The 55,713-nt window shown below is 71.1% G+C and carries 60 protein-coding genes, 1 tRNA gene and 1 pseudogene (2 of these 62 cut by a window edge); 49 read left to right on the forward strand and 13 right to left on the reverse strand.

The features are described 5' to 3' along the window. The 21 genes from ET989_RS09240 to ET989_RS09340 all read left to right on the forward strand — a co-directional run. Positions 1-205 carry the final stretch of an RsmD family RNA methyltransferase gene (locus ET989_RS09240; protein WP_131168250.1) on the forward strand. 380 nt of this gene lie to the left of the window's left edge, so only the last 205 of its 585 coding nucleotides appear in the window; its start codon lies off the left edge, out of view; the stop codon is at positions 203-205. Then, entirely contained in the window at positions 202-696 is a 495-nt protein-coding gene (gene coaD, locus ET989_RS09245; protein WP_131168251.1) for a pantetheine-phosphate adenylyltransferase, read from the forward strand. The genes ET989_RS09240 and coaD overlap by 4 nt, the downstream gene beginning before the upstream one ends. After that, on the forward strand, positions 693-1,121 hold the full coding sequence (locus tag ET989_RS09250) for a hypothetical protein (protein ID WP_131168252.1): 429 nt from the start codon (positions 693-695) through the stop codon (positions 1,119-1,121). The genes coaD and ET989_RS09250 overlap by 4 nt, the downstream gene beginning before the upstream one ends. Before the next feature lie 121 nt (positions 1,122-1,242). Next, positions 1,243-1,788, forward strand: a complete 546-nt coding sequence (locus ET989_RS09255) for a YceD family protein (protein ID WP_131168253.1) — start codon at positions 1,243-1,245, stop codon at positions 1,786-1,788. 35 nt (positions 1,789-1,823) lie between these two features. Next, positions 1,824-2,015 carry a 50S ribosomal protein L32 gene (gene rpmF / locus ET989_RS09260; protein WP_131168254.1) on the forward strand — a complete coding sequence of 64 codons (192 nt, stop codon included), beginning with the start codon at positions 1,824-1,826 and terminating at the stop codon, positions 2,013-2,015. Beyond that, complete coding sequence (gene rnc, locus ET989_RS09265) at positions 2,012-2,734, forward strand: ribonuclease III (protein WP_241656290.1); 723 nt, start codon at positions 2,012-2,014, stop codon at positions 2,732-2,734. Before rpmF ends, rnc begins: the two co-directional genes overlap by 4 nt. Beyond that, complete coding sequence (gene mutM / locus ET989_RS09270) at positions 2,734-3,570, forward strand: bifunctional DNA-formamidopyrimidine glycosylase/DNA-(apurinic or apyrimidinic site) lyase (protein ID WP_131168255.1); 837 nt, start codon at positions 2,734-2,736, stop codon at positions 3,568-3,570. The genes rnc and mutM overlap by 1 nt, the downstream gene beginning before the upstream one ends. Continuing rightward, complete coding sequence (locus ET989_RS15975; protein ID WP_131168256.1) at positions 3,571-3,894, forward strand: helix-turn-helix domain-containing protein; 324 nt, start codon at positions 3,571-3,573, stop codon at positions 3,892-3,894. It abuts the gene before it with no gap. A 21-nt stretch (positions 3,895-3,915) separates the two neighbouring features. Continuing rightward, positions 3,916-4,503 (forward strand): GtrA family protein, encoded by a 588-nt coding sequence (locus ET989_RS09280; RefSeq protein ID WP_131168257.1) that lies wholly within the window; start codon positions 3,916-3,918, stop codon positions 4,501-4,503. A gap of 9 nt (positions 4,504-4,512) precedes the next feature. Further along, positions 4,513-8,076: a chromosome segregation protein SMC gene (smc, locus tag ET989_RS09285; protein ID WP_131168258.1), complete on the forward strand. Its 3,564-nt coding sequence runs from the start codon at positions 4,513-4,515 to the stop codon at positions 8,074-8,076. Positions 8,077-8,118: 42 nt separating this feature from the next. Then, positions 8,119-8,682, forward strand: a complete 564-nt coding sequence (locus tag ET989_RS09290; RefSeq protein WP_131168259.1) for a hypothetical protein — start codon at positions 8,119-8,121, stop codon at positions 8,680-8,682. 22 nt (positions 8,683-8,704) lie between these two features. Further along, positions 8,705-9,859, forward strand: coding sequence for a signal recognition particle-docking protein FtsY (ftsY, locus tag ET989_RS09295; protein ID WP_421958219.1), 1,155 nt, complete (start codon positions 8,705-8,707; stop codon positions 9,857-9,859). A gap of 240 nt (positions 9,860-10,099) precedes the next feature. Next, positions 10,100-11,677, forward strand: a complete 1,578-nt coding sequence (ffh, locus tag ET989_RS09300) for a signal recognition particle protein (protein ID WP_131168260.1) — start codon at positions 10,100-10,102, stop codon at positions 11,675-11,677. 33 nt (positions 11,678-11,710) lie between these two features. Beyond that, a complete protein-coding gene (locus tag ET989_RS09305; RefSeq protein WP_131168261.1) occupies positions 11,711-12,925 on the forward strand; it encodes an amidohydrolase family protein in 1,215 nt (404 codons plus the stop codon). A gap of 223 nt (positions 12,926-13,148) precedes the next feature. Continuing rightward, complete coding sequence (gene rpsP, locus ET989_RS09310; RefSeq protein ID WP_131168262.1) at positions 13,149-13,601, forward strand: 30S ribosomal protein S16; 453 nt, start codon at positions 13,149-13,151, stop codon at positions 13,599-13,601. A 2-nt stretch (positions 13,602-13,603) separates the two neighbouring features. After that, positions 13,604-13,855, forward strand: coding sequence for an RNA-binding protein (locus tag ET989_RS09315; protein WP_131168328.1), 252 nt, complete (start codon positions 13,604-13,606; stop codon positions 13,853-13,855). Between the two features lie 74 nt (positions 13,856-13,929). Continuing rightward, a complete protein-coding gene (rimM, locus tag ET989_RS09320) occupies positions 13,930-14,451 on the forward strand; it encodes a ribosome maturation factor RimM (RefSeq protein WP_131168263.1) in 522 nt (173 codons plus the stop codon). Beyond that, complete coding sequence (gene trmD / locus ET989_RS09325; RefSeq protein ID WP_131168264.1) at positions 14,451-15,185, forward strand: tRNA (guanosine(37)-N1)-methyltransferase TrmD; 735 nt, start codon at positions 14,451-14,453, stop codon at positions 15,183-15,185. Before rimM ends, trmD begins: the two co-directional genes overlap by 1 nt. Before the next feature lie 153 nt (positions 15,186-15,338). Then, the gene (locus tag ET989_RS09330) at positions 15,339-15,986 is read left to right on the forward strand and encodes a succinate dehydrogenase cytochrome b subunit (RefSeq protein WP_131168265.1); all 648 of its coding nucleotides are present in this window, start codon (positions 15,339-15,341) and stop codon (positions 15,984-15,986) included. After that, entirely contained in the window at positions 15,974-17,977 is a 2,004-nt protein-coding gene (locus ET989_RS09335) for a fumarate reductase/succinate dehydrogenase flavoprotein subunit (RefSeq protein WP_131168266.1), read from the forward strand. The genes ET989_RS09330 and ET989_RS09335 overlap by 13 nt, the downstream gene beginning before the upstream one ends. Continuing rightward, complete coding sequence (locus ET989_RS09340; RefSeq protein ID WP_131168267.1) at positions 17,974-18,735, forward strand: succinate dehydrogenase/fumarate reductase iron-sulfur subunit; 762 nt, start codon at positions 17,974-17,976, stop codon at positions 18,733-18,735. The genes ET989_RS09335 and ET989_RS09340 overlap by 4 nt, the downstream gene beginning before the upstream one ends. Positions 18,736-18,816: 81 nt before the next feature. Here the strand turns inward: ET989_RS09340 and ET989_RS09345 are convergent, their stop codons facing one another. After that, a complete protein-coding gene (locus tag ET989_RS09345; protein WP_131168268.1) occupies positions 18,817-19,515 on the reverse strand; it encodes a DUF6498-containing protein in 699 nt (232 codons plus the stop codon). A gap of 297 nt (positions 19,516-19,812) precedes the next feature. Between ET989_RS09345 and rplS the strand changes: the two genes are divergently transcribed. The 9 genes and pseudogenes from rplS (at position 19,813) to dprA (ending at position 25,633) form a co-directional block, all read left to right on the forward strand. Then, a complete protein-coding gene (gene rplS, locus ET989_RS09350; protein WP_131168269.1) occupies positions 19,813-20,163 on the forward strand; it encodes a 50S ribosomal protein L19 in 351 nt (116 codons plus the stop codon). Positions 20,164-20,177: 14 nt separating this feature from the next. Beyond that, a complete protein-coding gene (lepB, locus tag ET989_RS09355) occupies positions 20,178-20,930 on the forward strand; it encodes a signal peptidase I (RefSeq protein ID WP_131168270.1) in 753 nt (250 codons plus the stop codon). Between the two features lie 2 nt (positions 20,931-20,932). Then, on the forward strand, positions 20,933-21,571 hold the full coding sequence (locus ET989_RS09360) for a ribonuclease HII (RefSeq protein ID WP_131168271.1): 639 nt from the start codon (positions 20,933-20,935) through the stop codon (positions 21,569-21,571). Next, positions 21,568-21,879 (forward strand): DUF2469 domain-containing protein, encoded by a 312-nt coding sequence (locus tag ET989_RS09365; protein ID WP_131168272.1) that lies wholly within the window; start codon positions 21,568-21,570, stop codon positions 21,877-21,879. The genes ET989_RS09360 and ET989_RS09365 overlap by 4 nt, the downstream gene beginning before the upstream one ends. Before the next feature lie 135 nt (positions 21,880-22,014). Beyond that, positions 22,015-22,131: pseudogene (locus ET989_RS15980) on the forward strand (D-arabinono-1,4-lactone oxidase); the annotation flags it as partial. Positions 22,132-22,169: 38 nt separating this feature from the next. Then, complete coding sequence (locus tag ET989_RS09375) at positions 22,170-22,403, forward strand: D-arabinono-1,4-lactone oxidase (RefSeq protein ID WP_206662290.1); 234 nt, start codon at positions 22,170-22,172, stop codon at positions 22,401-22,403. Between the two features lie 173 nt (positions 22,404-22,576). Beyond that, positions 22,577-22,939, forward strand: a complete 363-nt coding sequence (locus ET989_RS09380; RefSeq protein WP_131168274.1) for a YraN family protein — start codon at positions 22,577-22,579, stop codon at positions 22,937-22,939. After that, complete coding sequence (locus ET989_RS09385; RefSeq protein WP_131168275.1) at positions 22,936-24,474, forward strand: YifB family Mg chelatase-like AAA ATPase; 1,539 nt, start codon at positions 22,936-22,938, stop codon at positions 24,472-24,474. The genes ET989_RS09380 and ET989_RS09385 overlap by 4 nt, the downstream gene beginning before the upstream one ends. A 13-nt stretch (positions 24,475-24,487) precedes the next feature. Then, complete coding sequence (dprA, locus tag ET989_RS09390) at positions 24,488-25,633, forward strand: DNA-processing protein DprA (protein WP_131168276.1); 1,146 nt, start codon at positions 24,488-24,490, stop codon at positions 25,631-25,633. On the opposite strand, the gene ET989_RS09395 is transcribed toward dprA, so the two are convergent. Further along, entirely contained in the window at positions 25,598-26,359 is a 762-nt protein-coding gene (locus tag ET989_RS09395; protein ID WP_206662291.1) for a sulfite exporter TauE/SafE family protein, read from the reverse strand. The genes dprA and ET989_RS09395 overlap by 36 nt on opposite strands. Before the next feature lie 217 nt (positions 26,360-26,576). On the opposite strand from ET989_RS09395, the gene ET989_RS09400 reads away from it, so the two are divergent. Continuing rightward, the gene (locus tag ET989_RS09400; protein WP_131168277.1) at positions 26,577-27,044 is read left to right on the forward strand and encodes a pyridoxamine 5'-phosphate oxidase family protein; all 468 of its coding nucleotides are present in this window, start codon (positions 26,577-26,579) and stop codon (positions 27,042-27,044) included. A gap of 142 nt (positions 27,045-27,186) precedes the next feature. Beyond that, on the forward strand, positions 27,187-28,371 hold the full coding sequence (locus ET989_RS09405; protein ID WP_131168278.1) for a zinc-dependent alcohol dehydrogenase: 1,185 nt from the start codon (positions 27,187-27,189) through the stop codon (positions 28,369-28,371). A gap of 111 nt (positions 28,372-28,482) precedes the next feature. On the opposite strand, the gene ET989_RS09410 is transcribed toward ET989_RS09405, so the two are convergent. The 4 genes from ET989_RS09410 to ET989_RS09425 all read right to left on the reverse strand — a co-directional run bounded on the left by ET989_RS09410 (position 28,483) and on the right by ET989_RS09425 (position 31,727). Next, the gene (locus ET989_RS09410; protein ID WP_165490103.1) at positions 28,483-28,938 is read right to left on the reverse strand and encodes a GNAT family N-acetyltransferase; all 456 of its coding nucleotides are present in this window, start codon (positions 28,936-28,938) and stop codon (positions 28,483-28,485) included. A gap of 1 nt (position 28,939) precedes the next feature. Beyond that, a complete protein-coding gene (locus ET989_RS09415; protein WP_131168280.1) occupies positions 28,940-30,658 on the reverse strand; it encodes a thiamine pyrophosphate-binding protein in 1,719 nt (572 codons plus the stop codon). Between the two features lie 29 nt (positions 30,659-30,687). Continuing rightward, a complete protein-coding gene (locus ET989_RS09420; RefSeq protein WP_131168281.1) occupies positions 30,688-31,344 on the reverse strand; it encodes a response regulator transcription factor in 657 nt (218 codons plus the stop codon). Positions 31,345-31,448: 104 nt separating this feature from the next. Further along, complete coding sequence (locus tag ET989_RS09425; protein ID WP_131168282.1) at positions 31,449-31,727, reverse strand: hypothetical protein; 279 nt, start codon at positions 31,725-31,727, stop codon at positions 31,449-31,451. 149 nt (positions 31,728-31,876) lie between these two features. Here ET989_RS09425 and ET989_RS09430 point away from each other — a divergent pair, with 149 nt between their 5' ends. After that, positions 31,877-33,250 carry an NAD(P)/FAD-dependent oxidoreductase gene (locus ET989_RS09430; protein ID WP_131168283.1) on the forward strand — a complete coding sequence of 458 codons (1,374 nt, stop codon included), beginning with the start codon at positions 31,877-31,879 and terminating at the stop codon, positions 33,248-33,250. A 61-nt stretch (positions 33,251-33,311) separates the two neighbouring features. Here the strand turns inward: ET989_RS09430 and ET989_RS09435 are convergent. The 3 genes from ET989_RS09435 to ET989_RS09445 form a co-directional block, all read right to left on the reverse strand. After that, positions 33,312-33,397 (reverse strand) — tRNA-Leu (locus ET989_RS09435). Between the two features lie 215 nt (positions 33,398-33,612). Next, positions 33,613-34,578 (reverse strand): aldo/keto reductase, encoded by a 966-nt coding sequence (locus tag ET989_RS09440; RefSeq protein ID WP_131168284.1) that lies wholly within the window; start codon positions 34,576-34,578, stop codon positions 33,613-33,615. A gap of 21 nt (positions 34,579-34,599) precedes the next feature. After that, positions 34,600-35,439 carry an undecaprenyl-diphosphate phosphatase gene (locus ET989_RS09445; protein ID WP_131168332.1) on the reverse strand — a complete coding sequence of 280 codons (840 nt, stop codon included), beginning with the start codon at positions 35,437-35,439 and terminating at the stop codon, positions 34,600-34,602. A gap of 119 nt (positions 35,440-35,558) precedes the next feature. Between ET989_RS09445 and mshC the strand changes: the two genes are divergently transcribed. The 4 genes from mshC to ET989_RS09465 are packed head-to-tail and all read left to right on the forward strand — an operon-like array spanning position 35,559 to position 38,414. Next, entirely contained in the window at positions 35,559-36,806 is a 1,248-nt protein-coding gene (gene mshC / locus ET989_RS09450) for a cysteine--1-D-myo-inosityl 2-amino-2-deoxy-alpha-D-glucopyranoside ligase (protein WP_131168285.1), read from the forward strand. Positions 36,807-36,824: 18 nt separating this feature from the next. Next, positions 36,825-37,088, forward strand: coding sequence for a phosphoribosyl-ATP diphosphatase (locus ET989_RS09455; RefSeq protein ID WP_131168286.1), 264 nt, complete (start codon positions 36,825-36,827; stop codon positions 37,086-37,088). A gap of 26 nt (positions 37,089-37,114) precedes the next feature. Beyond that, positions 37,115-37,960 (forward strand): ATP phosphoribosyltransferase, encoded by an 846-nt coding sequence (gene hisG / locus ET989_RS09460; protein ID WP_421958221.1) that lies wholly within the window; start codon positions 37,115-37,117, stop codon positions 37,958-37,960. 4 nt (positions 37,961-37,964) lie between these two features. Further along, entirely contained in the window at positions 37,965-38,414 is a 450-nt protein-coding gene (locus ET989_RS09465; protein WP_131168288.1) for a PH domain-containing protein, read from the forward strand. Positions 38,415-38,427: 13 nt separating this feature from the next. On the opposite strand, the gene ET989_RS14945 is transcribed toward ET989_RS09465, so the two are convergent. Beyond that, a complete protein-coding gene (locus tag ET989_RS14945; RefSeq protein WP_165490104.1) occupies positions 38,428-38,934 on the reverse strand; it encodes a hypothetical protein in 507 nt (168 codons plus the stop codon). A 70-nt stretch (positions 38,935-39,004) separates the two neighbouring features. Between ET989_RS14945 and ET989_RS14950 the strand changes: the two genes are divergently transcribed. The 8 genes from ET989_RS14950 (at position 39,005) to ET989_RS09510 (ending at position 48,446) form a co-directional block, all read left to right on the forward strand. Then, positions 39,005-39,544 (forward strand): SseB family protein, encoded by a 540-nt coding sequence (locus ET989_RS14950; RefSeq protein ID WP_165490105.1) that lies wholly within the window; start codon positions 39,005-39,007, stop codon positions 39,542-39,544. Between the two features lie 216 nt (positions 39,545-39,760). After that, on the forward strand, positions 39,761-40,462 hold the full coding sequence (gene infC, locus ET989_RS09480) for a translation initiation factor IF-3 (protein WP_131168291.1): 702 nt from the start codon (positions 39,761-39,763) through the stop codon (positions 40,460-40,462). Between the two features lie 74 nt (positions 40,463-40,536). Then, the gene (rpmI, locus tag ET989_RS09485; protein ID WP_131168292.1) at positions 40,537-40,731 is read left to right on the forward strand and encodes a 50S ribosomal protein L35; all 195 of its coding nucleotides are present in this window, start codon (positions 40,537-40,539) and stop codon (positions 40,729-40,731) included. A 42-nt stretch (positions 40,732-40,773) separates the two neighbouring features. Next, positions 40,774-41,139, forward strand: coding sequence for a 50S ribosomal protein L20 (rplT, locus tag ET989_RS09490; RefSeq protein WP_131168293.1), 366 nt, complete (start codon positions 40,774-40,776; stop codon positions 41,137-41,139). Between the two features lie 112 nt (positions 41,140-41,251). Further along, on the forward strand, positions 41,252-42,115 hold the full coding sequence (locus ET989_RS09495; RefSeq protein ID WP_131168294.1) for a TrmH family RNA methyltransferase: 864 nt from the start codon (positions 41,252-41,254) through the stop codon (positions 42,113-42,115). Positions 42,116-42,172: 57 nt separating this feature from the next. Then, entirely contained in the window at positions 42,173-43,294 is a 1,122-nt protein-coding gene (gene pheS / locus ET989_RS09500; RefSeq protein WP_131168295.1) for a phenylalanine--tRNA ligase subunit alpha, read from the forward strand. Beyond that, a complete protein-coding gene (pheT, locus tag ET989_RS09505; RefSeq protein WP_131168296.1) occupies positions 43,291-45,891 on the forward strand; it encodes a phenylalanine--tRNA ligase subunit beta in 2,601 nt (866 codons plus the stop codon). The genes pheS and pheT overlap by 4 nt, the downstream gene beginning before the upstream one ends. Positions 45,892-45,923: 32 nt before the next feature. Beyond that, positions 45,924-48,446: a DEAD/DEAH box helicase gene (locus ET989_RS09510; RefSeq protein ID WP_131168297.1), complete on the forward strand. Its 2,523-nt coding sequence runs from the start codon at positions 45,924-45,926 to the stop codon at positions 48,444-48,446. Positions 48,447-48,468: 22 nt separating this feature from the next. On the opposite strand, the gene ET989_RS09515 is transcribed toward ET989_RS09510, so the two are convergent. From ET989_RS09515 to nhaA, 3 genes are all read right to left on the reverse strand, one after another. Beyond that, positions 48,469-49,368: a serine/threonine-protein kinase gene (locus ET989_RS09515; RefSeq protein WP_131168298.1), complete on the reverse strand. Its 900-nt coding sequence runs from the start codon at positions 49,366-49,368 to the stop codon at positions 48,469-48,471. Between the two features lie 110 nt (positions 49,369-49,478). Further along, on the reverse strand, positions 49,479-50,885 hold the full coding sequence (locus tag ET989_RS09520) for an NAD-dependent malic enzyme (protein ID WP_131168299.1): 1,407 nt from the start codon (positions 50,883-50,885) through the stop codon (positions 49,479-49,481). 53 nt (positions 50,886-50,938) lie between these two features. Continuing rightward, a complete protein-coding gene (gene nhaA / locus ET989_RS09525; protein WP_131168300.1) occupies positions 50,939-52,291 on the reverse strand; it encodes a Na+/H+ antiporter NhaA in 1,353 nt (450 codons plus the stop codon). 140 nt (positions 52,292-52,431) lie between these two features. Here nhaA and ET989_RS09530 point away from each other — a divergent pair, with 140 nt between their 5' ends. The 4 genes in view from ET989_RS09530 to argB are tightly spaced (at most 43 nt apart) and all read left to right on the forward strand, a layout consistent with a single transcriptional unit that may run on beyond the window. Then, positions 52,432-52,992, forward strand: coding sequence for a TetR/AcrR family transcriptional regulator C-terminal domain-containing protein (locus ET989_RS09530; RefSeq protein ID WP_131168301.1), 561 nt, complete (start codon positions 52,432-52,434; stop codon positions 52,990-52,992). Between the two features lie 43 nt (positions 52,993-53,035). After that, complete coding sequence (gene argC, locus ET989_RS09535; RefSeq protein ID WP_131168302.1) at positions 53,036-54,067, forward strand: N-acetyl-gamma-glutamyl-phosphate reductase; 1,032 nt, start codon at positions 53,036-53,038, stop codon at positions 54,065-54,067. After that, complete coding sequence (argJ, locus tag ET989_RS09540; RefSeq protein WP_131168303.1) at positions 54,064-55,218, forward strand: bifunctional glutamate N-acetyltransferase/amino-acid acetyltransferase ArgJ; 1,155 nt, start codon at positions 54,064-54,066, stop codon at positions 55,216-55,218. The genes argC and argJ overlap by 4 nt, the downstream gene beginning before the upstream one ends. After that, positions 55,215-55,713: the 5' portion of an acetylglutamate kinase gene (gene argB / locus ET989_RS09545; RefSeq protein ID WP_131168304.1), read on the forward strand. Its footprint extends 398 nt past the window's final position; only the first 499 of its 897 coding nucleotides appear in the window; it begins with the start codon at positions 55,215-55,217; its stop codon lies beyond the right edge, outside the window. Before argJ ends, argB begins: the two co-directional genes overlap by 4 nt.

Genomic DNA, 55,713 nt, shown 5'->3' on the forward strand with positions numbered 1-55,713 from the left:
CCCGCCCTACGAGGTGCCCACTGCGGTGGTGGAGGCGCAGGTCGCCGCCGTCGTCGACCGGTGGCTCGCGTCCGACGGCCTGGTCATCGTGGAACGCTCGAGCCGCGACACGCCGCCCTCATGGCCGATATCCCTCACCGACGTGCGAAAACGACGTTACGGTGAGACCACGCTGTACCTTGCCGCCAAGGAGGACGATGCATGAGGGCGATCTGCCCCGGCTCCTTTGACCCGGTGACCCACGGTCACCTCGACATCGTCGTGCGCGCCTCGCGCATGTTCGACGAGGTGCTCGTCGCGGTCGGCCGCAACAGCGCCAAGAACTACCTGTTCAGCCCCGACGAGCGCGCTGCGATGCTGGCCGACGCGACGTCCGAGCTGCCCAACGTGCGGGTCGACCTGCTGGACGGTCTGCTGGTCGACTACTGCCGCGAGCGGGAGATCGACGTGATCGTCAAGGGTCTGCGCTTCGCCGGCGACTTCGAGTTCGAGTTGCAGATGGCGCAGATGAACTTCGCGCTGTCCGGTATCGAGACGATCATGTTGCCGACGGCGGCCAAGTGGGCGCACCTGAGTTCGACCATGATCCGCGAGGTGGCCAAGCTGGGTGGGGACGTCACGCAGTTCGTGACACCCGCGGTGGCCGAACGGATCCGGGGCAAGATGGCGACCGACAACCAAGGAGGACGGGCATGACCACCCCCAACGAGGCACTGGCTGCCATTCGGCACATTGTCGAGCAGGCCAAGGGCGTCCCGATGACCTCGAACGTGATGGTCTCGCGGGCTGAGCTGCTCGGCCTCATCGCCCGGGCCGAGGCCGCGGCGTCCGTCACCGCCGCCGACCCGGAGATGGGCGAGGCGGCGGCGACTCTCGCGGACGCCCGGACCGAGGCGGAGCGCATCGTCGCCGAGGCCCGCGAGGAAGCGGTGGCGCTGGTGGGCGAGTCCGAGGTCGCCCAGGCTGCCGAGGCCGAGGCCGAGGCGCTGCGCCTGGAGTCCCACACGTGGGTCGACAACCATCTCGCCGAGTTCGAAACCGGCCTGCAGCGCGCGATCGAGCAGGTCGAGACGCTGCGCGACCGGCTCGCGTCGCGGTCCCAGGGCGACGACACGCTCTGATCCGGGCCTGGGGGGAAGGGGTCCGCCCACGGCCATCGGCCCGGTTGGACTCCGTTCGGACAAGTCGGTAAAGTAGCCATTCGGTTATGACGCTGTCGTGCCAACACGTGAGGGGCCTGCGATGACGAATCGCTCCATCGACCCCCGTTCCGGTCTCGTTTTCGACATTCGCGAATTCGGGCACCGCGCGGGCGGGAGCACGGAGATCGTCGACGACGTACCCGCACGTGAGGGCATCGGCAACGACGTGATCGGAGTGCCGACCGAGTCTCCGATCCACCTCGACCTTCGGCTCGAGGGGGTGGGTGACGGGGTGTTGGCCACCGGCGTCGCTGAGGTTCAGTTGCGCGGGGAGTGCGCTCGGTGCCTGACCGAGATCGAGGCGGACGCCGAGATCGACCTGCAGGAACTGTTCCTCTTCCCGGGCGTGGATCCGGACGACGAGGAGGCCAGCCGTGTCGAGGCCGAGATGATCGACCTCGAACCCGTCCTGAGGGACGCGGCGATGCTCGACCTGCCGTTCATCCCCTTGTGTCGGGAGGATTGCGCCGGGTTGTGCCCCACCTGTGGGGTGAACCTGAACGACGATCCCGACCACGAGCACGGTGAGGTGATCGACCCTCGTTGGGCGAGCCTGACCGTGTGGACCGAAGGCGACCAGAACTGAAGCGGGCACCGTGCCCCAGATTCGAGGAGTTTGACGTGGCTGTTCCCAAGCGGAAGATGTCCCGCAGCAACACGCGCGCCCGCCGTGCACAGTGGAAGATGTCCGCGCCGCAGCTGGTGACCTGCGCCAACGCCGCCTGCCGTGCGAAGCACCTGCCGCACACTGCGTGCCCGAGCTGCGGCCAGTACGGCCCCCGCGCGGCGCGCCGCCAGGTCTTCGAGCTGTGACCGACGCGGCCGTGGGCCGCGTTCATGACCTCTTCGACGAGCTGGGGATCGACATCGATCCCCAGCTCCTCGAGCTCGCCCTGACCCACCGGTCCTGGGCGTACGAGAACGGTGGCACCCCGCACAACGAGCGCCTGGAGTTCCTGGGCGATTCGGTGCTCGGCGTCGTCGTCACCGAGCACCTCTACCGCTCCTACCCGGACGAGCCGGAGGGCTGGCTCGCCAAGATGCGCGCGGCGGTGGTGAACACCTACGCGCTGGCCGACGTGGCCCGCACGCTGGGGCTGGGTTCGCTGATCAAGCTCGGCAAGGGGGAGATCGGCACGGGCGGGTCCGACAAGGATTCGATCCTCGCCGACGCCACCGAGGCCGTCATCGCCGCCGTCTTCCTGTCGGCCGGCCGGGATGCTGCCGAGCGGTTCGTGCACACGCTGATGGACCCGGTCGTCGCGATGGCGTCCGCCGAGGGCCGCTCGACCGACTGGAAGACCGCCCTGCAGGAGCTGGCCGCCGAGCACGGGCTCGGGGCCCCCACCTACGAGCACGTGTCCACCGGACCCGACCACGACAAGCGCTTCGAGGCGGTCGCCGTTGTCGCCGGCGTGGCCCACCCCGGGTCGGTCGCGCGCTCCAAGAAGCTCGCCGAGCAGGGGGCGGCCAAGCTCGCCCACGAGGCGCTGACGCGCACGCTGGCCCCGCTCCCGCCCGCGGCGGGCTGATGCCCGAGTTGCCCGAGGTCGAGGTCGTCCGCGCCGGCCTCGAGCCCGCGATCGCCGGACGCCGCATCGACGGCGTCCGCGTGCTGCACCCCCGCCCCGTTCGCCGCCACCTCGCGGGCCCGGACGACTTCGCGGTCACCTTGGCGGGCCGGACGTTCGCCGTCCCCCGCCGGCGCGGCAAGTACCTCTGGCTGCCCCTGGCCGACGGCGACGCCGTGCTGGCCCACCTCGGCATGAGCGGCCAGTTCCTCCTCGACAGCCCTGGCTCCCCTCTGCAGCGGCACGTCCGCGTGCTGTTCGACCTGGCCGACGGCGTCCAGCTGCGCTTCGTCGACCAGCGCATGTTCGGCGGCCTGTCGTTGGCCCACGGGGGAGCGGAGCTGCCGGACGAGGTGGCTCACATCGCCCGCGACCTGTTCGACCCCGATCTCGACCGGACAGCCCTCGTCGGCCGGATCCGTGGGAAGCGCAGCGCGATCAAGCGCGTCCTGCTCGACCAGACGGTCGTCTCCGGGATCGGCAACATCTACGCCGACGAGGCGCTCTGGGCGGCGCGCATCCACGGGGGGACGCCGGCGTCCGCGCTGTCGGACGCCCAGGTGTCGGCGCTGCTGGACGCCACCCACGCGGTGATGGCGGCGGCCCTGTCGGTCGGGGGCACGTCGTTCGACGCGCTGTACGTCAACGTCAACGGCGAATCGGGCTACTTCGACCGCACGCTCCAGGCGTACGGGCGCGAAGGCGAACCGTGCAGCCGGTGCGGCGGGGCGATCGTCCGGGAGCCGTTCATGAACCGCAGCTCATTCCGCTGCCCGGTTTGCCAGCCGCCGGCCTAGTTGTCGCCGACCGGTTCGCCGAGCTGCCGCCGGGCCGCAGGACGGGCGCGAGAAGCTGTCAGCGGTGCCTGTGACTGTGGGTGCCTGGACGCTCCCACCCTCCTCGACGTCCAGGGATTCATCCGCCGCGTCCGGCGCCGGGCCGACCTCAGCCAGCGAGGTCTCGCCGCTGTCCTCGGCGTCGACCAGTCCCTCGTCGCCCGGTGGGAGACCCCCACCGCGTGCTGGCTCGCGCCCCACTGCGACGACGGCCGCGCGTGCGCGTGCGAGCCGAGCCGTGGAGCCGCGCGGTGGCAGCAAATGGTGTGCTGGGCCGAGGCGTAGAGGCGCTACGATCGGTCTCTTGTGAGCCCCTCCACCTCCTTCCTCGGTCGCTACGAGAACACGGCGCGGCAGTTCGTGAAGTTCGGGCTCATCGGCGGCGGGGGCGTCCTGGTGAACATGGCCACGGTCGCCGTCGCGAACGCGATCGGCGTAGGCATCTTCGGAGTCGTCGACAAGGACCCCTTCATCCCGCTGCCCGGCACCGAGCGCGCCCTGCGGTTCTACATCCTCTACGCGGGCATCGCGTTCCTCGTCGCCAACGTGTTCAACTTCATGCTCAACCGGCACTGGACGTTCAAGGACCACCACGGCAAGCCGGCCCCCTTCTTCAAGGAGTTCCTGCCGTTCCTCATGGTTGGCGGCGTCGCCCAGCTGGTGGGCTTCGTCATCCTCTACCTGCTGCGCAACGAGACCTCCCCGCTCTACCTGAGCCATCCGTTCTTCACCTACGACGGGCCGTGGTGGACGCTGCGCCTCTACTGGGCCCAGCTCATCCAGATCATCTGCGTGATGCCCATCAACTTCGTCGTCAACAAGCTCTGGACCTTCCGCCTCGTGCGGCAGCGACACGCGGCGTCGGCCGCCGGGGATAGCGTCGGGCCTTCGTAAGGTGGGCGTGTGTACCTCAAGTCCCTGACGCTGCGCGGCTTCAAGTCGTTCGCGTCGGCGACGACCCTGAACTTCGAACCCGGCATCACCTGCGTCGTGGGTCCGAACGGGTCCGGCAAGTCGAACGTCGTGGACGCCCTCAGCTGGGTGATGGGCGAGCAGGGCGCCAAGACCCTCCGCGGCGGCAAGATGGAGGACGTCATCTTCGCAGGCACCACCGGACGCGCGCCCCTGGGCCGCGCCGAGGTCAGCCTCACCATCGACAACACCGACGGCGCGTTGCCGATCGAGTACACCGAGGTGACGATCAGCCGCACCATGTTCCGCTCCGGTGGCTCGGAGTACGCGATCAACGGCAACCCCGCCCGCCTCCTCGACGTCCAGGAACTGCTCAGCGACTCCGGCATCGGCCGCGAGATGCACGTCATCGTCGGGCAGGGCCAGCTCGACACCATCCTGCAGGCGACCCCCGAGGTGCGCCGCGGCTTCATCGAGGAGGCCGCGGGCGTCCTCAAGCACCGCAAGCGCAAGGAGAAGGCGCTCCGCAAGCTGGACGCCACCCAGGTCAACCTCGACCGGCTCGCCGACCTGGTGGCCGAGATCCGTCGCCAGCTCAAGCCCCTGGGCCGCCAGGCTGAGGTCGCGCGCAAGGCGGCGGTCGTCCAGGCCGAGCTCCGCGACGCCAAGGCCCGGCTGCTCGCCGACGACTACGTCATGGCGTCCCTCGCGCTGGAGTCCGACCTCGCCGCCGAAGCCGAGATCAAGGCGCGCCGCATCGCGCTGGAGGAGGCCCTGGAGGCCGCCCGCGAGTCCGAGGCCGAGGCCGAGGCGTCCGCCCGCGCCGCCACCCCCGAAGTGAACCGCGCACAGGAGACCTGGTACGCGCTCGCCGCGCTGCGCGAGCGCATCGCCAGCACCCTGACGATCGCGAACGAGCGCGTCCGTAACGCCGTCACCGCGACGGCCGAAGAGCGGCGCGGCCGCGACCCCGAGGCCATCGAGGCCGAGGCGGCCGGCATCCGGGAGTCCGAGGAGGCGATCGCCGCGCAGGTGGCCGAGCGCGCCGCGGCCCTCACGTCCGCCTCCGCCGCGCGCGAGCAGGCCGAGACGGCCCACGCCGAGGCCGAGAAGCAGTACGCGGCCCAGCTCCGGGCCATCGCCGACCGGCGCGAGGGGCTGGCCCGGCTCGCCGGCGAGGTGAACTCGCTCAAGTCCCGCACCGAGGCCGCGGACGCCGAGATCGAGCGGCTCCGCTCGGCCGGTGCCGAGGCCCGTAAGCGCGCCGACGAGGCCCGCGCCACGTTCACCCGTCTCGAGACCGAGCTCGGCGGCCTCACCGAGGGCGAGGAGGGTCTCGACGCCACGTACGAGGCCGCGGACGCCGAACGCGTCGCCGCCGCGCAGGCGCTGGAGCAGATCCGCGCCGACGAACAGCAAGCCCAGTCGGAACGGGCCTCGATCGCGGCCCGGCTCGAGGGGCTCAAGGTCGGCCTCGACCGGCCCGACGGCTCGGGGGCGCTGCTCGCGGCGTCCGAGCAGTTGGCCGGGGTTCTCGGTTCGGTGGGCGCACTCGTTCGCGTCGAGGCCGGCTACGAGGCTGCGGTGGCCGCCGCCCTCGGCGGGGCCGCCGAAGCCGTCGCCGTCACCGGGGTGGACGCCGCCGTCTCCGCGCTGTCCCACCTCAAGACCGACGACCTGGGCCGCGCCGGGCTGCTCCTGGGCGGCGCCGACACCGTCGACGACCGCGCCGACTGGCCCGCCCTGCCCGCCGGCGCCCGCTACGCCATCGACACCGTCACTGCCGACGCGGCGCTCGTCCCCGCGCTGAGCCGCCTCCTGCGCAAGGTCGCCGTCGTCGACGACCTGGCGGACGCCCGCGCGCTGGTCGGCTCGCTCCCGGACACCACGGCGATCACCCGCGACGGCGACCTCCTGTCGGCCTGGTTCTCCATCGGCGGGTCGTCCGCGCGCCCGAGCCTCATCGAGGTCCAGGCCGCCGTGGACGCCGCCACCGACGCGCTTCGCCGGGCCCAGCAGGACGTCGAGCGACTCGCCTTCGCGCGGGCGTCCGCCACGACGACGCTTGAGGAGGCCACCGCCCGCACCGAGGCGGCTCTGGCGCGCCTGCACGAGTCCGACGCCCAGTACTCGGCCCTGGCCGACCAGCTCGGTCGCCTCAACCAGGCCTCCCGCGCGGCGATGGCCGAGGCGGAGCGGCACGACGCGTCCGTCGCTCGGGCCGAGGAGGCCCGCGACCGCAACGCCGCGTCGCTCGCGGCGCTCAGCGAGCGGCTCCGCGTGGCGCAGGACACCACCGAGGTGAGGGAGGCCGACCCCGCCGAGCGCGATCGACTGGCGCTGGAGGCCGCCCGCGCACGGCAGGCTGAGATGGAGGCCCGCCTGGCGCTGCGCACCGACGAGGAGCGCGCCCGCGCCCTGGCCGGCCGGGCCGATTCCCTGCTGCGGGCCGCTCGCGCCGAGCGCAACGCCCGCGCCGAGGCGGCCGCCCGTCGCGAGAGGATGCGCCGCGAGGCGGAGGTGGCCCGGGCCGCGGCCGCGGCGTCCGAGTGGTTGCTCGGGGTCGTCGCGACGTCCCAGGAGCAGGCCGGTCGGGCCCGCAAGGCCGCCGACGAGCGCCGGGTCGAGGCGGACCGCCGCGTCCACGACGCCCGGCAGCGCAGCCGCGACCTGGCCCGCCAGTTCGAGGGGATCGTGGACGTCGCCCACCGCGACGAGCTGGCGCGCGCCGAGCAGCGCATGCGCATCGAGGCGCTGGCGGAGAAGGCGTTGGACGAGCTGGGCCTGTCGGGCGAGGTGCTCGCCGCCGAGTACGGCCCCGACCAGCTCGTCCCGGTGCTGACGCGGCCCGACGGCACCGCCCTGACCGAGGACGACGAGCAGCCCGAGCCGCGCCCGTTCGTCCGGGCCGACCAGGAGAAGCGCTTCCGGACCGCGCAGCGCAACCTCGATCTCCTCGGGCGCGTGAACCCGCTCGCTCTGGAGGAGTTCGAGGCGATGAGCGAGCGCCACCAGTTCCTCGCCGAGCAACTCGACGACCTCAAGCGCACCCGCACCGACCTGCTCGGCATCATCGCCGACGTGGACGCCCGTGTGGAGCAGGTGTTCGCCGAGGCGTACGCCGACGTCGAGGTGGCCTTCGAGCACGCGTTCGCCCGACTGTTCCCCGGCGGTGAGGGACGCCTCGTGCTCACCGAGCCGGGCTCCTGGCTCACCACCGGGGTGGACGTCGAGGCGCGGCCCGCGGGCAAGAAGGTGAAGCGCCTGTCGCTGCTGTCCGGCGGCGAGCGCTCCCTGGTGGCCGTGGCGTTCCTCGTGGCCCTGTTCAAGGCGCGCCCGAGTCCGTTCTACATCCTCGACGAGGTCGAGGCCGCGCTCGACGACACCAATCTCGGCCGCCTCCTCGGCATTTACGAGGAACTGCGCGAGAACAGCCAGATGCTCGTCATCACCCACCAGAAGCGGACCATGGAGATCGCCGATGCCCTCTACGGCGTGACGATGCGCGAGCACGGCATCTCCACCGTGATCAGCCAACGTCTGCGTGATGGGTGACCCGACCGCTCGGGCATACTGATAGCACCAGGAGGTGAACCGATGCCGATCATGATCTTCACGATGCTCGTCGTGCTCGTGCTGGCCGCCGGCGTCATCGCCGTGGTCGTGATGGGCATGGAGGGCACCGGGCGCACCAAGCACCCGGAGATCGCCGAGGCCATGCAGCGCACGGCCCGCCACCTCAACGGGGAGGGCGAGCCGCCCCGCGCCCTCGTCGCCGTCTTCGACGAGATGGACGAGGTGGGCGACATCAACGTCCGCGAGCTGCCCCGAAAGCTGCGCACCGCGGCGTCCGCCGCATCGGCCGCCTCCGCCCGCTCGGCGCGCACCGCGTGGTCGTCGTTGTCCGCCCGTTCGGCCGCCTCGGCCAACCCGCCGGAGACCGAATCCGCCGACGAGGAGCCCGCCGCGGATCCCTCGGCCGCCATCAGCGCGGCGCTCGCGGCACCCGCCCCCGAGGACCCCGCCGAGGTCGACCCCTACGGCGTGTGGGGCCCCGCCGACCTCGAGGCGGTCGGGGGTGACACCGTCGACCGCAACGCCACGGTCGACGGCGACACCGTCGTCCGCGTGCGCCTGCCCGAAGGCGACGACCGGGCCTGAGCCCCACCACTAGGATGGCGGCGTGCTGACCCCCATCGACCCCATCGTCTGGATCATCGTCGGCGGTGTCGTGGCGCTGGCCGCCATCCTGACGACCGTCCTCGTCGTCCGCAACCGGCGCCAGCGGGAGCTGACCCGCCGGGACCGGCGCCCGATCGAGGCCCCGGCCGCCCGACCCGAGGCGCCGGTCGAGCCGGGAGCCCGCGAGGCCGCGGTCGAGGCGCCCGCGCCGGCCCCGACGGCCGACCGGCCCGAGGCCGCCGGCACGCGCCTGGCGCGCCTGCGCCGCCGCCTGGCCGGCTCGAACAACGTGCTGGCCCAGGCGCTGCTCGGCCTGATCAGCACCGACCGCCTGGACGCCGACACCTGGGACGACTTCGAGGCGACCCTCATCGGCTCCGATCTGGGCGTCGGCCCGACCACCGAGCTGGTCGACACGCTGCGCAAGGAGCTCTCCATCGACGGCGTCAACGACCCGACGCGCGCAAGGACGGTGCTGCGCGAGGAGCTCGTGAAGCTGGCCGACCCGACGTTGGACCGCACGCTGAACGTCACAGGCTCCGCCGGGCTGCCCGCGGTGGTTCTGGTCGTCGGCGTGAACGGCACGGGCAAGACCACCACCGTCGGCAAGCTCGCCCGCCTGCTGGTCGCCGAGGGCAAGACCGTCCTGTTGGGCGCCGCCGACACGTTCCGGGCCGCGGCGTCCGAGCAGTTGCAGACGTGGGGCGACCGCGTCGGCGTCGAGACCGTGCGCGGGGCAGAGGGCGCCGACCCGGCGTCCGTGGCGTTCGATGCGGTGAACACCGGCGCGGACAAGGGTGTCGACGTGGTGCTGGTCGACACGGCCGGACGCCTCCACAACAAGTCCAACCTGATGGACGAGCTGGGCAAGATCCGGCGCGTCATCGAGAAGAGGGCCCCGATCACCGAGTGTCTCCTGCTGCTCGACGCGACCACCGGGCAGAACGGACTCATCCAGGCGCGCGTGTTCAACGAGGTCACCGACGTCACCGGCATCGTCCTGAGCAAGCTGGACGGCTCGGCCAAGGGCGGCATCGTCGTCCAGGTGCAGCGGGAGCTCGGCGTCCCGGTCAAGTTGATCGGCCTGGGCGAGGGCGTGGACGACCTGGCCCCCTTCACCGCCGAGGGATTCGTCGACGGCCTCCTGGGTGAGTAGGTCCCCTTGGATCCACTGAAACCCTGATGCGTCCCACGCATCAGAGTCCCAGTCGCGTGGAAACCACCACCAACCGCCCGCAGCGTCAGGCTTCGGGGAGCCGCCCCAGGAGGAACGACGGGGGGACGAGCGCCCAGGCCCCGCGGCAAGGATCCGACGCCCGCGGCGTCCCCGGGGGGCGAGGTGGGCCGGTCACGGTAGGCTGGGGCGGCACCGATCCGTCTTGATGAGAAGGCACGCATGTTCGACACCCTGCAAGACCGCCTCCAAGCCACGTTCCGCAACCTGCGTGGCAAGGGACGGCTCACCGACGCCGACATCGACGCGACCGCGCGCGAGATCCGCCTGGCGCTGCTCGAGGCCGACGTCAACCTGGGGGTCGTCAAGGAGTTCGTGGGCGCCGTCAAGGAGCGCGCCAAGGGCGAGGAGCTCAGCCAGGCGCTGAACCCCACCCAGCAGATCATCAAGATCGTCAACGAGGAGCTCGTCGAGATCCTCGGCGGGCAGGCCCGCCAGCTGCGGTTCGCCAAGAACCCGCCGACCGTCATCATGCTCGCGGGCCTCCAGGGCTCCGGCAAGACGACGCTCGCCGGCAAGCTCGGCCTGTGGCTGCGCGAGCAGGGCCACACCCCGATGCTGGTCGCCGCCGACCTCCAGCGCCCCAACGCCGTCAACCAGCTCCAGGTCGTGGGCGGGCGCGCGGGCGTCCCCGTGTTCGCTCCCGAGCCGGGCAACGGCGTCGGCAACCCGGTCGAGGTGGCGCGGGCGTCCATCGAGGAGGCCAAGCGCAAGTACTACGACACGGTCATCGTCGACACCGCCGGACGCCTCGGCGTGGACGCCGAGCTCATGCAGCAGGCCGCCGACATCCGTGACGCGGTCGACCCAGACGAGATCCTGTTCGTCGTCGACGCGATGATCGGCCAGGACGCCGTCAACACCGCCAACGCGTTCGCCGAGGGCGTCGGCTTCGACGGCGTCGTGCTGTCCAAGCTCGACGGCGACGCCCGCGGCGGCGCGGCCCTGTCCATCGCCAAGGTGACCGGTAAGCCGATCATGTTCGCCTCCAACGGCGAAGCGCTGAAGGACTTCGACCTCTTCCACCCCGACCGGATGGCCTCGCGCATCCTCGACATGGGCGACCTGCTCACCCTCATCGAGCAGGCCGAGAAGACCTTCGATGTCGAGCAGTCGCGCAAGGCCGCCGAGAAGATCATGGGCTCGGGCGACTTCGGGCTGGACGACTTCCTGCAGCAGATGCAGGCCGTCCGCAAGATGGGCCCGATGAGCAAGATCCTCGGCATGATGCCGGGCATGGGGCAGTACAAGGACGCCCTGGGCGCCATCGACGAGCGGGAGATCGACCGCATCGAGGCGATCATCTACTCGATGACGCCGGCCGAGCGGGCCAAGCCGGAGATCCTCAACGGGTCCCGCCGCTCACGCATCGCCAGCGGCTCCGGCACTACCGTCCAGGACGTCAACGGCCTGGTGAACCGCTTCATGGAGACCCGCAAGCTCATGCGCCAGATGGGCAAGGGCGGCGGCATGCCGGGCATGCCCGCCGGCATGGGCGCGATGGGCGGAATGCCCGGCCTGCCCGGGCGACCCGCCAAGCAGCAGCCCAAGAAGGGCAAGAACGCGCGCAAGGTCTCCGGCAACCCCGCCAAGCGCTCGGGCAACCCCGCCGCGGCGGCCGCCCAGCAGCCGCAGACGCCCCAGACCGAGGCGGAGATGCAGGCCGCGATGGCCGACTTCCAGCTGCCGCCGGAGCTGCAGAAGATGCTCAACCAGAACAACTTGGGCCCCTTCGGCTGACGCCGGGTCGCCCGGTGGGGCAAGCTGGGGCCCATGGCGCACTCGCACGACGACGTACCGCTGGACGCCCTCGGTCAGCCCCTGTTCGCCCACACCCACACCCACGACGGGTCGACCCACACCCACGTGCGCAGGGTGGCCGACGATGACGCACGCCTGAGCCCGGCCCGCCCGCGCCTCCACCTGCGCGGCGTGGTGCTGCCCGGCAACGAGGTGGTCGACCTCTGGGTCGTCGACGGGCACGTCACATATGAACCCGTCGCGGACGCCCTCACCGTCGCCACCGACTGCTGGATCATGCCGGGCCTCGTGGACGCCCACTGCCACATCGGCATGGGCCCCCAGGGTCCGACCGACGCCGAGGACGTCGAGCGTCAGGCCCTCACCGACAGGGACGCCGGCACGCTCCTGGCCCGCTCCCCGGGCGTCCCGACCGACACCAGCTGGGTGGACGACCGCGAGGACCTGCCCCGCCTGATCCGGGCCGGACGCCACATCGCCCGGCCCCGGCGCTACATCCGCAACCTCGCCGAGGAGGTCGAGCCCGACGGGCTCGTCGAAGAGGTGCGCACCCAGGCCCGCGCCGGCGACGGTTGGGTCAAGATCGTCGGCGACTGGATCGACCGGGACGCCGGCGACCTGCGCCCGCTGTGGCCCGCCGACGTGGCCGCCGCGGCGATCGAGGCGGCCCACGACGAGGGGGCGCGGGTGACTGCGCACTGCTTCGACGAGCAGTCGGTGACCGAACTCGTGGACGCCGGCATCGACGGCATCGAGCACGGCACCGGCCTGGACGACGCCACCATCGCCACCATGGCCGAGCGAGGGGTCTCGCTCGTCCCGACGCTGGTCAACATCGACACCTTCCCCGAGATCGCCGCGGCGGGGGAGGCGAAGTTCCCCACCTACGCCGCCCACATGCGCGCCCTCCACGAGCGCCGCTTCGAGACCATCGGCAAGGCCGTGGACGCCGGCGTCCCGGTGTTCGCGGGCACGGATGCCGGGACCGTCATCCCGCACGGCATCCTCCCCGACGAGATCGCCCTGCTCGCCCGGGTCGGCGGCCCCGAGTTCGCGTTGGGCGCCGCGTCCTGGCGCGCCCGGGAGTGGCTGGGCGCGGACGGTCTGGAGGAGGGGGCCTCCGCCGACCTGGTCGTGTTCGCCGAGGACCCTCGCACCAACCTCGCCGTGGTGCGCCACCCGGAGCTGATCGTGCTGCGTGGGCGGGTCGTGCGCTCGGCGGGCTGAGCTCGTCGACGCCCTTCGACGAGCTCAGGGAAGCGGGTCGGTTGGGCGGATCCGGGCCGGTTCTGGCAGAATGATCGATGCGCTGTGCCCGCGGGTGCCCTCTCACGCCTTCGGTTGCAGTCCACCCGAGTTGGTGCGCCGGTTGTCCCACGCCGGAGTTCCCGCTCACCCGATCCCGTCCCTGCGCGTTGCAGGGGCATGTTCCAACAGGAGAACCACACACGTGGCCGTCAAGATTCGTCTCAAGCGGATGGGCAAGATCCGCAACGCGCAATACCGCATCGTCGTCATCGACTCCCGCGCCAAGCGCGATGGCCGGGCGATCGAGGAGATCGGCATCTACCAGCCGAAGTCCGAGCCCTCGGTGATCCAGATCAACTCCGAGCGCGCCCAGTACTGGCTCGGTGTCGGCGCCCAGCCGTCCGAGACCGTCGAGAAGCTGCTGAAGCTCACCGGTGACCGCGACACGTTCGCCGGCGGCAAGGGTGAGTCCACCGTCGCCGCGCAGCCGGAGAAGGCCGACAAGCTGGCCGCCTTCAACAAGGCGCTGGCCGAAGCCGACGACGAACCCGCCTCCGGCGCGATCACCTCGCGCAGGAAGAAGGGCGAGGCCCCCGCCGACGAGGCCGAGGTCGAGGCCGCTCCGGCCGAGGACGCCGCGTCCGACGAGGCGTGACCGTGCTCGCGGACGCACTGGAACACCTCGTCCGCGGGCTCGTGTCCAACCCCGACGACGTCGTCGTGTCCGACTTGGACCGTCGACGCGTCCGGACGCTGGAGGTCCGCGTCAACCCCGAGGACATCGGCAAGGTGATCGGGCGCCAGGGCCGCACTGCGAGTGCCCTGCGCACGGTCATCACCGCTCTGGCCGGCCGCGAGCAGGTCCGCGTCGACTTCGTCGACGTGGATCGCCGCCAGCGCCGCAACTGAGCACCCACGGTCCCCGGCCCCGTCTCGTACGGGCCGGGGACCGTTCCGCGTCCCCCACCTGGCAGGAGTGAGAGATGGGCGAGTTCGTCGACGTCCTCGTCGGCACGATTGGCCGCGCGCACGGACTGCGCGGCGAGGTGACCGTGCACGTCCGCACCGACGAGCCCGAGAGGCGGTTCGCGCCCGGCGCCGTCCTCACCGTCGGCGGGAGGCCGCGCACCGTGGCGTCCGCCCGTTGGCACTCCGGCACCCTCCTGCTCGCCCTGGACAAGGTCACCGACCGCACCGGTGCCGAGGCGCTGCGCGGCCAGGAGTTGTGGGCGTCCGTGAGGGCCGACGAGGCCCCCGCCGACGAGGGCGAGTACTGGGACCGTCAACTGGTCGGCCTCGGCGTCCTCGATGCCTCAGGGGCGACGGTGGGGACGATCACCGAGGTGCTGCACCTGCCCGCCCACGACACGCTGGTGGTGCGAACGCCGTCCGGCGAGCGGCTCGTCCCGTTCGTGGACGCCCTCGTGCCGGTCGTCGACCTGGCCGCCGGGCACGTGCAGGTCGCCGACGTCGAGGGCCTGCTCACCGACACCGAGGACGCTTGATGTACTTCGACATCGTCTCGATCTTCCCCGACTACTTCGCCCCCCTCGACCTGTCGCTGGTGGGCAAGGCGCGCCGGGCCGGGCTGGTGGACTGGGAGGTGCACGACCTGCGCACCTGGACCCACGACCGGCACAGGACGGTGGACGACACCCCCTACGGCGGGGGAGCGGGCATGGTCATGAAGCCCGAGCCCTGGGGGGCGGCGCTCGACCACGTCCTTGACCGGGCGTTGTCGCTGCCGACGCTGGTGGTGCCGACCCCGTCCGGGGAGCCTTTCCGGCAGGCGACCGCGCACGAGTTCGCCGACCTGAAGCACATCGTGTTCGCCTGCGGCCGCTACGAGGGCATCGACGCCCGCGTCGTCGAGCACGCGGCCACCCGCATGCCGGTGCGGGAGGTCAGCCTGGGCGACTACGTTCTCAACGGTGGCGAGGTGGCCGTGCTCGCGATGGTCGAGGCGGTCGTCCGCCTGCTGCCGGGCGTGGTCGGCAACCCCCACTCGCTGGTGGAGGAGTCCCACTCGGTCGAGGGCGAGGGGCTGCTGGAGTACCCCGTCTACACCAAGCCGCCGAGCTGGCGCGGGCTGGACGTGCCCGACGTCCTGCTCTCGGGCAACCACCAGCGGGTAGCACAGTGGCGCCGGGAGCAGGCACTGGAGCGGACGCACGACCGGCGTCCGGACCTCCTGGAGGGGCGACCCGCGGACATTTACGCAAGGCCTGCAGAGCGTTAATACCCATAGTCGCACCGCATTTGGTGACTTCGATCACCTCTCGACCGAAACGTCCATCCCGATGGGGCATCCGCGGCGAAACTTGGCTAAGTTGTGGACGTGGCGACAACAACACTGACTCCTCATCAGCGAGCAGTCCGGTCAACGGTGACCATGAAGGTCGTGATGGCCATCACCGGTCTCATCATGGTCGGCTTCCTGCTCATGCACATGTACGGCAACCTGAAGGTCTTCCTCGGTGCCGATGCCTTCAACCACTACGCGCACTGGCTCAAGGGCGACATCCTTTACCCGCTGGTGCCGTCCGGCTGGTTCATCTGGATCTTCCGCCTGGTCATGCTGGCCTCGATCGTGGCGCACATCTGGTCGGCCGCCGTGCTGACCGGCCGCGCCCACGCGGCCCGCAGCACCAAGTACGTGACCACGAAGCGCCTGTCGCAGACCTACGCCGCGCGCACCATGCGCTGGGGTGGCGTCATCCTGCTCGTCGGCCTCATCTTCCACCTCCTGCAGTTCACCACGCAGACGGTGCAGACCGGCTTCACCGCCGGCGCCGAGCCGTACGAGATGACCGTGGGTGCCTTCGGCAACTGGTGGCTGGTCCTGCTCTACGCCGTCTGGGTCGGGATCGTGTGCTCGCACGTCCGCCACGGTGTCTGGAGCGCCCTCACCACGCTCGGCGCGAACACCTCCCCGGCCGCACGCTCGTTCCTGAACGGGCTCGCCTGGGTGATCGCCGTCGTCCTGTTCGTGGGCTTCATGATCATGCCGCTGGCCGTTCTCTTTGGATGGGTGAACTGATGACTGTCACTGATTACTACAAGGCCGGAGCGGACATCCGCGACACCAAGGCCCCCGCCGGCGCGATCGAGAAGAAGTGGTCGACGCGCAAGTTCCAGGCCAGGCTGGTCAACCCGGCCAACCGCCGCAAACTGACGGTCATCGTCGTCGGCACCGGCCTCGCCGGTGGCGCCGCCGCCGCCACGCTCGGTGAGGCCGGCTACAACGTCCTGAACTTCTGCTACCAGGACAGCCCCCGCCGCGCACACTCCATCGCCGCGCAGGGTGGCATCAACGCCGCCAAGAACTACCGCAACGACAACGACTCGACGATGCGGCTGTTCTACGACACGGTCAAGGGCGGCGACTACCGCGCCCGCGAGACGAACGTGTACCGCCTGGCCGAGGTCTCTAACAACATCATCGACCAGTGCGTCGCCCAGGGCGTCCCGTTCGCCCGTGAGTACGGCGGCCTGCTCGACAACCGTTCCTTCGGTGGCGTGCAGGTGCAGCGCACCTTCTACGCCCGCGGCCAGACGGGCCAGCAGCTGCTGATCGGCGCCTACCAGTCCCTGGAGCGCCAGGTCGCCGCCGGCACCGTGCAGATGCACACCCGCCACGAGATGCTCGAGCTGATCCTGGTGGACGGCCGAGCGCGCGGCATCGTGACCCGCAACATGGTCACCGGCGCCATCGAGGCCCACACGGCCGACGCGGTCGTCCTGGCCACCGGCGGCTACGGCAACGTGTTCTTCCTGTCGACCAACGCGATGGGCTGCAACGTCACCGCTTCGTGGCGCGCGCACCGCAAGGGCGCCTACTTCGGCAACCCGTGCTACACGCAGATCCACCCGACCTGCATCCCGGTGCACGGCGACACCCAGTCCAAGCTGACCCTGATGTCGGAGTCCCTCCGCAACGACGGTCGGATCTGGGTGCCCAAGCGGGCCGAGGACTGCACGAAGGACCCGCGCCAGATCCCCGAGGAGGATCGCGACTACTACCTCGAGCGCATCTACCCGGCGTTCGGCAACCTGGTCCCGCGCGACATCGCGTCCCGCCAGGCCAAGAACATGTGCGACGAGGGCCGCGGTGTCGGCCCGGCCGTCGCCGAGGTTGACCACAGGACCGGCGAGGAGCGCCAGGTCCGTCGTGGCGTGTACCTCGACTTCGCATCGGCGATCGAGCGCCTGGGCCAGAAGGCCGTCGAGACCAAGTACGGCAACCTCTTCGACATGTACGCCCAGATCACGGGCGAGAACCCGTACGAGACGCCGATGCGCATCTACCCGGCCGTCCACTACACGATGGGTGGCCTGTGGGTCGACTACGACCTGATGAGCTCGATCACCGGCCTGTACGTGACCGGTGAGGCGAACTTCTCCGACCACGGCGCGAATCGCCTCGGCGCCTCGGCCCTCATGCAGGGCCTGGCCGACGGCTACTTCGTCCTCCCGAACACCATCAACGACTACCTCGCTGATGCCCCGTTCGAGAAGATCGGCCAGGACCACCCGGCCGTCGTCGAGGCGCTCGCCGGCGTCAACGAGCGCATCAACCGCCTGCTCTCCATCCAGGGCACCCGCACGGTCGACTCCTTCCACAAGGAACTCGGCAACATCATGTGGGAGTACTGCGGCATGGAGCGCACGGAGGAGGGCCTCACGTTCGCCATCGGCCGCATCCGCGAGCTCCGCGAGGAGTTCTGGAGCAACGTCAAGGTGACCGGCGTCAACGAGGACTTCAACCAGACCCTCGAGCGCGCGGGGCGCGTCGCGGACTTCCTCGAGCTCGGCGAGCTCATGTGCGTGGACGCGCTCGTCCGCCGCGAGTCCTGTGGCGGCCACTTCCGTGCGGAGTCCCAGACCGAGGACGGCGAGGCGCTGCGTCACGACGACGAGTTCCTCCACGTGTCGGCGTGGGAGTTCACCGGGCCGGGCAACGCGCCGATCCTGCACAAGGAACCGCTCGAGTACGAGTTCATCGAGCTGAAGCAGAGGAGCTACAAGTGATCATCAATCTGCGAGTCTGGCGCCAGGCCAATGCCCAGTCGGCCGGCAAGATGGTCAGCTACCGCGTGGAGGGCGTGTCCGAGGACATGTCGTTCCTGGAGATGCTCGACCTGTTGAACGAGGACCTGACGGTCAAGGGCGAGGAGCCCATCGCGTTCGACCACGACTGCCGCGAGGGCATCTGCGGCATGTGTGGCATCGTGATCAACGGTGCGGCCCACGGCCGCGCCAACTCCCCGGTCCCGACCACCACCTGCCAGCTGCACATGCGCTCCTTCGCCGATGGCGCCACCATCGACGTCGAGCCGTGGCGGGCCGGTGCGTTCCCGGTCATCAAGGACCTGGTCGTCGACCGCACCGCGTTCGACCGCATCATCCAGGCCGGGGGCTTCATCTCCATCAACGCAGGGTCGGCCCCCGAGGCCCACTCGGTGCCGGCACCGAAGATCCAGGCCGACCGCGCGTTCGACGCGGCGACCTGCATCGGCTGTGGGGCGTGCGTGGCCGCCTGCCCCAACGGGTCGGGCATGCTGTTCACCGCCGCCAAGATCACCCACCTGGCGATGCTCCCGCAAGGGCAGCCGGAGCGGTACAGCCGCGTCAAGACGATGGTCGCGCAGCACGATGCCGACGGCTTCGGCGGCTGCACCAACATCGGCGAGTGCGCGGCGGTCTGCCCCAAGCAGATCCCGCTGGACACGATCAGCGCCCTGAACCGCGACCTGATGAAGTCGCTGTTCAAGAAGGACGGCAAGTAGCCGTTCCCGCTACACGTCAGGCCGGTCCCGCCCACCGCGGGGCCGGCCTGCGGCGTTCCCGGGCGCGGGGTGTCCGATGGCTCAGTCGGTGGTGAGCGGCCGGCCGCCGATCGTCCACCGCACCGGTCGCCCGGCGGTCGTGGCCTCGAACACCATCTTCACCAGCACGAGCACGATGACGACGAGCCCGGCGGAGGTGACCGGCGCGCCCAGGGCAGCCAGGAGTTCCCGAAGGCGGGCGACCAACGCACCGAGGCCGGTGGGCTTGCCCCCCGGAAAGGTGAACGACCCCAGCATCAGGGCCCACGCCAAGATCGTGGTCACGTGCAGCACGAGCATGCGGGGGTAGGGCTGCACGAACGCCTGCATGGGGCTCGTCCGGTGGCGGGCGCCCGCACCGAACCACACCGTGACCAGGTCGGCGGCGTGCCGCACGAGCACGAGCAGGGCCGGGACGAGGAGCGCGCCGACGGTGAGCTCGGCTCCCATCCAAAACGACAGGATGGAGACGAACACGAGGTGGACCAGGCAGAAGGCCCCGTAGTGCAGCGTGAAGAAGAACGGACGCCGCGTCTGCGGCTCGACCTCAGCAGTGAGGATCCGGACCAGGGTCCCCACGCCCATCAGCACGTTCTCCACCCAGAACAGCAGCAGCACGTTGCCAGCCGGCCAGCCCCAGAACAGAACGCCGGCCACGAAGACGAGGTTGAGGGCCAGGGCCAGGCCAATCTCGCGGCGGCGACCGACGGGTCGGGAGGGGGTCTCGACGGGGTGGGTCACGCCGCCGATCCTAGCCACCCTGTTCCCGACCCTAGCCAGCGGATTGTGCGGCTGGCTACGGCGCATCCGCGGTCACTACGGCGCTGAACTGGACAACGCGGGGTTGGCCACGCTCTGACGACGCTCGTCGGGTGGTCGCGGCGCCAACCGGCCCGACCCCCCGATTTCGTCGCCCCGCGGGGCCTGTGGCAGACTTGGGCAGGTTGCGCTCGTGCCCCTGCCACAGGGGGATCGGCACGGGTCGACCACCCAGAGCAGAACCACGAGGTGACCTGTGGCACCGGCGAGGAACATCACATGAACAAGATCGTTGCCGACATCGCGGCGGCCCAGCTCCGCACCGACGTCCCCGAGTTCCGCCCCGGCGACTCGGTCAAGGTTCACGTCAAGGTCGTCGAGGGCAACCGCTCGCGTATCCAGGTCTTCGCCGGCGTCGTGATCGCCCGCAACGGCTCCGGTATCGGCGAGGCCTTCACCGTCCGCAAGGTCTCCTTCGGCACCGGTGTCGAGCGCACCTTCCCGCTGCACTCCCCGATCATCGACAAGATCGAGGTCGAGCGCCGCGGTGACGTCCGTCGCTCGAAGCTCTACTACCTCCGTGGCCTGCGCGGCAAGGCCGCCAAGATCAAGGAGAAGCGCGACAACTGATCGCGCGCGACTCCATGGGCGACGAACCGGGCGGGGGCCTCGGTGGCTTCCTGAAGGAGGTCACCATCGTGGTGGTCGGCGCGTTGATCGCGTCGACGCTGCTCCGGCTCCTGCTGGTCCAGGTCTTCTCGATCCCGTCGCGTTCCATGGAGTCCACCCTCAACGTGGGGGACCGCGTCGCCGTGCAGAAGGTGCAACCCTTCCAGCGCGGCGACGTCGTCGTCTTCCGGGACGACCTGGAGTGGCTCGGCAACCCCGACACCTTCGGGCAGGAGCCGTGGCAGGACGTCCTCGTCTTCATCGGCCTGATGCCGGACGCCTCGGCCAACCACCTCGTCAAGCGTGTGATCGGCGTCGAGGGCGACCACGTTGTCTGCTGCGACGCCGACAACCGCATCACGGTCAACGGCGTCGCCCTGGACGAGACCGCCTACCTCTATTCCGAGCCCGGGGGCCTGCAAGACCAGCCGTCCACGTTCCCGTTCGACCTCGTCGTGCCCGTCGGCCGCATCTTCGTCCTGGGCGACCACCGCAGCGCCTCGGCCGACTCCCGCTGCCACCTGGACGAGCGCATGCTGGGCACTGACCACCTCGGCGGCTTCCCGTCGGTCGAGTCGGTCGTGGGTGCGGCGGCCTTCACCCTCTTCCCGTTCGACCGCTGGCGGGGCTACAGCACCCCCGAGGCCTTCGCGGCCCTGCCCGCGGCGTCCGCCCCCGCCCCGGCTGCGCCGGTCGTGACCGTGGGCGGCGACAAGAACACCTGCTGAGGATGGCGTTCGTCATCCGGCGCGACGCCGGGCTCTACGGCTACGAACGCGCGCTGTCCCGCGCGGGCTTCACGGCGGTCGCCGGGGCGGACGAGGCCGGGCGGGGCGCCTGCGCCGGCCCTCTGGTCGCCGCCGCGGTGGTGCTGCCGGCCCGCCCGCTGGAGGGGCTGAACGACTCCAAGAAGCTCACGCAGAGGGCCCGCGAGCGGCTCTACGACCTCATCACCGCCAAGGCGCTGGCCTGGGCCGCCGTCCGGATCGAGCCGGCCGAGTGCGACGCGCTCGGCATGCACGTGGCCAACCTCGAGGCCCTCCGTCGGGCCGTCGCACGCCTGGACCGCCGCCCCGACTTCGTGCTGACCGACGGGTTCCCCGTCGACGGCTTCGGCGTCCCCACGCTGGCGATGTGGAAGGGGGACGCGGTGGCCGCGTCGGTGGCCGCGGCGTCCATCATCGCCAAGGTGACCCGCGACCGGATCATGACCGCCTACGCAGCCGAGCACCCCGGCTACGCCTTCGAGGTGCACAAGGGCTACTGCACCCGCGAGCACCAGGCGGAACTGGACGCCCAGGGTCCCTGCGCGATCCACCGGATGAAGTGGGACAACGTGGCACGAACGGTTAGGCTGGGGCGAACATGAGCACCGAGGATCTTGAGCAGTACGAGTCCGAGCTGGAACTCCAGCTGTACCGCGAGTACAAGGACGTCGTCGGCATCTTCACCTACGCCGTCGAGACCGAGCGCCGGTTCTACCTGTGCAACGCGGTCGACCTCAAGGTCCGCACCGAGGGCGGTGACGTCTACTACGAGGTCTCCATGGGGGATGCCTGGGTGTGGGACATGTACCGCCCCGCCCGCTTCGTGAAGTCGGCCAAGGTGCTGACGTTCCGCGACGTGTCGATCGAGGAGATCGCGCACTCCGAGCTGCAGGTTCCCGACCACCTGTAGGTGGCTGGGCCCGACGAGGTCCCGCTAGCCTCGCGCCATGACGCGACTCGCCGAAGCCGCCCGCGCACTCGACGCGCCGCTGGCGGCCCTGGATCTGGCCGCCTTCGACGGGTCGGGGCGTCCGTGCCGCGGCTCGTGCCCGCCCTGAACCGGTTCAGCGCTCGCACACTCGGGAGGCGTGAGTACGCCGACGTCTCGCACCGGGTGTTCTGCAGCCCGCGGCGGGTGAGTTTCGTCGAGTCGGAGTACGCGGTGCCGCTGGACTCCGTCGCCGTCGTCCTGCAGGAGCTGTGGGCCTGGTCCAGCCGCACGCGGGCGCCGACGTCGGGGACTCGTTCGACGTCTTCGAGCGGATCGTCGCCGAGCATGGCGGACGGCCCCACTGGGGCAAGCAGCACACCCTCGGCGTCGACGAGCTGCGCCGGGTGCACCCGAGGCTGGACGACTTCCTGGCCGTCCGCGACCGCCTCGACCCCACCCGCGTCCTGGTCAACCACCACCTGGACCACATCCTCGGTCCCTGAACCGCCGAGAGCCCCGGCTGCTTGCGCCGAGAGCCCCGGCTTCTTGCGCCGAGAGCCCCGGCTTCTTGCGCCGAGAGCCCCCGTCCACAGGGCACCGGACACCGGATCCGACGTTGTCCACAGGCCGCGAAATCGGGTGACGCCCGACGGGCCGCTCCGCCCAACGTCCGGGCATGGACCCACGACGAACCACCGGCGACCGCGGCGAGGACCTCGCGGCCACCTACCTGACAGACCGGGGCTGGACGGTCCTGGCCCGCAACTGGCGGTGCGTGCACGGCGAGATCGACCTCGTGCTGCGCGACCCCGACGGCGCCGCGGTCGTCTGCGAGGTGAAGACCCGCAACGGCTCCGGCTGGGGCTCGCCCCTCGAGGCGATCACCCGGGCCAAGGCACTGCGACTGCGTCGCCTCGCCGCCGCGTGGGCGCGGGCGCAGGGCGCACCGGTGGATGACCTCCGGGTCGACGCCGTGGGCATCACGTGGCACGCGGACGGCACCGCCGCGATCGAGCACGTGCGGGGGATCGAACCATGAGGCTCGGGAGAGCCCGCTCGGTGGGGCTGGTCGGGTTGCAAGCCACGCTGGTCGACGTCGAGGCGTCCGTCGGTGGGGGCCTGCCGCGCACGGTCATCGTCGGCCTGCCGGACGCCGCGCTCAACGAGGCGCGAGAACGGTGCCGGGCGGCCCTGGGAAACAGCGGGTTGGGCACGTGGCCCCAGCACCTCGTCACCATCAACCTGTCGCCCGCCTCGCTGCCGAAGGCCGGGACTCACTTCGACCTCGCCATCCTCGCAGCGATCCTCGTCGCCAGCGACGTGGTCCCCCAACTGCGGCTCGACGACTCGGTCCTCATGGGGGAGGTGGGGCTGGACGGGAGCGTCCGGCCGGTCCGTGGCGTCCTGCCCGCCGTGCTCCGGGCCGCCGAGGCCGGGGTCGGCCACGCGATCGTGCCGTGGCACCACGTGCGCGAAGCGCGCCTGGTGGAGGGCATCACCGTGCACGGCGTGGGGTCGCTGCAGGAGCTCGCGGCCCTCCTGCGCGGCGCTGAGGTGCCCGAACGGCTGCCGGACGCCGACCCCGAGCCCGTGTCGTTGCGCGAGCCGGATCTGGCCGACGTGGCAGGACAGCTGGAGGCTCGCTGGGCCATCGAGGTGGCGGCGGCCGGAGGCCACCACCTCTACCTGAAGGGGCCGCCGGGGGTGGGGAAGACCCTGCTGGCAGAACGGCTGCCGGGGATCCTGCCCGACCTGGGGGCCGCCGAGGCGCTGGAGGTGGCGGCCATCCGCTCCCTGTCGGGGCTGCACGTCGGCAGCGAGCTGCCCCGGCGTCCACCGTTCGCGTCGCCTCATCACTCGGCCACGGTGGCCGCCGTGGTCGGCGGCGGCTCGGCCATCCCGCAGCCGGGGGCGATCTCGCTGGCCCATCGCGGCGTCCTCTTCCTGGACGAGGCGCCCGAGTTCAGCGCCCGGACGCTGGAGGCGCTTCGGACGCCCCTGGAGTCCGGACGCATCGAGCTGGCGCGGGTGCGGGCCGTCGCGAGCTACCCGGCCCGGTTCCAGCTGGTGCTCGCAGCCAATCCCTGCCCGTGTGGCCAGTCCGGCCTGAGGTCGAACGCCTGCACCTGCACGCCGATGGCCGTCCGCCGGTACGGGGAGCGGCTGTCGGGCCCGATCCTCGACCGGATCGACATCACGCAGACCCTGCGGCCCATGACCCAGGCCTACCTGCGCGCGGCGCGCGGGAGCGCCGAAAGCAGTGCCGTGGTCGCCGCGCGCGTGGCCTCGGCGCGCGCTCGGCAGCTCGAGCGGCTGGCGCCGCTGGGGTACAGGACGAACGCCGAGGTGCCCGGCCCCGTGCTGCGCCAGGACCTGCCCCGTCCCGGCGGGGTGGCCCTGCTGGACCAGGCGGTGACCCGCGGATTGCTGAGCGCCCGCGGCGTCGACAAGACGATGCGGCTGGCGTGGACGATCGCCGACCTGGCCGGGGCTGCGAAACCCCGCCAGACCGACGTCCAGCTGGCGCTCGCCATGCGCCGCGGCGACGAGATCGAGGAGGTGCGCTGTGGGTGAGGACCGGGACCGCATGTCCAGGTTGGCCCTGTCGTGCGTGGTCGAGCCGGGGGACCTGCGCCTCCGTACCCGCCTGCGCCAGCACACGCCCGAGGAGTTGTGGGCGTCCGTCGCCGGATCTTCCTCCGTCGACGCCTGGGCGCGCCGGGCCGCCGTGCTCGACCTCGCGCCGATCCTCGCCGCGGCGGACGCGGTGGGTGCCCGGTTCCTCGTCCCGGGCGACGACGAGTGGCCGGAGCGGGTGGAGGACCTCGACCGGGGGGAGCCGGTGCAGGAGTCGGTCGGTGCACCGCTGGGGCTGTGGGTGCGGGGTGCCGGCGACCTGGGCCGCCTCGTGGGGGACGCCGTCGGGATCGTCGGCTCTCGCGCGTCGACGGCCTACGGCGACCGGACCGCGACCGAGATGGCGGCCGACCTCGTGACCCTGGGAGCGACCGTCGTCTCGGGAGGCGCGTTCGGCATCGACGCCGCGGCCCACCGGGGCGCCCTGGCCGCCGAGGGACCCACGGTGGCCGTCCTGGCCGGGGGCCTCGACGACTTCTACCCGCGGGCCCACACGGCGCTGCTGCAACAGGTGGCGGACGCCGGCGTCCTGGTCAGCGAGGCGCCACCGGGCCAGCCGCCCTCGCGCCGGCGCTTCCTGACCCGGAACCGGCTGATCGCGGCCCTGTCCGCGGGCGTGGTGATCGTCGAGGCCAACTCCCGCAGCGGGGCCCGGAACACCGCCACGTGGGCGACGTCGATCGGTCGCCACGTGATGGCCGTCCCCGGGCCAGTGAGCAGCGCCGCGTCCTACACACCGCACCGCCTGATCCGGGAGGGCGAGGCAACACTCGTGACCTGCGCCGCGGACATCCGGGAGATGGTCGCGCCGATGGGGTCGGAGCTTGCGCTGCACCACAGCCAGCCACGCCTGCTGGACCTGCTGGACGCCGCGGAGTCGGCCGTCTACGAGGCGCTCCCCAGCCGGGGGAGCAGGGACACGGGCGACTTGGCGCTGCGGGCCGGGCTGTCTCTCCCGGCCACCCTGATCGCACTGGAAGGTCTGCGGACCAGGCAGTTGGTCGCGGTGGCGGCGAACGGCGGATGGATGCTGGGGGCCGTCCAGGACCGGCCGGTCAGGTCACCGCAGCAGGAGGCTGGCGGCGGAGACGGCTGACGCCACCATGGTGACCACCTCGAACTGGCGCTGGGTGACGTGCTTGATCACCAAGGCACCCAGGGCGGCTCCGAGCAGGACGGCGGGGATCATCACCAGGTCGAGGGCCAGGCCCTCGACCGTGAACAGGCCCAAGGAGGCGGCCAGAGGCACCTTGGAGAGGTTGATCAGCGCGAAGAACGTCGCGTTGGTGCCGATGAAGCGGGCCTTGTCGATGCGGGCCGCGAGGAAGTACAGCGCCATCACGGGGCCAGCTGCGTTGGCCGTCATCGTCGTGAACCCGGCCGCGGTCCCTGTCAGACTGGCGCGGACCCAGTGGGGGTCCGTGTTGGGTGAGACGTCGACGCTCGGGCGAGCGAAGCGCTGCCAGACCTGGATGGTCACCATGACGAGCAGGAGCGCACCGATGGTCCGCCGCATGGTGAGGTCGTCGACGAAGTTCATGAACAACGCCCCCAGCAAGAGCCCCGGGATGACGCTGGGGACCAGCTTCCACAGCAGGCGCCACGAGACGGTGCGGTAGCGGGCGATCGCGATCAGGTCGCCGACGATGAGCAGGAGCAGCACCGTCGCCGTCGATTCCTTGGCGGGCATGGCCAGCGCGAACACCGCCACCGAAATGGCGGCGATCCCACCGAAGGACGTCTTGGAGAAGCCGATGACCACGGACGCGGCAGCCATGGCCAGCAGCAGGGGCCAGCCGTACAGGGCGACGAGGTCGGGCACGTCCCGACCCTACTCAGCCCCGACCCGTGTCGCCCCTCGTTGCCAGCGGCTGCCACCGGAGGCCCATCCTCGCGTCGTGACGACGACCTCCGCGGCCCACCCAGAGGCCTCTGGCAAGCACCGTGACCTTGTCCAACCTCTAGGCCACGGCCCCGCGCACGCCTAGGCTCGGGGGTCACGGAAGGTCGCCCGGACGGGTCGGCCGGAGAGGAACCTGATGCACCACGACGAGAAGCAGGCCAAGCTCGACGAGCTCATCAAGGACCACGCGACGGTCATGTTCACGACCGTAGACCCGCACGGCGCCCTTGTGAGCCGACCCATGACCGTCCAGGAGGTGAAGGGCTCCGTGCTCACGTTCGTCACGCAGGCGGACAACGACGTCGCGCGCGACGGTGGCGGCAAGTCGGTGAACCTCTCGCTGGCCGACGGCGGCACCTACGTGTCACTGGCCGGCACCGGTCGCGTCGACACGGACCTGGCCAAGAAGCGGGAGCTCTGGAACCGGATCAACGAGGCGTACGCGGGCGACGCCGAGGACCCCAACAACGTCCTCCTCGAGGTCACCGTCGAGGGCGGAGAGTACTGGGACTCCGGCAACGCCGTCGCCCAGCTGGTCGGCATCGCCAAGGCCGCCGTCACCGGTGAGGCCCCCACCGGCAAGCACGGAGACGTGACCGCCTGATCTTCGTCCCGACAAGACACACGAGCGTCCGGCGGCCGAGAGGCCGCCGGACCTTTGTGCTGAAGCCGCCAATTGCCCCGCGACAAGCACGAACACCCCATCGGGGGTTGTGTCGGGCCCGTGGGGAACTTAGGCTCCGGACATGAGAGCACTCACGTGGCAAGGGCTGGAGAAGGTCGCCGTCCAAGACGTCCCGGATCCCGTCATCCAACAACAGACGGACGCGATCGTGCGGGTGACGTCGACCGCGATCTGCGGATCCGACCTGCACCTGTACGGGGTGCTCGCGCCCTATCTGCACCCCGGCGACGTGCTCGGCCACGAGTTCATGGGCGTCGTCGAGCAGGTCGGCGCCGCGGTGGAGAACTTGGCGGTGGGCGACCGGGTTGTGGTGCCGTTCACCATCTCGTGCGGGCACTGCTTTGCCTGTGACCGGGGCCTGTTCGCCCAGTGCGAGACCACCCGTGACCATGAGCAGGACACCGGCGCGGCGCTCTTCGGCTACACCAGCCTCTACGGACGTGTCCCCGGAGGCCAGGCCGAGCTGGTACGAGTCCCCCACGCGGACTTCGGTCCCGTGAAGGTGCCGGACGGGTTCGAGGACGAACGATTCCTGTACCTGTCCGACATCCTGCCCACGGCGTGGCAGGGGGTGGCGTACGCCGACGTCCCCGACGGAGGCACCTTGGCGGTCCTCGGTCTCGGCCCGGTCGGCCAGCTGGCGGTCCGGTCCGCGTTCCAACGCGGCGTCCAGCGCGTGCTCGCGGTCGACCTCGTCGACGAGCGGCTCGAACTCGCCGCCGCGGCCGGTGCGGAGGTGATCGACCTGCGCGAGGTGAAGGACGTGGTCGCGGCCCTGAAGGAGCGCACGGACGGACGCGGGCCGGAGTCGGTGCTGGAGGCCGTGGGCATGGAGGCGCACGGAAACCCCGTGGCGGAGAAGGTCATAGCGGCCACCGCGCGGTTGCCGAAGCCTCTGGCCCGCAAGGCGATCGAGACGGTCGGCATCGATCGTCTCGACGCCTTGCACACCGCGCTCGGTGCCGTCCAGCGGGGTGGGACGGTCTCCCTGTCCGGCGTCTACGGCGGCATGGCTGACCCGATGCCGATGATGGCGATGTTCGACAAGGGGATCACCCTGCGCATGGGGCAGTGCCATGTCCGCCGGTGGACCGACGAGCTCGTGGGCATCGTCGAGAAGGAGGGGGACGTCCTGGGGTTGGAGCAACTCGCCACCCACCGCATCCCGCTCGAGGACGCCCCCGAGGCCTACCGGATGTTCCAGGAGAAGAGCGACGGGTGCATCAAGGTGGTGCTGAAGCCGTGACCGATGAGGTCGGCACCCCGCGCACGTCCAGGACGGCCTCGTCCCACGGGATGCTGAGTGCTGGGCGGCTGGGCTGACGTCACGGGTCCGTCCTGCCAGCCGGCCGCGGGCTCAGCGCCCAGCTCCACGGCCCGGCAGGGGCTTGCGGAAGTTCACCTGCTTCTTGATGCCGGTGAACCCGAGGCGCTGGTAGAAGGCGTGGGCGTCCGCACGCGTCTCGCCCGAGACCAACCGCAGGCCGGACGCCCCGCGCTCGCACGCCCAGGCCTCCACGTCCGCCATCAGCGCCGCCCCAGCGCCGAGCCGACGGGCAGTCCCGCTGACGGCGATGCCCATCACGTTGACCAAGGGTGGCTCGTACAGCAGCCGGTACTCCTCACCGTGCACGTACCCGACCACCCGTCCCCCCGACTCCGCGACCCGCACGAGATCGCGGGGGCTCGCCAGCGCGTCACGCAGGGCGGCCCGGGTCGCGGCCACGGGGTGGAAGAAGCCGAGGTCGTCCCGGTTGAGGACGGCGATGGCGGACGCGTCATCGAGCGTGGCCGGCCGCGTGGTGACCGCCATGTCAGGCCCGGACCTGCTCGGGCACGATCGAGGGAGGGACGAGGTCCAGCGGGCGCGGCTCGAGGGCGGTGGCATCCACCTCGATGATGGTCGGCCCGCCCTTCTTGAGAGCCTTCTTCAACGCCTTGTCGAAAGACTCCACGTCACCGATCCGGCGGTGCCGCAGCCCGAGGGCGTCGGCCAGCTTCCCGAAGTCGGGGGTGGCCAGGTCCACGGCGCGGCCGGGCTTGCCGGCGGCGTGCTGGAGGTTGCGCAGCACCCCGTAGCCTCCGTCGTTGAACAGCACGACCACGAGGTCGGGACGCTCGGCCGCCAGCACGGCCAGCTCGCCGAGGTGCACCTGGACGCCGCCGTCGCCGACGATCGCCAGCACCGGCACGTCCGGTCGAGCGACGGCCGCCCCGATCGACATGGCCAGCCCCTGGCCGATGCCGCCACCCGCGGCGTACACGTTGTCCGTCGGGTGGTACACGGCCAGGAGGCGGTTGCCCCACGAGCTGCCCGGAATGGTCACGTCGCGCACGATGGGGGAGCGGCGCGGCAGTCTCTTGCGGATCGCGTCGCAGAGGTGGGCGTGTGCGCCGATGTCCGCCCGGTGCCTCCGGCGGGTGGACGCCGCGGCCTCGGCCACGCAGATGCCCCAGTCGCCCTCGGTCGCGACGTCGCCGAGCGCCTCGACCAGCGCGGGGACCGCGGCGACGGCGTCCGCCTGCAGCCCCACCTCGACCTCGAAGTTGCGGCCCAGCGCGTCCGTGTCGAGGTCGACCTGGACGTGATTGGCCGGCAGGGGCAGCTCGAAGTTCAGCGTCTCGTTGCCCCGCAGGTGGCTGCCCACGGTGAGCAGGCAGTCGGCGGACTCGATCAGGGCGACCACGTCGGGGTCGGACGCGAAGTTGCCGATGGCGAGCCGGTGGTCCTCGGCGACGGAGCCGCGGCCGTTGGCCCCGGTGAGGACGCCGGCGCCCCACGCCTCGGCCAGCGCGGTGAGGGACGGCCCGACCCTGCGGGCGCCGCCGCCGGCCCAGATGAGCGGACGCCGCGCGGCGCGCATGAGGCTCGCCGCCCGCTCGATGTCGCGCCGGTTGCCGGTGTGGGTGCGCGGCTCGCGGTCGTCGACCCTGTTCTGGTCGTGGGGGTCGGCCAGGTACTGCAGGTCGATAGGCCAGTCGACGCTCACCGGCCCGTGCGGGGGCGTTCCGAGCAGCCGGACCGCCTCGGTGAGTACGGGCAAGGCCTGCTTGGGCGTCCCGATGCGCAGCGCGTGCTGCGAGATCGCCGTGAGCATGGCCAGTTGGCGCGGCACCTCGTGGTAGGCGCCCTTGTGCTCGCCGATCAGCTCGGCGTTGATGTTGCCCGTGACGTGCAGGACGCGGCTCTGCGCCGTGAGCGCCTCCAGCATTGAGCCCGCGGCGTTGCCCGCGCCGGTGCCGGTGGACGTGATGGCCACGCCGATCCGGCCGGACGCCCGCGCGTAACCGTCCGCGGCGTTGATGGCCGCGGCCTCGTGCCGGACGGGCACGAAGCGCAGATCGCGGTCGATGGCCTCGACCAGCGGCAGGTTGTGGATGCTGACCACGCCGAAAGCGACTTCGACACCGGCTTCCCGCATGACCTGGACGAGTAGGTCGCCGCCGTTGGGTCCGATCGCCCGCAAGTGGCTCGCCGGGACGGTGTGGGCCTCGGTGGAGGTGTGCTCGGTTTCGTCGGACGGGGTGGTCATCGGGCTCTCTCCCTGGGTCGGGTGCGGCATCAGGCGCTGGGGAGGATGAGGCCCGGGACCGGGGCCATCCCGTGCTGGTATCCCCACGCGACGGCCTGGCTTCGGCGCTCGACGCCGATCTTGCGGTAGGCCGTCCGGATGTAGCGCTTCAGCGTGTTGGGGCTCAGGTACAGCTGGCGGGCGATCTCCTCGTTGGTCTTGCCCTGGGTGATCAGGCCGAGCACCTCCGCCTCGCGCGAGGACAACCCGTGGGCCCGCCCCGGCCAAGCGTGGGGGTCGGCCGGGGTGTCGCGGACACCGTGGTCGTCCAAGGGCGCGACCACGACCTCGCCGGCGTGGACGCGGAGCAGAGCATGGGCGAGCGCCTCGCCGGAGAGCCCCTTGGAGAGGTGTCCGCGGGCGCCGGCGGCCAGGTCGCGTGCGACGCGCTGCTCGTCCTGCTCCCACGTGTAGACGACCAGGTGCCCGACGTTGGGGAGTGCGTTCATGCGGGCCACCTTCTCGGCCCCAGGCTGGGCGGCGAAGGTGTCCAACAGGACGAGGTCGACGGGCAGCGCCGGGTCGACGAGGCAGTCCAGTTCCACCACCTCGAGGGGCGGACGGTCGGCGAGGAGGCGCTCCAGACCGCGCACGACGATCTCGTAGTCGTTGACGATGGCGACGCGGACCGGACGTGAGTCATTCACGTCCCGAGCCTAGCCATTTCGACGGGCGGTAGTGGTCGGAACCCGCTGCACCTGGGGCCCAACTCCCAGGTGAGGGAGAACGTGCAGGGGGAGGTGGGGCGTGCTCAGGTGCGCTGGGTCGTCGTCAACGTGAGACCCAACGTGGTCAGCATGCGTACCAGCACGTGGAGCGGTTGCTGCAGGGGGTCGATGATGGCCGCGCGGACGGCGTTCTCGTCCATGCCGAGGTGCGTGGCCAGCTCCTTGACCGTGATGGACCGGCTGGACATGACCTCGTGCATCCCTTCCACGAGGGCTCGGCAGACGTGGTCGGCGTGGATGGCCTGGCTCACGTCGGGGTCGGCGATCCAGTCGCGGGAGAGTGTGGCGGTGTCGAGGGGCATGCCACGACCGTACGGAAGCTGTTGGGACCTCCACATCACCCCTGGGGGTGCCCGGGGGGCTTGGCCGACGCGCCATACTGGAATTGCAGTCATCGCGACCAGTGCACGCGCGGGCGTGGTGGTCATGACCCTCACGGAAGGCAGGGAGCATGCAACGTCAGCGCGTCGTCATCATCGGGTCCGGGTTCGGCGGGCTGTTCGCGGCCAAGGAGCTGCGCGGCGCAGACGTGGACGTGACGCTGGTCTCCAAGACGAGCCACCACCTCTTCCAGCCGCTGCTCTACCAGGTGGCCACCGGCATCCTGTCGGAGGGATCCATCGCCCCGGCCACCCGCGAGATCCTGCGCCGACACCGCAACGCCACCGTGGTCACCGGGCTGGTCACCGACATCGACACGACGGCCAGGACCATCACCCACCGCTACCACGACGCCGAGACGGTGACCCCGTACGACCACCTCGTCGTGGCGGCCGGGGCCGGCCAGAGCTACTTCGGCAACGACCACTTCGCCACCTTCGCCCCCGGCATGAAGACGATCGACGACGCCCTCGAGCTGCGGGCCCGCATCTTCTCCGCCTTCGAGACCGCCGAGGCGGCGGACTCCGCCAGCGAGAGGGAGAAGCTGCTCACCTTCGTCGTCGTTGGCGCCGGGCCGACCGGCGTCGAGATGGCGGGCCAGATCGCCGAACTGGCCCATGTGACCCTGCGCGGACAGTTCCGCCGGATCGACCCGTCCACGGCGCGCATCATCCTGATCGACGGTGCCGCCCAGGTGCTGCCCCCGTTCGGCCCCCGCCTGGGACGCAAGACGCAGCGCTCGCTGGAGCTCTCCGGCGTGGAGGTCGTCCTCGGCGCGATCGTCACCGACATGGACGCCGACTCGGTCACGTGGCGTACCGCCGACGGCCAGGTCACGCGCGTCCCGTCGGTGGCCAAGGTGTGGGCCGCCGGCGTCCGTGGCAGTGAGCTCGGCGCGCTCCTGGCCGAGCGGACGGGTGTCGCGCTCGACCGCAGCGGGCGCGTCGAGGTGGACGAGCACCTGGCCATCCCGGGGCACCCCGAGGTCACGGTCGTCGGCGACCTCGCCGCCGTCCCCGGAGTCCCCGGCGTGGCCCAGGGGGCCATCCAGGGCGCTCGCTACGTCGCCAGGAGGATCGCCGACGCGGCCGCCGGTCGGCAGCCCGACACGGCCCCCTTCCGCTACACGGACAAGGGCTCGATGGCCACGATCGCCAAGTTCTCCGCCGTGGTGAAGATCGGACGCCTCGAGCTCACGGGGATCATCGCCTGGGCGGCCTGGCTCTTCCTGCACCTGCTCTACATCGCGGGGTTCAAGTCGCGCGTGACCACGCTGTTGCACTGGGCGATCAGCTTCCTGGGCACGGGACGGACCGAGCGCGTGATCACCAACCAGCAGCTCGTCGGACGCCTCGCGCTCGAGCAGCTGGGCCAGCGCGTCACCGGCCGCCTGCTGCGCGGCGAACGCGACGTGCGCGGAGAGCACCCGCGGCGCGACGCGTAGCGGCCCTGCCTTGAGCGCGCAACGGACAGAACCCCCGGTCGAGACCGGGGGTTCTGTGTTGTGCGCGAGAGAGGACTTGAACCTCCACACCCTAGAACGGGTACTAGCACCTCAAGCTAGCGCGTCTGCCAATTCCGCCACCCGCGCAAGGTGTCGGCCGGGTCTCCCCGACAGCCCGGTAACTATAGCGCGCCCTTGCCGCCCCGGCCAAAACGAGCCTCGGCCACTGACAGTTCCGCGCCGCGAGTCCGGTCGCCCCGTGCCTGGGAAGCCGATCGTCCAGTGCAGCGTCACGGCGACCTGGCGCATCGCGTGGGGCGTGTCGGCGTCATCGTCTGCGCGGGATCGGCGTCAAGGGTGGTTCAGGTGGTGCGTGCCTCGTTGGGGCCGCCCGACACGTCGTCGAGAGCAGCGGCGATCTCCGGCGGTAGGGACATCGACTCCGCCTCGAGGTAGGGGGTGAACTGGGCGGCGGTCCGGGCGCCGAGCAGGGGAGCGGTCACGCCCGGGGCGTCCCGGACCCACAGCCACGCCACCTGCAGCGGCGACACCCCGAGTCCGTCGGCGGCCTTCGCCACCGCCTCGACCACGGCGCGCGAGCGGGCCTCGAGGTAGGGCTCGACGTACCACCCGAAGTGCGTCGTCGCCGCCCGCGAGTCGCGGGGCACCCCGCCGCGGTACTTGCCGGTGAGGACGCCGCGGCCCATGGGGGACCACGGGAAGAAGCCCATCTCGAAGTGGCGCAGGGCGGGCAGGACCTCGACCTCGGCTCGGCGGGCCAGCAGCGAGTACTCGACCTGGTTGCTCACCAGCCGCGCCCGCCCGGGGAACGCCGACTGCCACGTCGAAGCGGCTGCCGTCTGCCAACCGACGAAGTTCGACACGCCCGCGTAGCGCACGACGCCGGTCGACACCGCGTGGTCGAGGGCGGCGAGGGTCTCCTCGAGCGGGGCCTGCCCCCAGGCGTGCACCTGCCAGACGTCGATGTGGTCGGTGCCCAGCCGGCGCAGCGACTCGTGCAGGTCGTCCAGCAGGACGCGGCGGGAGGTGTCGACCACCCGCACGCCGTCGCGGAACGTGAACCCGGCCTTGGTGGCCAGCACCACGTCGTCGCGGTGGATCTCCGTGCGCAGCAGCTTGCCGATCATCCGCTCCGCCTCGCCGCGCGAGTAGGCGGGCGCGCTGTCGACCAGGTCGCCGCCTGCGGCGACGAAGGCGCGGAGCAGGGCGCGGGCGTCCTCGAAGCGCGTGTCGCGCCCCCAGGTCATGGTGCCCAACCCGGCCCGACCCACGGTCAGGCCGCTCGTGCCCACACTTCGCCGTTGCATGGCGGCCACCCTAGCGACCGGTCAGACGGGCGAGATCACGTTGGCGAGCAGCAGCCCACCGATGACGAGGCCGACGATCACGCGGTAGATGACGAACGCGGTGAAGTCGTTGGTGGCGACGAACTTGAGCAGCCACGCGATGGACGCGTACGCCACGACGAAGGACACGACGATGCCGATGATGGTCGCGACCCAGCCGATGCCGCCCGGCGCCGCGATGCTGGACGCCGACGTGGCGGCCTGGAACATGCCCGCGGCGACCAGCGTCGGGATGCCGAGGAAGAAGGACATGCGGGTCGCCGTGATCCGGTCGATGCCGAGGAAGAGCCCGCCGGTGATCGTCGCGCCCGAGCGGCTGACGCCCGGCACCAGGGAGAGGCATTGGATGAGGCCGAGGATGGCGCCGTCCTTCCAGGTGATGGAGTCCTCGCCGCGGTTCTGCTTGCCGACCCGGTCGCCGATGAACATGGGGACGCTCCACAGGAGAAGGCCGCCCACGACGAACCACAGCGACCGCAGGGGGCCCTCGACCAGGTCCCTCAGCAGCAGCGCGACCACGGCGGTCACGGTGAAGCCGGCGATGACGGCCCAGCCCAGCTGGAAGTCCGGGCCTCGCTTGGCCTTGTCGGCAAGGCCCGCGAACCACGCCCCCGCGATCCGGATGATGTCGGACCAGAAGTAGACGATCGAGGCGACCATCGCGCCGATCTGGATGATCGCGGTGTAGGCGGTCACGGACGGGTCGTTGATGGGCAGGCCCATCAACTTCTCGACGACGGTCAGGTGCCCGGTCGAGCTGATCGGGAGGAACTCGGTGACGCCTTCGACCACGCCGAGGATCACTGATTGCCACCACTCCAACATGCCTGCCCCATCCTTCGTCTCGGCACCATGGGCGGGCCCAGAGTAGCCCCCGGCGACCGGGTTAGGCTTGCCCCCGCGCGGCAGGGTGTCGTGCGGCTCGATCCGCGAGGAGTTCCATGAAGGCGTGGTCCCGCCCCGACGTCCCCACCCTCACGCCGGATCCGCGGCGTCCGCGTGTGCACGACACCGCCACCGGTCAGCTCGTCGAGGTCGGACCCCCGCCCGGGTCGGACGCACAGGCGCGCCTGTACGTCTGCGGCATCACGCCTTACGACGCGACCCACCTCGGCCATGCCAACACCTACGTCGCCTTCGACCTGCTGCACCGCACGTGGCTGGACGCCGGCCTGGACGTCCACTACACCCAGAACGTGACCGACGTGGACGACCCGCTCCTGGAGCGCGCCGAGGCCACCGGCATCGACTGGGTGGAGCTCGCCGCGGACCAGACCCAGTTGTTCCGCACCGACATGGAGGCCCTCCGGGTCATCCCGCCTCGCGATTACATCGGCGCCGTCGAGTCCATCCCGCTGGTGGTCGAGCTGATCCAGCGCCTCGTCCCGTCCGGCCTCGTCTACCAGGTCGACGACCCCGAGCACCCCGACTGGTACTTCGCCAGCAGCGCCGCCCCCGGCTTCGGCTCGGTCGGCAACCTCGACCGCGAGGCCGCCCTGGCCGTCTTCGGCGAGCGCGGCGGGGACCCCGACCGCCCCGGCAAGCGGGACGCCCTCGACTGCCTCGTCTGGCGTCTGGCCCGTGACGGCGAGCCCAGCTGGGACTCGGCGCTCGGCCACGGACGCCCGGGCTGGCACATCGAGTGCACCGCCATCGCGCTGGAGCACCTCGGCGAGGCCTTCGACGTGCAGGGCGGCGGCTCCGACCTCGTCTTCCCGCACCACGAGATGAGCGCCGCCGAGGGGACGGCGGCGACCGGCCAGCCGTTCGCCCGCGCCTACGTGCACGGCGGCATGGTCGGCTACGACGGCGAGAAGATGAGCAAGTCCAAGGGCAACCTCGTCCTCGTCTCGAAGCTGCGCGCCGCCGGCGTCGACCCGATGGCGATCCGCCTGGTGCTGCTCGACCACCACTACCGCTCCGACTGGGAGTACACCGACGCCGACCTGGCCCGCGCCACCGAGCGGCTGGCCGCGTGGCGCGCCATCGCCAACAACGCCACCGCCTTCCCCGCGACCGAGACGATCCAGGCCATCCGGGACGCCCTGCGCGACGACCTCGACGCCCCCGCCGCGCTGGCCGCCGTGGACGCCTGGGTGGCGGCCTCGGCGGCCGTCGAGTCGGACGAGACCGACGCCGTCGGCGACGTGCTGATGACGGTGGACGCCCTGCTGGGCGTTCGGGTCTGACGGGTAGGCTCGCGAGCCGTGAAGTCGTTCGAGGAGTTGTTCGCAGAGCTCAGCGAGAAGGCGGTCTCCCGACCGGAGGGGTCGGGCACCGTGCGTGAGCTGGACGCCGGCGTCCACTTCATCGGCAAGAAGGTGCTTGAGGAGGCCGCCGAGTCCTGGATGGCCGCCGAGTTCCAGTCGGACGCGGAGACGGCCGAGGAGATCAGCCAGCTGCTGTACCACACGCAGGTACTCATGATCGCCAAGGGGCTCACGCTCGACGACGTCTACCGCTACCTGTGAGGGGTCCTGAAGTGAACGACCGTCCGTTGCTCCGCATCGCCGTGCCCAACAAGGGGTCCCTGGCCGAGGCGACCCATGCCATGCTCACCGAGGCGGGCTACAAGCAGCGCGCCGACTCCAAGGACCTCGTGCTCCTCGACGAGGCCAACGGCGTCGAGTTCTACTACCTGCGCCCACGCGACATCGCCGTCTACGTGGGGGAGCGCACGCTCGACCTGGGCTTCACCGGCCGCGACATGCTGCTCGATTCCAGCGCCACCGCCAACGAGGTGCTCGCCCTGGGCTTCGGCGGAACGAAGTTCCGCTTCGCCGCCCCCGGCGGCTCCACGTGGACGCTGAGCGATCTTGACGGCAAGCGGATCGCCACCTCTTACCCGGGCCTTCTGGGGGCCTGGCTGGCCGAGCGCGGCATCAAGGCCCGCCTCATCAAGCTGGATGGCGCGGTCGAGTCCGCGGTCAAGCTCGGGGTGGCGGACGCCGTGGCCGACGTCGTCGAGACCGGCTCGACCCTCAAGCGCGCGGGCCTGGAGATGTTCGGCGAGCCGATCCTGATCTCCGAGGCCATCGTGATCCAGCCCAACGGCGTGGAGCGGCACCCGGGCCTCGACCTGCTCATGCGCCGCCTCGCCGGCGTCATGACGGCCCGCAACTACAAGATGGTCGACTACAACGTCGCCGCGGCGAATCTGGAGCGCGCCAGCGCCATCACCCCGGGCATCGACAGCCCGACGGTGTCGCACCTGGCCCGCGAGGGCTGGCTGGCCGTCCGCGCCATGATCCCGGCCAAGGACGCGCCGATGATCATGGACGAGCTGTGGAACGTCGGGGCCGAGGGCATCCTCGTCACCGACATCGCGGCTTGTAGGCTCTGAGCCCATGGCTGAGCAGAATTGGGAGTTTGAGGCACACCCGCACATGATCCGGCGCCAGGCGTCCATCTGGACCGTGGTGCTCGGCGGCGGTGCGCTCTTCGGCTGGTTCATGCTGCCGCTCAGCATCCGGGTGCTGTTCACCGAGTTCCAGATCGCGACCCTGGCGTTCTTCGTGCTCTTCATGCTCGGCATCGTCTGGTCCGTCGCCCTCGGCTACGTCAAGGCGGGCCCCCAGGGCCTGAAATTCCGCAACGGGCTCAACACCCGCGAGGTGCCCTGGTCGGAGGTGGCCTCCCTCCGCTACCGGCCCGCCGACCACTGGGCGTTCGTCGAGCTGACCGACGACTCCGACCGCGCCCTGCTGGGCATCCAGCGCTCCGACGGGCCGCTGGCCCAGCGCCAGGTCGAGGAGCTCCGAGCGGTCGCCGCGAAGTACATCCCCGCACACCGTTGAGGCGGCCGCGGCGTCAGTTGATGCCGCGCTTGCGGAGCAGCTCCGCGATCTCGTCGAACTCCGCGTCGCCACCGGACGCCTGAGGCCGCTGGGCGGCCGGACGAGCCGGGGCGGACGTGGGCTGCGCGGTCGGCCGGGACGCCACGGCCGGACGGGACCCGCCGGTGGCCTCCCTCTTGTCCCGGGCCGTCTTCGCCGCCGCGCGGCGGTCCTTGCGGGACTCCGACGGGATGAGCCGGGAGCCGAACATCAGCAGCGCCGAGAGCCCCGCCAGCGCGATGCCGGCCCAGACCATGGGGGTGAGCTGCAGGCCGGCGGCCCAGGCGCCGAGCGTCTGCCACGCGCCGGTCACCGCCGGGCCCAGACCCAGGAAGTACACCCCCAGCGGCAACAGGGTCAGCCCCAGCCACCAGAAGACGGTCTTCACCTGGGCGCGTGACCAGATCAGGGCGGTGATCACGACGAAGACGAGGGTCAGTACACCTGCGACGACCAGGTGGAGCACGTTGGGGTCCATCATGCCCACCAGCCTACGGGCAACCAGCGAAACCGGTTTGGGGGGTGGCCCCGGTTGTGGGACCGTGGAAACCATGAGGACGCTCGGACAGCCCAACGCCGTTTTCGCCGGTGACCACGGACACCCCGACCCCGAGTTGCGCGCGATCCTGGCCGAGGCGTACGCCGGCGGCACGAACTACCACCGCGCGATCGCCGCCCTGTGCACCGCGCGCCTCCTTCTACCCATCGTCGCTGCGGGCGACGAGGGGGAGCCCGGGTCCGGGCCGGACCCCGACCGCCACGCCGAGATGGCCGCCGTCCTGGTCCGGTCGGACGCCGGCGCCACGGCCGTCCCCGTCTTCACCGGCATCGACTCCCTCCAGGCGTGGAAGCCGGACGCCCGCCCCGTGCCCTGCACGCTCGACGACGTCGCTGCCACGGCGGTCGAGACGAAGTCCGCCGCCGTCCTCATCGACCTGCCCGGCCCGCACCCGGTGGTCATCGAGGCCGCTGTGATCGAGGAGCTGGCCAAGGGCCACCGCCTCGTGGAGTTGCCCGACGGCGGCTTTGGCTGGATGTTCCTCGACCGGACGGCCGACGCCGACCCGCCCGGACCGGCCGAGGGCGCCTGAGCCCCTGATTGGGCGAGGCGCGGCGCGTCCGCTATCATGGTCTGGTTCGACCGCCCGTCAGGGTGCGTCCGTGACAAGTGGAGTCGCCAAGCTCCCACCCGCCTCAGCACTGCTGATCGGGTCCAGGTGCCCCCGGCAACGGGGTGAGTGCCGTCGGCTTGGGCTTCCGCGTTGCGGAGGCCTTTTTCGTTCGGTCGGCCCACCCATCCACGAACCATGGAGGACCACATCAGCACCGAACCGCGCATCAACGACCGCATCCATGTGAACGAGGTCCGGCTCGTCGGCCCCAACGGCGAGCAGGTCGGCATCGTGCGCATCGAGGACGCCCTGCGCCTGGCTCGTGAGGCCGACCTCGACTTGGTCGAGGTCGCGGCCCAGGCCCGGCCGCCGGTCGCCAAGCTCATGGACTACGGCAAGTTCAAGTACGAGTCCGCGCAGAAGGCGCGTGAGAGCCGCAAGAACCAGGCGAACACCGTCATCAAGGAGATGAAGCTCCGCCCGAAGATCGACGGACACGACTACGAGACCAAGAAGGGTCACGTCGTGCGCTTCCTCAAGGGTGGCGACAAGGTGAAGATCACCATCATGTTCCGCGGTCGCGAGCAGAGCCGCCCCGAGCTCGGCTTCAACCTGCTGAAGAAGCTGGCCGAGGACGTCGCCGAGGACGGCACCGTCGAGAGCCAGCCGCGCCAGGACGGCCGCAACATGCTCATGGTGCTCGCCCCGACCCGCAAGAAGGCCGAGGCCCGTGCCGAGGGCGAGGCGGCCAAGGAGGCGCGCATGTCGCAGCGCAAGGCGGCCGCCGAGGAGGAGTCGCGCCAGCTCGCCGAGCACCGCGCCGCGGAGCAGGCTGCTGCCCAGCCGAAGAAGAAGCGGGGCCCGGCCGACAACCTGGACCCCGACATCGACCTGTAAGTCAGACCCGGCCCGAGCCGCGCACGCGGCTGGGCGCACGAACGCGAGTTCACGAGAAGAAAGAGAGCGGCGCCATGCCGAAGATGAAGACGCACTCCGGTGCGAAGAAGCGGATCCGGGTCACCGGCGGCGGCAAGCTGATGCGCCAGCGCGCCGGCAAGCGGCACCTCAACGAGCACAAGCCCACCAAGCGCACCCGCCGCCTGAGCAGCGACGTTCAGCTCAGCCCCGCCGACACCAAGACGGCGCGCCGTCTGCTCGGTCTCTGACCCGCAATCCCCAGAACTTCGTAAGACACAAGGAGATACATCATGGCTCGCGTCAAGCGCGCAGTGAACGCGGCGAAGAAGCGCCGCGAGGTGCTGGAGATTGCGTCCGGCTACCGGGGGCAGCGTTCGCGCCTCTACCGCAAGGCCAAGGAGCAGGTGCTCCACAGCTACACGTACAGCTACGCCCACCGCAAGGACAAGAAGGGCGACTTCCGCTCGCTCTGGATCCAGCGCATCAACGCGGCTGCCCGTGCCAACGGCATGACCTACAACCGGTTCATCTCGGGCCTCAAGGCCGCCGGCGTTGAGGTCGACCGCAAGATCCTGGCTGACCTGGCCGTCACCGACGAGAACGCGTTCGCGAAGCTCGTCGATCTGGCCAAGGCCAACCAGCCTGCGGCCGCCTGAGGTCGTTCCACTCCACGCCGAGCGGCAGCCCCCGGTCCACCACCGGGGGCTGCCGCTTCCGCGTCAGGGACGTGTGGCAAGGTGAACGTGCGCAAGAGTGAGGATGGAAGCGATGACCACTGACCGGATCGAGCTGGACGAACCGAGCCAGGCCGTGCTGCGCGAGGCGCGCCGGCTGCTGCGCCGCAAGGAGCGCAAGGAGATCGGTGAGTTCCTCGTCGAGGGCCGCCAGGCCGTCCGGGAGGCGCTCAAGGCGCCCGGCGTCGTGAAGTGGTTGTTCATCCGCTGGGCCAGCGCGCACGACAACGTCGACCTGGTCGAACTCGCGCGCGAGAGCGACGTCCCGGTCTACGCGGTGAGCGAGCAGAACCTCGCGACCATGTCCGACACGGTGACCCCCCAGGGCGTCATCGCGGTCGCCCGCAACATCGACGTGAGCCTGTCGGAGGTGCTGGGCACCAAGCGCAAGGACCCGTCGAAGGAGAAGAAGAAGCACCGTCGCAAGGACGTGGGCCTCATCGTCATCTGCGCCCAGATCCGTGACCCCGGCAACGCGGGGACCGTCATCCGATGCGCTGACGCCTTCGGTGCGGACGCGGTGATCCTCTCCACCGACTCGGTCGAGGTCTACAACCCGAAGACCGTGCGGGCCAGCGTGGGCAGCATCTTCCACCTGCCGATCGTCACCGGCGTCGACCTGGAGCAGGCGATCGATGCCTGCCGCGCCGCCGGGCTGCAGGTGTTCGCGACCGACGGCGAGGCCGGGGTCGACCTGAGCGACCTCGACGCCGAGCTGTCCCGGCCCACCGCGTGGGTGATGGGCAACGAGGCCTGGGGCCTGCCCAGCGAGCACCTGGCGCTGGCCGACAACACGGTAGCGGTGCCGATCTACGGCCACGCCGAGTCCCTCAACCTGGCCACCGCCGCAGCGATCTGCCTGTACGCCTCGGCGTCCGCGCAGCGCGCCTCGAACTGACCGCCCAGGGCTCCGGCCCGGCCGAGGAAGCACGAACGAAATCGACAAGGAGGGCCCATGTCGGGGCCGAACGACAACTACGACCCGAAGCAGGTGGCCGCGCTGAGCGCCGAGTCCCTGGACGCCATCGTCGCGGACGCCCTCGCGGCGTTCTCCGCGGCGTCCAGCAGCGCCGCGCTCAAGGAGGCCCGCCTGGCCCACGCCGGCGAGAAGTCGCCGATCGCGCTGGCCAACCGCGAGATCGGCGCGCTCCCGCCGGCCGCACGCAAGGATGCCGGCCAGCGGATGGGCGCTGCCCGAGGCCGCATCAACGCCGCCCTGGCCGAGCGTCAGGCGGCCGTCGAGGCCGCCGAGCTCGAGCAGGCGCTGGCGTCCGAGGCCGTTGACGTGACGCTGCCGGTCGCGCTCGCCCCCCAGGGCGCGATCCACCCGATCACCGGCCTGATCGACCTGATGAGCGACGTGTTCGTCGCCATGGGCTGGGAGATCGCCGAGGGCCCCGAGGCCGAGGCCGAGTGGCTCAACTTCGACGCCCTCAACATCAGCGCCGACCACCCGGCGCGCGGAGAGTCCGACACGCTGTTCGTCGCGTCGGCCGACGGCGAGGGCGACAGCCACGTCGTCATGCGCACGCACACCTCGCCGGTGCAGATCCGGTCGCTGCTCGACCGCGAGTTGCCCGTCTACGTGGTGTGCCCGGGCAAGGTCTACCGCGCCGACGAGTTCGACGCCACGCACGTGCCGGTCTTCCACCAGATCGAGGGCCTGTGCGTCGACAAGGGCATCACCATGGCCCACCTCAAGGGCACCCTCGACCACCTGGCCAAGGAGATGTTCGGCGACATCCGGACGCGCTTCCGCCCCAACTACTTCCCGTTCACCGAGCCGAGCGCCGAGTACGACCTCGAGTGCTTCGTTTGCCACGGTGCCTCGGTGGGCAACCCGGACGCCCCCTGCAAGACCTGCCGCAGCGAGGGCTGGATCGAGTGGGGCGGCTGCGGTGTGGTCAACCCGCGGGTGCTGAAGGCCGCCGGCGTCGACTCGAGCGAGTACTCGGGGTTCGCGTTCGGCATGGGCATCGAGCGCACGCTGATGTTCCGCAACAACGCCGAGGACATGCGCGACATGGTCGAGGGAGACGTCCGGTTCGCCCGGATGCTGAAGGGAGAGGCCCGATGAGGGCGACGAAGAGCTGGATCGCCGAGTACGCCGACCTGCCCGCCGGGCTGTCCGCGTGGCAGCTGGCGGACGCCCTGGTCAGCGTCGGGCTGGAGGTCGAGCAGGTCGAGGCCATCGGCGGCGACGTGTCCGGCCCGGTCGTCATCGGCCGCGTCGTCGACTTCGTCGAGGAGCCGCAGAAGAACGGCAAAACCATCCGCTGGTGCCACGTCGACGTCGGCCCCGAGCATGCCCCGAAGTCCCCGCCCGCCCCGCTCGTCAAGGGCGGCGAGGTCCCTGAGCTGCGCCCTTCGAGGCTCGCTGACGCTCGCACCTCAGGATCCGCAGAGGGTCCCGGCGCCTACTGGCCCCGCGGCGTGATCTGCGGCGCGCTGAACTTCGCCCCCGGTGACCACGTCGTGGTCGCGCTTCCCGGCGCCACGCTGCCCGGCCCGTTCCCGATCGGCTCGCGCAAGACCTACGGCCACGTCTCCGACGGCATGATCTGCGCCGAGGACGAGCTGGGCCTGGGCGACGACCACGCCGGCATCATCGTGCTCGGCGAGGTCGACGACGAGGGCAACCCCTGGACCATCGGCGCCCCGGCACTGGAGGCCATGGGCGTCTCCGACGACGTCCTCGACATGCCGGTCACGCCCGACATGGGCCACTGCCTGAGCGTGCGCGGCCTGGCCCGCGAGGCGTCCCAGGCCCTCCACGTCGCCTACCGCGACGTCATCGCCCACGCCACGCCGGCCCCGAGTCAGGGCGGCCACCCGGTCGTGCTGGAGTCGGAGGCCTGCCCGCTGTTCGTGGCGCTGACCGTCGAGGGCTTCGACCCCGCCGCCGAGTCGCCGGCTTGGATGAAGCAGCGCCTATCGGCCTGCGGCATGCGCTCGATCTCGTTGAGCGTCGACATCTCCAACTACGTGATGCTCGAGACCGGCCAGCCGAACCACTGCTATGACGCCGACACCCTCCAGGGCGCGATCGTGGTGCGCCAGGCGAAGCCGGGGGAGAGGATCACCACCCTCGACGACGTCGTGCGCACGCTGGACGAGGCCGACCTCGTCATCACCGACGACCGCGGCCCCATCGGTATCGCCGGCGTCATGGGCGGCGAGGACACCGAGCTGCGCGACACCACGACCCGCATCGTGATCGAGGCCGCCAACTTCGACCCGGTCTCGATCGCGCGCACCTCGCGCCGGCACAAGCTGGGTTCGGAGGCCTCGCGCCGCTTCGAGCGCTCGGTCGACCCGGGGGCCGCCTACGGCGCCGCCCGCCGTGTGGCCGACCTGCTCATCGAGCTCGGTGGCGGACGCCTCGCGGCCGAGACGGTCGCCGGTGAGGTCCCGGCCATGCCGGTGCAGACCATCGACGCGGGCCTGCCCGAGCGGATCCTCGGCATGCCGGTGGCCGCCGACCGCGTCGTCGAGATCCTGACCGCCTCCGGGGTGGAGGTCGCCCGCGACGGGGACACGCTCACCCTGACGCCGCCGTCGTGGCGCGCCGACCTGGTCGACCCCTACGACTACGTCGAGGAGGTCGGCATCAAGGTCGGCTACGAGCACCTGCCCTCCGTCGTCCCGGCCGCGCCCGTCGGGCGAGGCTACACGACCGAGCAGAAGCTCCGCCGGGCCATCGGGCGGGCGCTCGCGGCGTCAGGCTTCGTCGAGGTGCTCACCTTCCCGTGGGCCTCGGCCGCCGACGCGGACGCGCTGGGCCTGGACGCCGACGATCCGCGCCGCCGCACGGTCGCGCTGACGAACCCGCTGGCAGAGACCGCACCGCTGCTGCGTACGACGATCCTGCCCGGCCTCTTCGGGGCCGTGGCGCGGAACGCGTCCCGCGGCGCCGACGATCTGGCCCTGTTCGAGGCCGGCCGCGTCTTCTTCGCCTCCGAGACCGGCGAGGCGGCCCCGCTGCCCAGCGTGGACGGCCGCCCGTCGGACGAGGAGCTCGAGGCCATCGAGCGCGCCATCCCGTGGCAGCCGCGGAACCTCGCGGCGGTCCTGACCGGCGCGTGGATGCCCGCAGGCTGGCAGGGTGCCGCGACCCTGGCGTCCTGGACCCAGGCCATCGCGTTCGCCGAGATCGCCGCCGCGGTGGTCGGCGTCCGCCTCGAGCGCCGCAGCGCCCAGCAGGCGCCGTGGCACCCCGGGCGGTGCGCCGAGCTCGTAGTCGGCGAGGAGGTCATCGGCTACGCCGGCGAGCTGCACCCCAGCGTCGTCAAGGCGTTCGACCTGCCGACGCGCACCGCGGCGGTCGAGATCGACCTCGACCTGCTGGTCAGCCTGTTCGACGGCGCGGGCGTCCTCACCCCGGTTTCGTCGCAGCCCGTCGCCAAGGAGGACATCGCGCTGATCGTCGACGAGTCCGTCCCGGTCGCCGACCTGCAGGAGGCCGTCGTCGCGGGCGGGGGAGAGCTGCTGGAGTCCGTCCGGCTGTTCGACATCTACCGCGGCGCGCCCGTACCTGAGGGCAAGAAGTCGGTGGCGTTCGCGCTGCGCCTGCGCGCGTCCGACCGCACGCTGACCGACGCGGATGCCGCAGGCGTGCGCGAGGCGTCCGTCGCGGTCGCCGTCGAGCGCTTCGGGGCGGAGCTGCGCGCCTGACACGCCGGGCGGTGTGGAAGGATGGGGAGGCCATGTCGCTGCTCCCCTTCCTCCCGCCCGACGGCACCGCCGACCCCGACGATCTCGAGGCGGGCTTCGCGGCCTGGACCAGCGCGAGCGGCCTGAGCCTCTACCCGCACCAGGAGGAGGCGCTGCTGGAGCTGCTGACCGGCTCCAACGTCATCGTCACCACGCCGACGGGCTCCGGGAAGTCCCTGATCGCGGCCGCGGCGCACTTCACGGCGCTCGCGCAGGGCCGGCGCACGTACTACACGGCCCCGATCAAGGCCTTGGTCAGCGAGAAGTTCTTCGCGCTGGTCGACACGTTCGGCGCCGAGAACGTCGGCATGGTCACGGGCGACGCCTCGGTGAACGCGGACGCCCCGGTCGTGTGTTGCACCGCCGAGATCCTGGCCAACATCGCCCTGCGCGAGGGCCGGGACGCCGACGTCGGCCAGGTGGTGATGGACGAGTTCCACTTCGTCGCCGACCCGGACCGCGGCTGGGCGTGGCACGTTCCGCTCGTGGAGCTCCCGCAGGCCCAGTTCCTCATCATGTCCGCCACGCTCGGGGACGTGTCCCTGCTCGCCACCCAGCTGGAGCGCACCACGGGGCGCGACACTGCGGTGATCGGCGGCGTCACGCGTCCGGTGCCGTTGAACTACACGTGGTCACTCGACCCGATCCACGAGACGATCGGGAACCTGGTCGCGACGCACCAAGCCCCGGTGTACGTCGTCCACGGCACCCAAGCTGCCGCGGTGGAGCGCGCCCAGGCCCTGCTCAGCCAGGGTGTCCTGGACCCCGACCGCCGGGCCACCCTCGCCGAAGAGTTGAAGGGCTTCGGCTTCGCCCCGGGCTTCGGCCAGACGCTGGCCAAGCTGCTGCGCGCGGGCATCGCCGTCCACCACGCCGGCATGCTGCCGCGCTACCGCCGGCTCGTCGAGCGGCTGGCCCAGCGCGGCCTGCTCGCGGTGATCTGCGGGACGGACACCCTCGGCGTGGGCATCAACGTGCCGATCCGCACCGTGCTGTTCAGTGCGCTGACCAAGTTCGACGGGCGGCGCCAGCGCGTCCTGAGGAGCCGCGAGTTCCACCAGATCGCCGGGCGGGCCGGACGCGCGGGCTTCGACACGGTCGGGTACGTGGTGGCCCAGGCCCCCGAGCACGAGGTCGAGAACGCCCGCATCGTCGCCAAGTTCGCCGACGACCCGAAGAAGCTCCGCTCGGTGCGCCGCAAGCAGCCGCCCGAGGGGTTCATCAACTACACCGAGGCGACATTCACCAAGCTCATCGATTCCCAGCCGGAGGAACTCCACCCGCGGCTCTCCCTGAGCCACGCCATGCTGCTCAACCTCCTCCAGCGCGACGAGGACACCGGCGCCGCCGTCGTCCGCCTCATCGACTCCGTCAACCCGGACGCCGCGACCCGGCGCCGGCTCATCAAGCGGGCCGCGCAGCTGGGCCGCTCGCTCGTCCGCGCCGGTGTGGTCGAGCGCCTCGACCGCCCGACCTCCGGCGGACGCCGCTACGCCCTCGACGTCGACCTGCAGCGCGACTTCGCGCTCAACCAACCCCTCTCGGCCTTTGCATTGGCGGTCATCGAAACCCTGGACGTCGAATCGCCGGAGTACGCCCTCGACGTGGTCAGCGTCATCGAGGCCACACTGGAGAACCCCATGGTGATCCTGCTCCAGCAGCAGTTCATCGCCCGTGGCCAGGCCGTCCAGGAGATGAAGGCGGACGGGCTCGACTACGACGAGCGCATGGACGCCCTCGACGATGTCACCTACCCCCAGCCGCTCGCCGAACTCCTGGAACACGCGCACGCCGTGTACGCCGGTGGGCACCCGTGGCTGGCGGAGACGCCGGTGAAGCCCAAGTCGGTCGTGCGTGACATGTACTCCCGGGGCATGACCTTCGGGCAGTTCGTCGCGCACTACAAGGTCCAGCGCTCGGAGGGCCTGTTGCTGCGCTACCTGTCGGACGCCTTCCGGGCACTCCGCCAGACCGTGCCGGAGTCGGCCCGCACCGAGGAACTCGCCGACATCATCGCCTGGCTGGGCGAGGTCAACCGCCTCACCGACTCCTCGCTCATCGACGAGTGGAACAAGCTGGCCAGCCTCACCGGTGGGGAGGTCGTTGCGCTGGACGAGGCCCCGCCGCCCAGCCGGCCGGTGACCGGCAACGAGCGGGCGTTCCGGGTGCTGGTCCGCAACGCGATGTGGCGCCGGGTCGAACTGATGGCCGACGACGACCTGGACGCCCTTGCTTCTCTGGAGACAGGGCAGTCGGTGGTGATGACCCGCAGGCACTGGGACGATGCCCTGGGCGACTACTGGCACGAGCACGACCAGATCGGCACGGACGCCGACGCGCGTGGCCCGAGGTTCTTCGACGTCACGCCGAAAGGACGGACGTGGCAGGTGCGCCAGATCATCGCCGACCCCGAGGGCAACCACGACTGGGCCCTGCACGCGTGGGTCGACCTCGACGAGTGCGACGAGGCCGGCGACCTCATCGTGCACACCACGGACTTCAGCCGGCAGGACTGACCCCGCCGGGCGCCCGACGAAGTCAGTCGTCGAGCAGCGCGCGGCGGGGGATCGCGTCCAGGGCGAACGTCCCGTCCTGGTCGACGGGCTCGGCCGCCGCGGCCAGCGCCGTCTGCCCTGCCTGGTCGCCGAGGAGGTGGGCGATGAGGGCCGCGGTGGGGCGGTCCCCGGGTTCCTTGGCCAGGCAGGCCGTGATGATCGACTCCAGGTCGGGCGGGGTGCCCTCGGGCAGGGGCGGCGGCTCCTCGCGGACGTGCGCCAGCGCGGTAGCGATCGGGGTGCCCTTGTCGAACGGCTTGCTGGCCGACAACATCTCGTGGGCCAGGACGCCGAGACCGTAGACGTCGGTGGCCGGGCCGACAGTCTGGCCCAGGGCCTGCTCAGGGCTGAGGTAGTGCGCCGTGCCGAGCACCTGCCCGGTCAGCGTGCGCGCCTCGGCGTCGATCGAGCGGGCAATCCCGAAGTCCATCAGCTGGGCCTGGTCGCCGTTGACAAGGATGTTGGCCGGCTTGATGTCGCGGTGGATGATGCCCGCGTCGTGGGCCACCGACAGCGCGGACGCCAGCTGGCCCAGCAGGCGGCGGACGTCCGCCGGCGGCAGCGGCCCGGCGGCCAGCACGCCGCCCAGCGTCGGGCCGTCCACGTACTCCATCACCAGGAAGACGAGGCCGTCATCCTCGCCGAAGTCATGGATCGTGACGGTGTTGGGGTGGGAGAGCTGCGCGGCGAAACGGGCCTCGTCACGGAAACGTTCGACCAGGGCGAACTCGTCCTGCGTGTGCGGGTGCATGATCTTGAGGGCGACGGTTCGCTCCAGCGTCTCGTCCACGGCCTCCCACACCTGGCCCATTCCTCCGGAGGCCACATGCCTTACCATCCGGTAACGGCCAGCCAGGACCACTCCGGGATGCAGTCGCTGCATGCCCACCTCCACTCGCGCCGAGAATCGTCCCCAACGCGATCCGGTCGTTGACAAGCATACTTGCCGGTGTCCGATCCGATACCAACGGATGGCAACCTTCGACAATGACCTCAGAGTGGGCGGCACACCCCGTCCGCCTCGGCGGCGGCCCGGGCTGCGGCCGCGACCGCCGGTGCCACACGCTGGTCGAACGCCGAGGGGATGATGTACTGCGGGTGCAGTTCGTCGGCGACGACCTCCGCGATCGCGTGCGCGGCCGCCAGCTTCATGCTCTCGGTGATCTTCCGCGCGCGTGCGTCCAGTGCCCCCCGGAACATGCCGGGGAACGCGAGCACGTTGTTGATCTGGTTCGGGAAGTCGCTGCGCCCGGTGGCGATGACCGCCGCGATGTCCTTGATCAGCTCCGGACGGATCTCCGGGTCGGGGTTGGCCATCGCGAACACGATCGGGTCGGGCGCCATCGAGCGGACGTCCTCGACGGTCAGGACGTTGGGTGCCGACAGGCCGACGAACACGTCGGCCCCGCCGATCACGTCGGAGATCGTCCCCTGCAGGTTCTCGGGGTTGGTCTGCTCGGCGAACCAGCGCTTGCTGGAGTCCAGGTCGTCCCGGCCCTCGTGGACGACGCCCGCATGGTCGACGCCGACGATGTGGGTGGCCCCGAGCGCCATCACCATCTTCATCACGGCGATGCCGGCCGCGCCGACGCCCGCGGTGACGAGCTTGATGTCGGCGATGTCCTTGCCGACGATCTTCAGCGCGCTGATCAGCGCCGCGACGACGACGATCGCGGTGCCGTGCTGGTCGTCGTGGAACACCGGGATGTCCATCGAGTTCGCCAGCCGCTCCTCGATGTCGAAGGCCTGGGGGGCGGCGATGTCCTCGAGGTTGATCCCGCCGAAGGTGGGCTCCAGCTTCTGCACCAGCGAGACGATCTCGTCCGGGTCGGTGGTGTCGATGCAGATCGGGAAGGCGTCCACCCCGCCGAAGTGCTTGAACAGCTGTGCCTTGCCCTCCATCACCGGCATGGCCGCGTGCGGGCCGATGTTGCCCAGGCCGAGCACGGCGGTGCCGTCGGAGACGATCGCGACCGTGTTCTTGCGGATGGTGTGGGTGAAGGAGCGGTCGCGGTCTGCGGCGATCGCGCGGCACTCGCGGGCCACCCCCGGGGTGTACAGCATCGCCAGGTCGTCCATGTCGGCGAGCACGGACTTTGAGACCACCTCGATCTTCCCGCCCTCGTGCAGGCTGTGGACGCGGTCGTCCCAGGCGACGATTTCGACCCCGTCGAGCGCCTCGATCGCCGCGCGCACCTCCTCCTGGTGCGCCACCGAGCTGCAGTAGATGGTGATGTCGTCCTCGAGGTAGGCCCCCTTCACCACGAAGCCCTCGAGCGCGACGATGTTGGCCCCCACGCCGCCGATGGCGACGGCGACGGTGCCGAGCGTGCCGGGCTCGTTCACCATGCGCAGGCGGAGGCGGACCGAATAGGCGGGCGACGGAGTCTGTCGAGTCACGCCGTGAGGGTATCGGGATTGGGTGCACCCGGTCGCACGTGACCGCCCGCGCGTCAGCCGGCGCGTTCTGCGGAGATCGTGGGGTCGTGCGGCGCTGCGTCGAAGGCGTCCGGGATTCCGTCGGCGTCGGCGTCCCGTCGCTCGGCCTCGGTCGCCCGGCGGTAGCGGCGGTTGCGGGGCACCAGCACCAGCGAGGCGAGGAGGGCCGCCAGCACGGACGCGAGCAGGATGCCGACCTTGGCGGCGTCCCCGGCGTCACTGCCCAGCCCGAAGCTGAGCTCGCCCACCAGGAGCGAGACGGTGAAGCCGATGCCCGCCAGGAGGCCCACGCCGGCCAGGTCGATCCACCGGATGGTGGGGTCGAGGTTCGCCCGCGTCAGCCGCGTGAGCAGGAACGTGGACGTGACGATGCCAAGGGGCTTGCCCAGCACGAGCCCGCCGATGATGCCCAGGGCGACCGGCGAGCTGACGGCGTCCACCAGGCCGTCCCAGCCGCCGACGGCCACGCCGGCGGAGAAGAAGGCGAACACCGGCACCGCGAACCCGGTCGACAGGGGGCGGTAGTTGTGCTCGAACGTCATGGCCAGGCCCTTGCCGGGGCCGGACGCCGGGTCCTTGCGTCGGACGGGGGTGGCGAAGCCGAGCAGGACGCCGGCGATCGTGGCGTGGATGCCAGAGGCGTGCAGGAGGGCCCACGCGACGAAGGCCAGCGGCAGGAGGATGGCCCACGGGGCCCACCGGTTCTCGGCGAACCAGCGCGGGAACCGCTGCACCAGCACCGTGTAGACGGCCGCCGGCACCAGGAACAGGCCGAGCGCGGCCAGGTTGAGCTCGGCGGTGTAGACCACGGCGATGATGACGATGGCGATCAGGTCGTCCACGACGGCCAGGGTGAGCAGGAACAGGCGCAGCGCGCTGGGAAGGTGCGTGCCGACGATGGCGAGGACGGCCACGGCGAAGGCGATGTCGGTGGCGGCCGGGATCGCCCAGCCGCGCAGGGTCTCCGGTGCGCCCAGGTTGGCCAGCATGTAGATCAGGGCAGGCACCGCCACGCCGGCAGCGGCCGCGACCATCGGCACCATTGCCGTGCGGGGGTCGCGCAGGTCGCCGGCCACGAACTCGTTCTTGAGCTCGAGGCCCACGAGGAAGAAGAAGACGGCGAGCAGCCCGTCGGCAGCCCAGGCGCCGAGGCTCAGGTCCAGGTGCAGCGATTCGGGGCCGACCCGCAGGTCGCGCAGGGCGAAGTAGCTGTCGGCGGCGGGAGAGTTCGCCCAGACGATGGCGATCGCAGCAGCCGCCATCAGGAGCAGGCCGCCTGTGGTCTCGAGGCGCAGCAGGGCGCCGACGCGCAGGTGCTCGGCGTAGCTGCCGACCGACAGGATGCGGCGCGGGGATCGGTTCGTCATGGGGCTCCTAGGGGTCGCGTCGAAGAGGACGCCGACCAGACTTCCCGGCACACCGAGGCGCCACTCTACAGGGGTGGGCCGTCCCGTTCACCAGCGGGATCCCCGCCCATCGGGACGGGCGCCCTCGCTAGTCTGCCCCCATGGCCCTCTCCCTTCCCGCCGTGCTGGACGCCGCCCTCGGCCTCCTGGACGCCGACGGGCTGGAGGGCCTGAGCATGCGCCGCGTGGCCGGCGCCCTCGGCGTCCAACCGGGCGCGCTCTACCATCACGTCCCCGACAAGCAGACGCTGCTGGCCGGCCTGGCAGACCAGATCCTGGCCGACGTCGAGGAGCCGATCGGCCTGTGGCGCGACGCCGTCGAGGCGTGGGCGGACAGCCTGCGCGCGGTGCTCCTGCGACACCGTGACTCCGCCGAGCTCGTGTCGACCGCGCGTGGGTTCCGGCTCTCGCGTCATGACACGACGCGCCATCCGGCCACCCTGCTCGCGACCGCCGGGCTCGACCCGGACGCCGCCCGCGGCGCGGCGTCCGCCCTCGTGCACTTCGTGCTGGGCCACGCCGCCGAGGAGCAGGCACGCCTCGACTGGGAGCGGTTCCACCCGGCCGACCCGTCCGCCGCGCCCGACGATGCGGCAACCTTCGCCCTCGGCGTCCGCCTGCTGCTGGACGGGGTAGAGGCTCGCGTGGCGTCCGCTCCCTGAGCCAAAGTGGCATAGTTATTCCGAACGCGGCATACTCATGCGCATGATGACAAGGATTGCGGTCGCGGGCTGCACGGGATACGCCGGGGGAGAGATCCTGCGGCTCCTGCTCGGGCGCGACGACATCGAAGTCGGTGCGCTCACGGCGAAGTCATCGGCCGGGAGCCGACTGGGAGAGCACCAGCAGCACCTCACGCCCCTGCACGACCGCGTCGTTCTGGACACGACGGCAGAGAACCTCGCCGGCCACGACGTCGTCTTCCTCGCGCTCCCGCACGGTGCGTCCGCGGAGGTGGCCGCGCAGTTGGGTGACGACGTGCTCGTCATCGACGCGGGCGCGGACTTCCGGCTCGAGTCGGCCGAGGAGTGGCAGCGGTTCTACGGCACCGAGCACGCCGGCACGTGGCCCTACGGCCTGCCCGAGCTGCCCGGACAGCGCGACGTGCTGGCGGGCACGAAGCGGATCGCCGTTCCCGGCTGCTTCCCGACCACGGTCACCCTGGCGCTGGCCCCGGCGCTGCAGGCCGGTCTGGTGGACGGCGACGACGTCGTCGTCGTGGCGCCGACCGGCCCGTCCGGCGCCGGCAAGTCCCTCAAGGCGCACCTGCTGGGCAGTGAGCTGATGGGGTCGGCGTCCGCCTACGGCGTGGGCGGCGTCCACCGGCACGTGCCGGAGATGCTGCAGAACTTCCGCAAGCTCGGGGCGTCCGCGCCGACTGTGTCGTTCACGCCGGTGCTCGTGCCGATGTCGCGCGGCATCCTCGCCACGGTGACCGCGCCGCTCGCGGGTCCGACGACGGCCGAGGCCGTCCGCGCCGCTTACGCGGCGGCCTGGGCCGACGAGCCGTTCGTCCACCTGCTGCCCGAGGGCCTGTGGCCCCAGACGCAGTCGGTGGTGGGCTCCAACCACGTCCACGTGCAGGTCGCCGTGGACGCCGCCGCGAACCGTCTCGTCGCCGTCGCGGCCCTCGACAACCTCACCAAGGGCACCGCCGGCGGAGCCGTCCAGTCCATGAATCTCGCCCTGGGGCTGTCCGAGACCCTCGGCCTGACCACGTTGGGAGTCGCGCCGTGAGCGTCACCGCAGCACAGGGCTTCACCGCCGCCGGCGTCCGGGCCGGCATCAAGGCGTCCGGCAACCACGACCTCGCGCTGGTGCGCAACGACGGCCCCAGGAAGGTCGCGTCCGGTGTCTTCACGTCGAACCGCTTCCAGGCCGCGCCGGTCGTCTGGTCGATCGATGCCCTGGCCGACGGCAGCCTCGACGCCGTCGTCCTGAACTCGGGCGGGGCGAACGCCTGCACCGGAGCCGACGGTCTGGCCGACGCGCGTGCGATGGCCGAGACCACGGCGTCCGCGTTGGGGACGACCGCCCAGCAGATCGCGGTCTGCTCGACCGGCCTCATCGGCGTCCGCCTCCCCATGGACGCCGTGCGCGGCGGCATCGCCGAGGCGGCCGCGGCCTTGTCGTCCGAGGGAGGCGCGGACGCCGCGGTGGCGATCATGACCACCGACACCGTGAGCAAGCAGGCGAGCACCACGAGCGAATCAGGCTGGACCGTGGGCGGCATGGCCAAGGGCGCCGGCATGCTCGCCCCCGCCCTGGCCACCATGCTCGTCGTCATCACCACCGACGCCGATCTCACCCCCGCCGAGGCGGACACCGCCCTGCGCGCTGCGACACGCCTGACGTTCGACCGCACGGACTCCGACGGCTGCATGTCGACCAACGACACCGTCCTGCTCCTGTCGAACGGGGCCTCGGGCGTAGCGCCCGACCTCGAGGAGTTCACGCACGCGCTCACCGGGGTGTGTGCCTCCCTGGCCCGCCAACTGCTCGCTGATGCGGAGGGGGCGAGCCACGACATCGCGGTCACGGTGGTGAACGCCGTGACCGAGGACGAGGCCCTCGACGTGGCACGCTGCGTCACCCGGTCGAACCTCTTCAAGACCGCCATCTTCGGCAACGACCCCAACTGGGGGCGCGTGCTGGCCTCGGCGGGCACCTCCAAGGCGACGTTCGACCCCGACCAGGTGAGCGTGTCGTTCAACGGTGTCACGGTGTTCGACACCGGCGCCCTGGGGGAGGACCGCTCACTGGTGGACCTCACGCCGCGCGAGGTGCGGGTCGAGATCGACCTGGCCGCGGGCCCGGCGTCCGCCACCGTCTGGACGAACGACCTGACGTACGACTACGTCAAGGAGAACGCGGAGTACAGCTCATGACCTTCACCACACGCACCGCGCAGGTGCAGGACGAGGTGTACGCCAAGGCCGGCACGCTGGTCGAGGCCCTGCCTTGGCTGACGAAGTACGCCGGCGCCACGATGGTGGTCAAGTACGGCGGCAACGCCATGGTCAGCGACGAGCTCAAGAAGGCCTTCGTCGAGGACATCGTGTTCCTGCGCCGCTGCGGCATCAAACCTGTCGTCGTGCACGGCGGCGGCCCCCAGATCAACCAGATGCTGGACCGCCTCGGCATCGCCAGCGAGTTCAAGGGCGGCCTGCGCGTCACCACGCCCGAAGCCATGGAGGTCGTCCGCATGGTGCTCGTGGGCCAGGTCGGGCGGGAGCTCGTCGGCCTGCTGAACGCGCACGGCCCGCTCGCGGTCGGCATGTCCGGCGAGGACGGGGGCTTGTTCACCGCGCGCCGCCGCGGCACCGTCGTGGACGGCGAGGAGGTCGACCTCGGCCTCGTCGGCGAGGTCGCCTCGGTCAACA

The sequence above is a fragment of the Propioniciclava sinopodophylli genome (genome assembly GCF_004324755.1).
GTDB classification, from domain to species: Bacteria; Actinomycetota; Actinomycetes; order Propionibacteriales; family Propionibacteriaceae; genus Propioniciclava; species Propioniciclava sinopodophylli.

Bases quoted from the DNA above. Each gene is read 5' to 3' on its own strand.
- rpmI (WP_131168292.1), top strand. From the start codon at position 40,537: ATGCCGAAGATGAAGACGCACTCCGGTGCGAAGAAGCGGATCCGGGTC.
- mshC (WP_131168285.1), top strand. From the start codon at position 35,559: ATGAAGGCGTGGTCCCGCCCCGACGTCCCCACCCTCACGCCGGATCCG.
- ET989_RS09405 (WP_131168278.1), top strand. From the start codon at position 27,187: ATGAGAGCACTCACGTGGCAAGGGCTGGAGAAGGTCGCCGTCCAAGAC.
- ET989_RS14950 (WP_165490105.1), top strand. From the start codon at position 39,005: ATGAGGACGCTCGGACAGCCCAACGCCGTTTTCGCCGGTGACCACGGA.
- rimM (WP_131168263.1), top strand. From the start codon at position 13,930: ATGGGCGAGTTCGTCGACGTCCTCGTCGGCACGATTGGCCGCGCGCAC.
- infC (WP_131168291.1), top strand. From the start codon at position 39,761: ATGGAGGACCACATCAGCACCGAACCGCGCATCAACGACCGCATCCAT.
- ET989_RS09510 (WP_131168297.1), top strand. From the start codon at position 45,924: ATGTCGCTGCTCCCCTTCCTCCCGCCCGACGGCACCGCCGACCCCGAC.
- ET989_RS09335 (WP_131168266.1), top strand. From the start codon at position 15,974: ATGGGTGAACTGATGACTGTCACTGATTACTACAAGGCCGGAGCGGAC.
- ET989_RS09365 (WP_131168272.1), top strand. From the start codon at position 21,568: ATGAGCACCGAGGATCTTGAGCAGTACGAGTCCGAGCTGGAACTCCAG.
- dprA (WP_131168276.1), top strand. From the start codon at position 24,488: ATGTCCAGGTTGGCCCTGTCGTGCGTGGTCGAGCCGGGGGACCTGCGC.
- ET989_RS09440 (WP_131168284.1), bottom strand. From the start codon at position 34,578: ATGCAACGGCGAAGTGTGGGCACGAGCGGCCTGACCGTGGGTCGGGCC.
- ET989_RS09250 (WP_131168252.1), top strand. From the start codon at position 693: ATGACCACCCCCAACGAGGCACTGGCTGCCATTCGGCACATTGTCGAG.
- ET989_RS09290 (WP_131168259.1), top strand. From the start codon at position 8,119: ATGCCGATCATGATCTTCACGATGCTCGTCGTGCTCGTGCTGGCCGCC.
- ET989_RS09465 (WP_131168288.1), top strand. From the start codon at position 37,965: ATGGCTGAGCAGAATTGGGAGTTTGAGGCACACCCGCACATGATCCGG.
- ET989_RS09430 (WP_131168283.1), top strand. From the start codon at position 31,877: ATGCAACGTCAGCGCGTCGTCATCATCGGGTCCGGGTTCGGCGGGCTG.
- pheT (WP_131168296.1), top strand. From the start codon at position 43,291: ATGAGGGCGACGAAGAGCTGGATCGCCGAGTACGCCGACCTGCCCGCC.
- rplS (WP_131168269.1), top strand. From the start codon at position 19,813: ATGAACAAGATCGTTGCCGACATCGCGGCGGCCCAGCTCCGCACCGAC.
- coaD (WP_131168251.1), top strand. From the start codon at position 202: ATGAGGGCGATCTGCCCCGGCTCCTTTGACCCGGTGACCCACGGTCAC.
- ET989_RS09255 (WP_131168253.1), top strand. From the start codon at position 1,243: ATGACGAATCGCTCCATCGACCCCCGTTCCGGTCTCGTTTTCGACATT.
- ET989_RS09360 (WP_131168271.1), top strand. From the start codon at position 20,933: ATGGCGTTCGTCATCCGGCGCGACGCCGGGCTCTACGGCTACGAACGC.
- ET989_RS09305 (WP_131168261.1), top strand. From the start codon at position 11,711: ATGGCGCACTCGCACGACGACGTACCGCTGGACGCCCTCGGTCAGCCC.
- mutM (WP_131168255.1), top strand. From the start codon at position 2,734: ATGCCCGAGTTGCCCGAGGTCGAGGTCGTCCGCGCCGGCCTCGAGCCC.
- ET989_RS09425 (WP_131168282.1), bottom strand. From the start codon at position 31,727: ATGCCCCTCGACACCGCCACACTCTCCCGCGACTGGATCGCCGACCCC.
- ET989_RS09415 (WP_131168280.1), bottom strand. From the start codon at position 30,658: ATGACCACCCCGTCCGACGAAACCGAGCACACCTCCACCGAGGCCCAC.
- rplT (WP_131168293.1), top strand. From the start codon at position 40,774: ATGGCTCGCGTCAAGCGCGCAGTGAACGCGGCGAAGAAGCGCCGCGAG.
- ET989_RS09400 (WP_131168277.1), top strand. From the start codon at position 26,577: ATGCACCACGACGAGAAGCAGGCCAAGCTCGACGAGCTCATCAAGGAC.
- argC (WP_131168302.1), top strand. From the start codon at position 53,036: ATGATGACAAGGATTGCGGTCGCGGGCTGCACGGGATACGCCGGGGGA.
- ET989_RS09515 (WP_131168298.1), bottom strand. From the start codon at position 49,368: ATGCAGCGACTGCATCCCGGAGTGGTCCTGGCTGGCCGTTACCGGATG.
- lepB (WP_131168270.1), top strand. From the start codon at position 20,178: ATGGGCGACGAACCGGGCGGGGGCCTCGGTGGCTTCCTGAAGGAGGTC.
- ET989_RS09380 (WP_131168274.1), top strand. From the start codon at position 22,577: ATGGACCCACGACGAACCACCGGCGACCGCGGCGAGGACCTCGCGGCC.
- pheS (WP_131168295.1), top strand. From the start codon at position 42,173: ATGTCGGGGCCGAACGACAACTACGACCCGAAGCAGGTGGCCGCGCTG.
- ffh (WP_131168260.1), top strand. From the start codon at position 10,100: ATGTTCGACACCCTGCAAGACCGCCTCCAAGCCACGTTCCGCAACCTG.
- ET989_RS09530 (WP_131168301.1), top strand. From the start codon at position 52,432: ATGGCCCTCTCCCTTCCCGCCGTGCTGGACGCCGCCCTCGGCCTCCTG.
- ET989_RS09495 (WP_131168294.1), top strand. From the start codon at position 41,252: ATGACCACTGACCGGATCGAGCTGGACGAACCGAGCCAGGCCGTGCTG.
- trmD (WP_131168264.1), top strand. From the start codon at position 14,451: ATGTACTTCGACATCGTCTCGATCTTCCCCGACTACTTCGCCCCCCTC.
- ET989_RS09385 (WP_131168275.1), top strand. From the start codon at position 22,936: ATGAGGCTCGGGAGAGCCCGCTCGGTGGGGCTGGTCGGGTTGCAAGCC.
- ET989_RS09330 (WP_131168265.1), top strand. From the start codon at position 15,339: ATGAAGGTCGTGATGGCCATCACCGGTCTCATCATGGTCGGCTTCCTG.
- ET989_RS14945 (WP_165490104.1), bottom strand. From the start codon at position 38,934: ATGATGGACCCCAACGTGCTCCACCTGGTCGTCGCAGGTGTACTGACC.
- nhaA (WP_131168300.1), bottom strand. From the start codon at position 52,291: ATGACGAACCGATCCCCGCGCCGCATCCTGTCGGTCGGCAGCTACGCC.
- ET989_RS09410 (WP_165490103.1), bottom strand. From the start codon at position 28,938: ATGGCGGTCACCACGCGGCCGGCCACGCTCGATGACGCGTCCGCCATC.